Source organism: Methanobrevibacter sp. (assembly GCF_017427765.1).
GTDB lineage: Archaea > Methanobacteriota > Methanobacteria > Methanobacteriales > Methanobacteriaceae > Methanocatella.
The window spans coordinates 1-57,671 of the sequence record NZ_JAFRSC010000010.1 but is presented as its reverse complement, the minus strand read 5'-3'; the positions used below and the strand labels follow the sequence as shown (position 1 = coordinate 57,671).

Below are 57,671 nucleotides of genomic sequence, written 5' to 3'. Positions count from 1 at the left end.
TGCTTTTGTCTGAAGCGTCATCAATCAGTTTTTGAAGCTCGCCAAATTCCCCTGAGCTTGAGAGCTCATCCTCATCGGTTGATTTCAGCTCAGCTCCATTATCATCTGTTTGTTCAAGCGTTTCGCTTGCCTGTAGTGTATCCTCAACTGTTGAGGACACCTCGATTTGACTTGCATCTTCACTTGCCAGTGTGTCATCCATTTCACTCGCATATGCATTTGCGAGGCTCAATAGAAAAATGACAAGCGTCAGCAAGATTATTCTTTTTTTAATCTTCATATTTAATCTCCATTTTATGAAAAAATATGCTTTTCATGCTTGATAATTATAATGTTCAATTCTAAAGAAAAAATAGTAACATATTTTTCAATAAAATTAAATTAATTATACAATATGATTTTTATCGTCGAAACAATATATATGTATAGTTCACGACACTGAAAATTATAAATACTATGAAACACAATAAATAACATTATGGCAGAACAAAAACTTATTAAAAAATACAATGGAATCATTTCAGAAGTTCAAACTGAAATAAAAAAATTAGAAAACGATACGAGAGTCTTAAATAAATTATATGTGATTTTAGATGTTTTGCATGACGAACCCATATCAGAAATCATAAAAAAACATGACATTAGTCAAGGCACAGCATATAATTGGATAAAACAATGGAATAATGGTGGAATAGAAGGATTAAAAAGAAAAAAAGGTTCTAAAGGTCAATCTAAACTAACGAATGAACAGCTTATTTTATTAGATGAGATAATACAAAAAGAAGAATTGAAAACTGCAAGAGAAGTTAAAGAAAAAATTGAAAAAGAATTTAGCGTTGAATATAGTATTAGAAGTGTAGAAAGGTTAATGAAGAAATTAGACTATTCTTACACAAAACCATATAAAATCTATACTAAAATGCCTGCTGATGCTGAAGAACAGTTAAAAAAAACACCTGACATTTAGATTTAGAAAATTTCACTGTCGTGTTTTTGGATCAAACCTATTGTCAAAATCAGGACAATAGTCAAAGAACATATCATAAAAGAGGTACAAAAAACATTAAAGAACAACCAACAGAGAGAATTTCAATCAATGCCCTTGGAGTTCAATCAATTAATGGAAATTCGTTTGTATCATTCTTAGATAACACTAAAACCTTTGAAATGATGAAATTTATGATCACCATCGTCATCAAAAATATAGAAAACCCAGAATTAGAATCTAAATTAAAAAAATAATCAATAATGAAGAATTATTTCTAGAAAACATATTAGATACCATTAATGAGGAAGATAACTATAATAAATTAGTATTAACATTAAAAGTTTATCTGAAAGAAGCCGAACAATTAAAGAACTATGTCAAAGACTTGAAAGAAATCCACTTAATTTTAATACAAAAAGTCATTCAGTGCTTGAAAATCTTCAAAAAGGAATGTTGTTGGCATTTTTTTCAGATAAGGAATTACAACATGAATTAATCATGGAAAAACCAATAGCAGTTATTTTAGACAATTATAGTGTACATCATGCAATATTTTTCACAGAATTATGCAATGTTCTAAATATGGATTTAATACATTTACCGCCATTTTCTCCAAAATATAATCCAATAGAACAAGTATGGAGAACAATAAAAGCAATAATTTCTAGAAAATACATTTCAAGCATGCCGCAGCTAAAATATTTATTTTTAACAGAGTTTAAAAAAGTAGTTGATAAGTCAAGTTATTGGAAAAATTGGGAGGAGAAATTTTTATAATTTTCAGTGTCGGTGACTATAATGATGGATTGGAATCTGTTCCAAACACTATAAATTAATAAGGTTACGAATTATATCATGCGTTTTATACGAATGAAAATCTTTAATTATTATAAATCTTAAAAAAAGTATTGTAGAGATGAAAGTACCACAACTATCGCATGAGTTTTCATAAAATAACCTCAATCAATTTTAATTAATACTATTTTACATTTTTAAATTATATATAAATAGCTATATCTCCCAATATTTAAAAACTTTAAAGTGTTAATTATATATGCTTTGTAAAAATCCTATTTGATTTTTTGCAAAAATTTTTTAAAAATCAATTCTTATTCCGATTTTTACTTAGAATCTTTTAAAGTAATCTGATTATTATTTATTCAGATTTACACTTGAAATTTCACTTCAATTATAAAAAATAAGCAACCAAATTCAATAAAACCTTTAATTCTGAATAAATCATATAATATTTCTTTCAGGATATGATAAAAAGGTTCTCATTGTTATGTGGCCTCCTTAAGACACAGACAATATTAAATTGATAGATATATTGAAAAATAATCTATATTAATTTTAAAATCTAAACTATTTTCATGAGGAAATTTTTGAAGTTTGCATTGAAATCAATGGAAGACACTACTGATTATTTTAGTTTTAGTAATTCTTCAAACTATTTTCCAAATAGAAATCATTAATCTATTCAGTATCGCTTTAAAAGACCTTAAAAGCCAAAAGATAAATCTGCTTTTTGATGATGGATTATTCATGATAATATATACAATACTTTCCATAATCACAATTTATGCAGTTTCTTTTCTCTCAACCAGAGTTTCATCAAAGGCAGCTTACCTCACCCGTGAGAAGATATTTCATATCCTAATGAACTTGCCTGATGAAGAGATAAACAAATTTAAAATCACAGGTTTGATTTCAAGATCAACCAGAGGAATGTACTCCGAACAGGGATTTATAATGATGATGCTTCAACATTTACTAATAATTCCATTCGTGTTTATAGGAATCACTATTGAAATAGCATTCATCGATAAGATTTTCGCAGCCCTGTTTGCAACATTTACCATTATAGTATCAATAATTTTAATTTTAAGATTAAAGCAAATTACAGAAATATTCTTTAAGGCTAAAAAGACATATGGAAAACTCAACGTGTTATTCGTGTCCAAAATCACAAATTTTACCAATAATATTCCATTTAAAAAACACGAAGCTAGGAATGAGTTTAAAAAAGCATGTGATGACTCCTATGATAAAAACATCAAATATCAATTAAGCCAATATTACCTCGGTCATGTATTATTATTGGTTTTAGATGTTGTCATTGTGATTCTATTGGCAATGATGAGTTCCGGGTTCCATATAGGTTTTGAAGCCAAAAGTGCAATTGATTCAGTGACCATAATACAATATCTATTATACTTTTTAACCACATTAACTGTTGTTCCAACCCTAATTGAGAGATAGCCACGTTCCTATGCTACTTCCGTACGTTTAGAAGAAGTTCTGACTTTAGAAGATAAAATTATAACTCAAAATGCAGATAATTTAAATAAAATAGAAATTATTAAAGAAGACATTGGAAACGATGAGAAAAATATATTTGTTGACAGAAAGGAAATTATCCGAAAATTCAATAAAGTATTAAACCATCACATGAATAAAGTAATAGTCTCAATGATTCTGCTTACCACCTCCACATTGTGCCTTGTCTATGCCCCTAAAGTTGCAGGAAATATAATTAACTTAATTGTAAGCAACACAAACTATTCTCATGATTTGACTATTTTCTTAAATATTGCCTTATTATTCGGATTGTATTTTGTAGGAAATCTGTTAAAATTACCATCTAATCGTTTTATGATTTTTATTGGTGAAAAAATAGCCCATAATTTAAGGATGGAACTGTTTGACAAAATAGATGTTATCGATTCAAAATTCCTTCAGCAAAACTCTAAAGGACACATTTTTTCCAGATTAAACAATGATTTGATGAATATCAGGGAGTTTGTCACAATCCACATTTCAGAAATCTTTGCGCAGTTTCTATCAATAATTTTCGTAATCATACTGATTTTGACAACTGACTGGAGATTAAGCCTGATATATCTGGTAACTTTACCAATTTATATTGCCTGTTTTTATTTGTGTGATGTCAAATCCAAAAAGCCCTATGAGAATCATCAAAAACAATTAGGGCGTATGATGAGCTATTTTGAAAGAAGTCTAAACAATAGAAATCAATATCACGAAAAGGGATTTGAAAAAATCAATGAAATTGTATCTAATCATTTCATCAAATCAAGAAATATTTCTAATGTATTACTGCCAATAACAACATTTTTGACAAATATAAGCAATATTACTGTTTATATTATAGGTTTTTATTTCCTAGTGTCTAATGAAATACAATTGGGTACTTTATTGGCAGTTATTCTTTATGGACAAATGTTAACAAATCCTCTAAAAAAAGTAAGTGCTTCAATAACTTCTCTTGAAACCTCATTTTCAAGCATTAAAAGAATATTTGAAATAATCGAATATCAAGACAATGAATAACAAGAATAAGTTATATAATATATTTCTATTGTCAATAGAATTAGATTCATTGTCGGTATAAAAAAAATATGTGAAAATAACCCTATTATTAAATAAATAGGGCTATTAATCACGTCGAATATTTTGTCATACATTTTTCTTTTATTTGAAAAATCTTTTTTGTGAAAAAAAGAATTATTACAAATAAAAAAGGCATATGTCCCACCCACCTGCCCAAAAATAATGGAATATAATCCATTAAAACTTATTTAAAGCTGATATAATTATTTGAAAATACACATTGTTTCGTCCTTATTCATGTCATGATAAAATTCCGCCTCATTATCGTCGAAATCAATAACCTGCATCATAGAGTATATATTCTCACTTAAATTAGGATTTATATCTTTCAGGATATTAGGATACTCAAATAGCATATCCCGATTGAATTCTATTTTTTTCTCGTTTTCAAATAATGCTCCATAATATATTTCTGCTTCTACCAAATCCTGGAACATATGGCTTCCAAAAGATAATTCAGGCATATAACCGACTTCACTGTATGCCTCCTCTAGAATTGCAGAGAAATGGCTAATATCTGCAAACACAACAGGAATACCCAATTCCGGAGAAGAAGTACCAATTCTTCCAGGAACTATTAACATTGCTGTCTTATCATTATTTCTGCAATAAGCATTTACCTCACTGATTACACGAGATATTGAACTTTTTTGAGCATATGGATATTCATAATACTTATGCGGATCAACATAGCAGATTGTGTCTATCTTATTCTTTCGTGACATTCCCATAGAAGATTCCTTAATATGGAAGAATACATTTTTATCTTCAGGCATTTCAATATCCTCATTATTTGTTGAAACCTGAAGAGGGCGACATTGCAATAAGTTTATATTAAAAGAATTATCTTCTCCAAAATTAACTGTATATTCAATGTCAACCGGATAGTCATAGGCAGTCTCCAAAGTATTCAGAATTTCTTTCATCTCATCAATAAACTCCTGATTTTTTACAATCCCTTCACAATTTACAAATACGATTTCACGACGTTGCCCACGTTCACGAAATAGTCTCTCTGCATCACGGTCGTGTTCTATTAAAACTTTTTTTGCATGTTTTGGAATAATGTCCAAACCTTCATCAATGGAAATATCATGCAGACTAATATTTTTCAAATCGATTACATCCAGATAATGTTGAGAATATCTATGTTTTTCCTTTATATCCTTCATCATAGTCAGTTCAGGCTTATCAAGATTGATGATTCTTGGATAATCCTTTTTTGTTCTGTCAACAGCTTTTGTTCCAAGACCCATTACAAGTCTTAGCATACCTTTGCTATTGTCCATATCCGGAAGCGGTGAATATGGGCTGTATGAAAATCCTACGCCCGCAGCGGTCGGGAAGAAATAATCATCATAATAAGAGCCGGAAACCCTTTGAACTAAAAGAGCCATCTGTTCATCAGCATCATCCAAACCGTTTAATTTCCTATATTCTAAAGCTGAAACATTCATTGTACTTGAATATACTACTTTCACCGCTTCTTCAAAAGCGGCCAAACGTTCTTCAAGAGTTCCCCTATTTACGCAGAACACTGATTCATATTTTCCGGCAAATGCATTACCGTACCCGTCTTCAAGAAAACTACTAGACCTTACAATAATTGGATTTTGTCCGAAATAATCCAAAATGCGTATGAATTCCTTTTTAATCTGATCTGAAAAAGTACCTTTTTTAAGAGCTTCCTCCAGCTGTTTACCATATTTATAATAACCTTCTTCTGTTCTTTGATTTACGCGAAGATCCCATAAGTCATTTGAAACAATGTAGGTGTAAAATAAATCAGAACCTATATAAAATGAATCGTCAGGTTCAAAATTGCTGTATATGTCCGGACGGTCTTTTTCAATAATTTTTCTTGCAAGCAGCATTCCGCAGGTTTTACCTCCTACCAAACCGCTGCCTACACGACGGTCATAGATTGTGATGTAATCTTCAAATGTGAAGTATTGCCTGATTTTGGAAAGCATCTTCTCATCTTTCGTCATCATCAGCTCAGAAATCTTATCGCACTCGTCCTCGATATTTCTGCCTTCTCCATACTCCCTTCTAAGTTGAAGCATATATCTTTCCCAACTGTCCAGAGTCTGTTCATTTTGATATTTGTCCGAATTGATGGTCTTGTAATATTTACTGACTTCCTGACCATCCTGCAGAACTTTAACAAAACCTGTTATCGGATTGAATTTATGTCCTAAAAACATGGTTTGTGAATATCTGTTCCATACTTTTAATGGAGTGACATAAACTTCCTCTGGAGAATTTGAGTATACATTCAAAAACAACTGTGTTGTTTCACGAATTTTAGCAATAGCATCATATGAATGCCTTCCACGAAGAATTGGGAAAAATGCTACTGTATCCAATTGGAATAAAAATGGACAGGTAACTTTAAAGAAATTACCCATCATCAAATCTGTTGACCAAACGGCCTGAAGGTCGCTTAAACAGTCAAAAACATAGAATGCATCGAAACCCTCTTTTTCAATAATTCTGTGAACTTCCAAAGTAAATGTCTCAAATTGCTTATATGGGTCTACATAATATATCTTAATCCCATCCCGCTCTATCATAGAAAATTCCGTGTCGGGATTGTTCTGTTCTATGTCCAGCAATCTGAAATCTTCTTCGCTCATCTCTATTAATGGAGGATGATTGGCAAACCTAATGTATATCAAGTTTCTATTATCCTCTTTTGCCTGCTTTACATAAGGATTGACAAAGTAAGAAAATTCATTTAAATTTGTAACATTCCATACTACATTATCCCCTAAACGAATATTGTCTAATGCTTTATCAAGCCCAGGAATTCCGGATTTAATTCTATCGAATGCAGCCATAATAATATCTCCTAAATTGATTTTTAATTTCTCACCATCGGCACTCCAGTTAATTGTGAAGCTTCCATTGTTAATGCAACAAGATCTTGACGTTCAAGATTTTCTATATCCGTGTTTCCAGCCTGCTGAGTTAAAGAGGTAACTTCCTGAGTCATTGCCTCAATATAATTTGCAACTTGCTGACCTTTTCTTATAGGGTCCAATCTTCTTCTAAGTACCCTATCCTGTGTTGCAATTCCTTTCGGACAAATTCCTTCAGAACAGGATTGGCAAACTTTACATCCTATTGAAATCAAAGCAGATGTTGCAATATATACTGCATCTGCACCTAAAGCTATTGCTTTTGCCACATCGGCTCCAGATCGTATTCCTCCTGCAGCCACAAGACTTACCTCACTTCTTAAATTGATGTCTTTAAGAGCATCATCAGCTTTTACTATTGCTTCTATTGTAGGAATACCAGCATGTTCTGTAACTACTTCAGGTCCGGCACCTGTTCCTCCCTGCATACCGTCAACCACAATTATGTCTGCACCAGCCTTTGCTGCAATTTTTACATCCTGTTCCACCCGACCTGCTGCAAATTTTACAATAATAGGTATTTTCCAGTCAGTAATTTCCCTCAATTGATCGATTTTCATTCCCAAATCCTCTGGTCCGACAATATCCATATGTCTGGCAGGACTTAATGCTGAAGTTCCTTCGGGAATGTTACGAACTCTAGCAACTTCTGCGGTTACCTTATGGGCAAGCAGGTGCCCTCCCATACCTGATTTTGCACCTTGACCTATTTTTATTTCAACAGCCTCAGCATTGTTTAAATATTTGGCTGAGACTCCAAAACGACCTGATGCGTACTGGGCAATCAGCTTATCGGCGTAATGCCTTTCTTCAGGAAGCATTCCTCCTTCACCAGTGTTGGTTATTGAACCTACTTTACTGCTTCCAATAGCCAATGCCATTTTTGCCTCCTTACTTAGCGCACCAAATGACATTGCTCCAATCATAATAGGAGTATCAATTTCGATTGGATTTTCTGCAAACCTATCTCCAAGCACTACTGAAGTTTTACAGGTTTCCCTGTATGAATCAATTGGAGGTCTTGATACCTGTGCTGGCAATATGCTTAAATCATCAAATGTTGGGATTTTTCTGGTTAATCCGCAACCACGTACCTTATATGATCCTGTTTGACTTTTACGTTTGATTTCAACCATTGTTGAATTTGACCATACTCCCCTTCCTTCATCAACAAGTGGCCTAACATATATCGCGTGTGTCGGACACATCTCTTCACAGATTTTGCATCCTACACAATTTTCCTGATGTATTGGCAGAGGTTCATCATTAATTACTTCATAAACACCATGCGGACAATTTGAATAACAGCTGTAACAGTTTTTACATGAGGATTTTTTAGGATTGTCACACAAATACCAGCAACAGCCTGGCCTGTCATTATTCTGCCTACATATCTCTATTTTCCTTTCAACAGTAAATGACATCTAATTCACCTCCTCATTAACATTTCTTAATGGTTTGAATACAGGACAGACAGAATATTTTGTTCCGCCTGATTTAATAACTTCATCAATATCACTTGTTAGCTTAGCATACGGTTTCCAAGCCAAATAATCCTCTTTATCAACAATCAGCGCATCAGTTACAATATCATTAGTCAATAAATAGTCCAGTAATGTTGTGACAATGGAACCGTCCTGACCCTGACTGTGTTTAAGGGATTTGACAGACAATACTTTTATAAACTCACCGATTGCTTTTGAATTGTCATTTCTCAAATCTTCAGGTATGAAAGTTCTTGGGCAAACTGCAAAGCAGGCATGGCAATCCTGAGGGCATTCCCCTTTCATTATCGGTTTTGTATCATCAATTGTTATTAGATTGTCAGGACATACGTATTCGCATGCTCCACAGAGTACACAAGCCCCAATATCAATGACATTTGATTTTAAATCTAAGAATTGAGACTCTGAGACCTCTTTTGCGATTGAATCATTGGATTTATCCCTCTGATACAATACTGGTCTAGCCAAAAATTCTCTTTTTTCTATCTCTTCCAGATTTTTATTTATTTTATTTACTGCAAGTTTAATTAACAAATTGAATTGTGAATCTGTAAGCTCTTTAGCCTCAATGAATTTTTGCTCCAATGCTCCATTGACAATTTCCTCACCTTTTTCTGTTCGGACTATCAATGTTGACCATCCTTCATCAGATCCTATAGAACCTATTGAAATATCAGATGTTTCTGATGTCAATTCAACACATATATTACAGTTTTTTCTGATTATCCTTTTAGCTATTGATATCGGAATTTTTACAGTCTCTCTGGTTTTCAATAATAAAAATACAAATCCTTTAGTTATTTGGAATTTTTCAATATCCTCCATTTTCAAATCGTACTCTTTCAAGAGATTTTCAAAGTATTTATATGAAAAATTTTCCATACAAAACAAGCCCAGTTTAACATCAATAGGACTATCAGTATAATGTTGAAGTTTGGAGGCTGCCATAATTTCACATGGAGTTCCAACCATTGCTATTCTTTTTTCACTCATCTTATCAGCCCCTATTGCATATTAACAATTTTTTTGAAATTCGCATAATCGCTGTCAGTAAGCTCAAAACCGTATTCAGTTAAAATTTCTTTAAGATCATTTATATCATCAGTTGTGGCTTTTTCCATAACAGCATTTTTTCCTAAGCTTTTCACATCACCAAGAACAAATATGGTTCCCCTCATAATTGATTCTCCAACATCGTCAGTAACATCACCAAGTATTATGAGTTTGCCTCCCATCATAAGCAACCCGGTCATGAACCCGCTGTTTCCACCAATTATTACAGTTCCACCTTTCATGATTTCTCCGGTTCTTGAGCCAGTATTACCTTTTACAATTACGGTTCCACCATAGATTCCTTGTCCAGCACCGTCACCTGCTGTACCTTCAATAATCAATTCCCCTTCTGTCATATTGTCTCCAGCAAACCATCCGGCATTTCCATTGATGTGTATCTTTGATCCGTTAACCATTGTTCCAACAAAATAACCTGCAGAACCATTGATTTCTATATCCACATCCTCAGTTAAACCCGCACAGATATTGTGTTTGGATTCGGGATTGTCAATAATGAGTTTATCATGATATTCGGCTTGTTCTTTTATGGTGCGATTTAATTCTTTTTCAGCCATGTCTTTTGCATCAATAACATATTCTTTCATAGATAAACCCCCTTAGATGGTGTAAGCCCTTGTTTCACCAGGGTAAATTTGTTCTATCTGATTTGAATCTGTAACATCATGCAATGCCATCTCTTCTGATGCAACTGCAAAAATTTCATCAGTTTCCACCATTACTCCTGGCCTGAGACCAAGTTTATCCTTTGCAATGCCTATTCCATTAGGTGTTCCCACCAATATTGAAAATGGACCATCCAAATCAATAACTGCCTGTTCTAAAGCTTCTTCCAGTTTATATCCCTGGTTAAGTTTATCCGCCATATAGTGAACAATACACTCAGTATCGTTAAATGATTCAAAAGTATGACCTTTTCTTTCTAAAGGATCCCTTATTTTCCAGTAATTGGTGATTTGTCCGTTATGGACTACTGTTATATCCGGTATGATATAACTCTGATATGGGTGTGCATGATAACGGTCTACGCCACTTTCAGTTGCAAAACGAGTATGTCCTATTCCATGTGTTCCCATCCTGCTTGAAACATCAAATCTTTCTGCAATGTCCTTTACTTTACCCACATCTTTTATCATTTCAAATGAATGTGAACCATTGATAACCCTTACATTTTCCAATTCATCTATTTCTCTTATGTATGGTTTTAAAAGAGAAAATTCGTCCAATGCTATTTTACATTTATATACATCAGAGTCTCCTACAGACTCAATTAGCTGCTCTTCAAATATTGGACTTATTTGAGTTAATAATGATTTTAAATTATCTAAAGCTCCCCTTTTTCTTTTTACTTCAATGTTTAACTGATAATAATTTTCAGGAAAATCCAAACTACCGTATATTGCATAACCTGCTGAGTCCGGACCTCTGTGCTGCAGAGATTCCAACATTGATGTTAAGGATTCACCTACAGAGTGAGCTTTTTTATCCTTGTATATTACACCTGCTATTCCACACATTTTTTCTACCCTCTATTTACATATGCCTTATATAAAAAAATATTCGAAAATTACATTATGCCTTTTAAAAATAATAATCACAAAATCTTGATTCTAAAATTACAATATGCCTTAAAATTAATAATTCTAAAATTTCACCGTTTACAAAATATCCCTGACTTTTAATGATTTAATCTTATTTTCAACCTCCAGAAAAAATTTTTTGATTGGTGGATAAATCATCAATCTTTTCCACCAATTCAGATAATTGAATAATTATACGTTCAAGTACTCATCCCTTTCATAATCAAATACCTGTATTCTGTATGAATCCCATTCAGCTCTTTTGATATTGTAGAATTGATTGAACACTTTTTGCCCAAGTGCATTAATGACAACTTCATCCTCTTCTAATGAGTGGTATGCCTCCCATAAACTTGTTGGCAAATTATCAATTCCTTTTTGGGCAATTTCATCTTCAGAATATGCAAACAGGTTTTCTTCAGTTGGTTCACCAGGGTCAATTTTATTATCCATACCATCCAGACCTGCTTCAAGTAATACTGCAAATGCAAGGTAAGGATTACATGATGGGTCTGCGGATCTGCATTCAATCCTTGTACCTAATCCACGGGATGCTGGAATTCTTAATAAGGTTGACCTATTTTTAAAACCATATGCTATGTAACATGGTGCTTCATAACCTGGCACCAAACGTTTATAAGAGTTAACAGTTGGAGATAAAATTGCAGATAGAGCAGGAGCATGTTTTAACAATCCGCCAATGAAGTATAATGCTTCCTGTGATATTTGATTTTCAGTATTTGGATCATAGAAAATATTTTCCCCATCTTTAAACAGACTTTGATTACAGTGCATTCCACTACCATTAATTCCAAGGAATGGTTTTGGCATGAATGTTGCTTTGAAACCTAAGTTATTGACAACTGCTTTAACGGCCTCTTTAAATGTTATGACCGCATCAGCTGTTTTTAAAGCATCAGCATATTTGAAATCGACTTCATGTTGACCTGCTGCCACTTCGTGGTGACTTACTTCAACATCGAAATCCAATTTTTCTAAGCCCAGTACAATTTCCCTTCTGATGTCAGTACCCTGATCCAATGGTTCAACATCAAAGTATTCCGCTTCATCTGCAGGAACGTATTTCCCATTTTCATCTTTCCTTATAATGAAGAATTCAGGTTCAGGACCCATATTAAATTGATATCCTCTTTTTTCCGCTAATTGTAATGATTTTTTAAGAACACCTCTTGGATCACCGTCATATGGTTTTCCATCAGTAGTGAAAATATCACATATGAATCTTGCGGTACCCTGTACCTCCGGCCTCCATGGAATTGTTGAGAAAGTGTCGATATCTGGTTTTGCAAGCAAATCACTGTCATTAATTGAAGCTAAACCTGCTATTGATGAACCATCAAACAGTAATCCATCATTTACAATATCTTCAACATCACTTGCTTTTTTAAGAGGCACAGCCATACTTTTAGGTAATCCATGAATGTCGGAGAGCTGTAACTTCAAAAATTTTATATCATTTGCATCGATTGTCTTAATTACTTGATCTAATTTGTTATCTTTTGCTGACATTTTTTCACTTCATTTTTTGAGTATATTAACCACTAGTTTAATAATATGAAAAGTGGAAAAACACTTTTGACTAAATGAATTTAATTAAATATATAGTCGGAAGGAAACTTCCTTCCGACTAATAGTTTTATCTGCATTAATATATAAATGTTTTGAAAATAGCAAAATACAAACTAGAAATTCATCTTCTTTTTTTCTTTATTTTCCAAATATATATTATTAATATTGTCAAAATAGCCAATCTGTTTAAATATATACGCCATATGCATTTAGTTTACCTGTTGAATTAGCGAATTGCCAGAATATCCAATAACCGATTACCTAAATTTTTGAATATTAATCTCATTTTTTTTGAAATACAAACCTTTAAATATTATAAACAATAATAGTTATATGTCGGAAGAATACTTCCGGTAAATATATTCCGATATATCGGATTAACAATTATTTAAATTAAATTATTTATAGAGAAGATAAAATGGATATAATATTTAGTTCAGGCGATACCGCATGGGTGCTCATTTGCAGTTTACTCGTACTTTTAATGAGCATTCCTGCAGTTGCATTTTTTTATGGAGGATTAAGTAAACGTAAGAATGTTTTAAATACAATTTTTTTAACTTTCATCGCATTTTCAATTGTAAGTGTAATTTGGGTGACATTCGGATATCAATTTGCATTTGGTAGCGATATTTCAGGTATTATAGGATCACCTACAAATTTCTTCTTGCAAGGAATTGCATTAGATGATTTAACCGGAACAATTCCAACATTATTATTTGTGATGTTCCAATGCGCTTTTGCAGGTTTAACTGTTGCCCTTATTTCTGGAGCATTAGTTGGAAGGATGAAAACAAAAGCATGGATAATATTTACAATTTTATGGGCTTGTATAGTCTATGTCCCTGTAGCCCATTGGGTATGGGGAGGAGGATGGCTAATGCAATTAGGTGCCCTAGATTTTGCAGGTGGTGCAGTAGTTCACATGAATTCCGGAGTAGCTGCGCTAGCTGTTGCATTAGTATTAGGAAAAAGAAAAGACACCTCCCTTATTCCGCATAACTTAGGATATGCTGTTCTCGGTGCAGCATTACTCTGGTTTGGATGGATGGGATTCAATGGAGGATCAGGTCTTGCAGCTGATGGGCTTGCGGCAAATGCTATCATAGTATCAAATGTTGCAGCAGCATTAGGTCTAATAGTATGGACTTCATTAGATACTTACATTGTTGGAAAACCTACAGTTTTAGGTGCAATTTCCGGAGCTGTTGCAGGTCTTGTAGCAATTACTCCTGCAGCAGGATTTGTCAATGTTCCCGGAGCAATAATAATTGGTGGAGTGGCTCCATTCGTATCATACTTTGCAATTTACTACTTAAAAGCAAAACTCGGATACGACGATGCTTTAGATGTATGGGGAATTCACGGAATGTCCGGTGTTTGGGGAGCACTCGCAACAGGAATCTTTGCAGTGCCTTCCGTAGGTGGAGTTGCAGGATTAATTGCAGGAAATCCTAACCAAGTGGTTATTCAAATAATCAGTATTGTTGCTACACTTGGATACTCATTTATTATAAGCTTTATACTTGCTAAAGTTCTAGATAAAGCATTAGGCGGAATAAGAGTAGAAGACCATGAAGAAATTGGAGGTCTTGATGCTAATCTTCATAAAGAATCAGCATATAATCTTAACTAGGTGTAAAAATGAAAAGTATAGTTGCTATTATTAGACAAGAAAAATACCAGGACGTTAAAAAGGCCCTTTTAGATGTAGGCTGTGAAGGTATGAACGTCACTGAAGTAAAAGGGCGAGGAAGCCAAAGAGGAATTAGAGAAACTTACAGAGGATCCAGTTATTGTATTGATTTAATTCCAAAAACACGTATTGAAATTGTTGTCAAAGATGAAGGTGTTGACACCATTATAGAAGCAATTAAAAAAGGTGCATACACTGGAAATATTGGAGATGGAAAGATATTCATTTATCCAATCGATAACGTGATTAGAATAAGAACCGGTGAAGAAGGAGATAAAGCAGTGTAGCTATAGCCTTACAAATTTAAAAGTTAAAATATGAAGTGTATTCACTTCATTATTTTTTTTATATTGAATCAGCACGCCATTACCTTAATCTTTGTTGAATACCCATTAAAACATGTTAAAGAATGTTAAACTCTTTTTTTTAAAAATTTCCCAATATATGTAATTGCTGCCGATACTATTATTGCCAGAAGTGTTGGGCCTAGAAATACAGAATCCTGATATATTGCCAATTGGTATGTGATAAAACCCGCAAGCCATGCAAACATATTCCATTTTGAAATACATTCATCATCCATATTCAAATAGAATGAAACCGCTAAAACTGCAGCCATTGGAGCAAATACTGAAGCGACAAGATAAAGAAAACTAATATAATGACCCATAATGCCTAAAATTGCAATAACTGCACTTATAAAACTTACAATTACCCCTACGATTTTTGGGTTGAGTTTATGGAAAATAGCTTTGGCGGATTCCCCTGCAGAATTGGCTGCAAGAAAGTTAGTTGTAATAGTCGAAAGAACCATAATTATAACTCCCGGAATTCCAAGATTTGCAAGAAGAATTGCCTGTGCAACATTATTCAGGCCCATACCTGCAATTTCAATTCCAATAAAATACATCCAAAGACTAGCTATGGTGTATGCCGCAGCAGAAACCGCAGTAGCATTAATCGGTTTTTCAACATCCTTTGTGTAGTCTGAAATAACTGGCAGCCATGAGATTGGCATAGCAATTGAAATTTCAAAAATATTCCAGAAGTCAAGAACCTTAGAATTAGCATTTCCAGCTGATATAATTCCTGACGCATCAAATCCATATAATCTGACAGTCAATATTGCAAGAAGAATTGTAAGAACCATCATCACAATTGCAGTAACTTTCGATGAACGTTGAAGGCCCACATAAACCCAAATAGCGATAAATATTGCAAATAGCATACAAATTAATGGAAATGAAATTTGAGGATCTAATCCTGCTAAAGCCGATGCACCCTGAGCATTCAATACTGCTACCCATGCAACCAGCTGCAAAACATTCAATGAGGCAAAAAACTTAGATCCATATCTGCCAAAAGTTGATTCAGTTGTTTCCATTGCGTTCTTTCTAACGCTGGCACCTATATAACCCACTAAAAAGAGCATTATTCCGCCCAGCAAATGTCCCAGTATTAATGGAAACCACAATGAGTTCAAAGATGAGAGGGTTCCAATCTGTATTCCCGCTTCAATTTCGGAAACGGAAATGGCAACTCCAAACCAAATAATTCCATTTGTAAAAATTCCAGTACGATTTTCCATATTATTTGTCCTTAAAATTATGGTTAATGATTCATCCACCTGCCAAAATGGTTTTTGTTCCTTCTTTTGAAATCTCTTCCTTTTTAAACTCAACATCAAATTTAACGCTTTCAATCACTTCTTTTAGTGCTTCAAGAGTTTCATTCCTATGAGCGCCTAAAACGGCAACTAAAAATAAAGTGTCTCCTGTGTAAAACTCACCAATATAATGAACAACAGAAATTTCATGAACATTGTATTTGATTTTGGCATTTGCAACAATCTTTTCAATTTCTTTTAATGTTTCATCAGTATCCTGAGTTGATAAAATTAACTTTTCCAAGTGCATGTTTTCATCTTTTCCACGCACCATTCCCTCAAAAGTAAAAATGGCCCCAGAATAGTCAATTTTGCTGCTTTTTTTCAAATCAGCAATTAAATCAGCTGTTGTAACTTTATCTTCTTTTGCCTTTATAACTTTTACTACCATTCAAAATCACCTTTTCATAAATAAAAATAAATAATTTAGCATAATCCATGCTTCATCATATATTCAATTTTCAATTCGGATATCCAAAATATCACAATAGTTATATTTTAAAACTACCAATATATAAATATAACAATAGTTAATTTTTAAGTGAAGAAATGAGAAACTAAAGTCAACTTAAAATCCAAAGGATAGATGTGAGATTATGACAAAAGACTATCATATAATTGAAGCTTTAGGTAAAACTGAAGTAGTAATAGAAAATGGAGAAGTAACCTCCGTTGGAGAACCCATTGTTGATTTCTGCCCTATTTTTTATAAAATTGATGGTGCTGAACATCTAACTAAAGATTTCATAAAATGGAATATGGAAAAAAGAATTCGTGAATTTGGGATGTGCACACCCCAAAGAGTAGTAAAAATGAAAGATTTCATGAGTTTTGGAATATCTGAAATTCTAAGAACAAACGTTGAATTGGGGTTGATTGATTGTGTTGTAGGCGTATGTGAAGGCGTCGGAACATTACTGATGACAGATCCTGAAATCATTCAGGGAGTGGGCGGGCGAGTATCAGCACTCATAAGCACCACCCCAATACCTGAAGTCATTGAGCAAGTTGGTATTGAAAATGTGGTTAATCCAGAAACTGCTGAATTAAATCCGATTAAAGGATTGGAAATGGCAATTGAAAGAGGCTATAAGAATATTGCCGTTACAATTTTACCATGCAAATCAATTGAAGAAATTGGCCAATATCCTTTACCTGATGATGTGAAAACATACATGTTTGTAGCGCACACCACAAATGCAAGTCTAAAAGAAGTGGAAACTGCATTTAAATACTGTGAAGTCATTACTGCATGTTCATCTAAAAATGTTAGAGATTACGCTGAAAAAGAAAAATCCTACTACTCAGGATCCAAAGTTCCAATTATTGCAATTAGTGAAAAAGGGAGAGAATTCTTAGATAATAGACTTGAAAAAATAGGCAAACCCCTGACAACAAATGAATATCCTATGAATAAGGATGAACATTCAAAACCGTTAGTTTAAAAAAAAATAGTGAAAGAGGAATTTATTGAATATCCCATTCATTATTATTTCCAAAAATATATATTAGAGATTCAATCGAATCTCCTAATATTTTCATATGCCTTTTGAATATATTCCTCCTGGTTCATGTCATCGCATGCTTTTTTCAAAAAAGGTTTGCGTTTTATTAGATGTTTAATGATTTTTTGTGTGTAACTGCGATTTACTTTAAATTGGTTGCCAATATTGAATTCTTTGACTAGGTTTTCATGGTAAATACTGTATTCCAATGTTTTATTGAATACATAACCTGTGGCACGCAAATTGAAATTCAATGCCCTTTCTAAATCCTTATCAGGAACAAATTCAATTTTATCAGTCAAAATAAAACTCTTTCAACCATAAAACTCAAAAATCCACACAAATTAATTTTTAGACAAAAAAGAACAATCATCATATTCTCCCTAAAAAAATACATTTAGGATCCCATAAAAGAAACCTGCATTTTTACCCAAAGGAACTAAAATAACTGTTCTTTTCCATAACTATAAGTATATACACTTACAATAAAAAGAGATAATCCAAGAGAGCATTTGAAAAGTAATACATTTTTTTAATGAAAAAAATTATAATACCTCCTCAAAGTGCAATTCATCTCCGGCTTAAAGAAGCCGGAGAATTCTTGCACAAAAAGGTTAAATTATAATCCATTCAAACACCATATTAATTTTATTTGTACTGAAAAAATAGAAACTATAAAACAGTTTTTGAATATGAAAACTATTTTCGTTTATCCTCCGTATATTATTTGAACTAATTGGATTTCATCCCCGTCCTCAATTACGCTTTCTTCGATTGCTAACTCCCCGTTTTGCTTTGCAACAATTGTTTGAGCAGATAATTCCATATCATCCAATAAGTTTTGAATAGTATAATTGTCTTTTAAATCTCGTTTTTCATCAATATCCTTAAATTTTAAATTAAAACTCATTATATCACCTTAAATATTATTATTAACGATTTTTGCCACTTTTTTTGCTATTGCAACTATAGTCAGTATCGGAGGCCTTCCAGGAGCTTCAGGAATAACGCTTGCATCACAAACATACAACCCTTTTATTTCAGTTTCAAAGTTTTTATCGACAACTTCACCTACGGCAGCAGTTCCTCCAGGATGTGCTCCTTTAAGTGAAGTCGCAACAATTGAATCCCTCGGTACCCCTAATTTCAATAAAATATTAATTGCTTTATCGTAGCCTTCCTTTATTAAATCAACATCAACTTTCGTTAATGTCTTTTCAATGTTTCCCTCCTTGTCAATGGTTCCAATGCATGTATCTGCAAACTTAAGCATCAATCCAATGACATCCTTATCAGTTGCATCAATGCCTTTCTTCTCCATCAGCGGAAGCAACTGCATTGAATAGTGGGGAGATAAAAAGTAAGGTCCAAATTCAGCCTTAACGCCCATCATCAATTCATTTTTTAGATTTGCATCTTTCAGATATCCTCCAATTGTTGTAAAAATGTCAAAAAATATCTGGTCACCAACATTTTTGATTCCTGAATTTTTTAATATTATTGGAGTATTCAAGGCACCTGCACTTATGATAACTTTTTTTGCTTTGAAAATATGTGTTTCATTGTTTTTATCAATTCCAACAACTCCAATTACCTCATTATTCTCATGCAATATCTCAAATACGTTAAAATCACAGATTAATTCGGCACCATAATCCAAAGCTTCATTGACAAAGTAAGTTCCATCCCATTTAGCATCAAACACACATCCGTTAACACATCTGCCGCATAGCTTACATTTTTCAAAATTTATGAATTTGGGCATCGGCTCAACAATATAACCTAATTCCTGACCTGCTTCGGCAATTAGTTGTGTTGAATGCCCCCATAGCTTTTTAGGAAAATATCTGACATTTAACTCACCACTAGCTTCTAAAAGCTCCTCAAATATATCCAGATTCTTATCTTCAAATTGCTGCATTATTGAGTTTGAATAGCATCCGCTGCATGAAAAGCACGCATTGCCGATTGATGATGTTGTTGTTCCACCAATTTCTTCAATGTTTGTCAGCTCCAAGGGCAGGGTTAAAAATTCATAATTTATTTTATCTTCACAAGACAATTTATTGTCTAAATGAATCTTCTTGGTTTTCATGTGTTTTACATAACTGCCCTCTTTTTGTTTTCTTCCCTTTTCTAGAATTAAAACATTCCTTCCATTTAAACTTAAATCCTTTGCTACCGTTGAACCGGCAGCACCAGTTCCAATAACAATTACATCATGAATACTTATTCCTCCAAAATATTAACAATTGTTATATTATTTTCTTATGATTTAAATTTTTCTGTATATGATTAAATTAATTTAAAAAAGAGATTGGAATCGTTTAAAAAAATTATTAGAAAAATAAGTACCAAAACAACTCCCTCTGAGAAAAATTAAAAACATTTATATACTTTAATTACACTATTTGTATTAAGGAAAAAAATAACTATTGTTATATTTTGTTATATTTTTCCCAGTTCGGGTAGGAAAAAAAGACTTGATTGATAAAACCTAAATTAAAAAAACCGTTTTATTGTCTCCAAAGAATAAAATACGAAATGAGTTTTAAACACAACTTCTAAAATCACAAATCCTAAAAAAAAACTCATTTAAACAAAGAGCATCTAGAAAAAGGTGCTCTTTGTAATTCAAACTATAAATAATTACTCAAAACACATGTGATAGAATGGATTTGGAAGATAAAATAAATATTGTGAAAAATATCTTAAAAAATAAAAAAGTAGCTATTGGATTTTCAGGCGGTGCCGACTCAACTTTAATAGCCTACCTATCTTCAAAAGTTGCAAAGGATACCCTGGCCATTACAATAGATAATCATCTGCTGCCAACAGGTTTTGTAGAGAATACAAAACAGGTTGCAGAAAGATTTGGAATCAAACATGAAATATATGACATAAACTTTTATGAAAATGAATACTTCATGTCAAATGCCCCCCGCAGATGTTATACCTGTAGAAATTTAATGTATTCTACAATCGAGAAAATAGCTCATGAAAATGGTTTTGATTTCATTTGCGATGGAAATAATATCAGCGATTTGGTAATTGACAGGCCAGGAATACTAGTAACCTATAAAAAAAAGTTTAAAACACCGTTTATTGATGCCAAATTAACTTCAAAAGAAATTCATGAGTACCTGAATAGGAATAATATTCCATATTCAAGATCTACCACTTGTCTTGCAACAAGAATACCTACAAACACTCCAACAACAAGAGAAAAAATCTCAAGAATCAGCAAATGTGAAGATTTTATTCTTGCAAACACCGATTGTGAAATTGTTAAAGTTAGGGATTTGGGAAAATTTGGTATATGTGAAGTGGATAACTTGAATGAAATATTGAAAGAAGATAAATTTAAAGAGATTAACAATGAATTAAAAAGGCAAGGATATGAAAAAGTTGCATTAAATTTATCGCAAATCGATGATGATGAATACATCAGTATTGAGTTCAGCGAAGGTTCATTTTCATATCAGTTGCCATTCACAATAAATTTGGAAAATACTGGAAAACTACTCAAAAGCGAAATCATTTCTAAAAGCGATGATGTAATCAAAACAGAAAAAATTACAATACACGAAAACGGATTGATTAGAGGAAATGACTTTGAAAATTATGAAAATGCATTATATGCATTCATGGAAATATTATCAAAATTAAGAAGAAATATTTAGGTGATAAAAATGCCAACAAGATATATAGGTGACGGATATTGGGAAATTGCATCCCGTCAGATGAGTATAGTAACAAGAAGCGAACAAGAAAGATTTAAAGATGCGAAAATCACAGTTATCGGCTGTGGGGGAATCGGTGGTGAAACCATCGAAATGCTTGCAAGAATGGGTATTGGAGAACTTGTTCTGGTCGATAAAGATGCCTTTGACCTTTCAAACTTAAACAGACAAACTTTAGCATCAATAGGTGATTTGGGGCTTGATAAAAGTGCAGTTGCTAAAGAAAAAGTTAGATTAATAAACCCCTATGTTAAGGTCACTACATTCAATGAGCATGTTGATCAGACAAACATAGATAAGGTAATCGGCGATTCCAATATCATTATCGATGCACTCGACAATGTTTTAACAAGAGTAATCGTTTCAAGAGCTGCAAAAGAAAAGGGAATTCCTTATATCCATGGAGCAATTCATGGAACCCTAGGACAGATTACAGTATTCCTGCCGAATAGTGAAAAAACATATGAAGAGATGTTCAATCTTCCGTCATTGGGTAAAGACTTGACAAAAGAAACAATTGAAGCTTTAAAAGGAGTGACCTCAGGAGTCCCACCTGTTATCGGACCTACTCCAAACTTGATCGGATGTCTTGAAGCATTTGAAGCTTATAAAATAATAACTGGAGTCGGCAAAGTAACCGTTGCTCCAAAAATATTAACATTTGATTTATTGGATTTAAGTTCATTTTCATTAGATAAACTTTAAATCATCTATTTTTCTAAATTAACCCTTCCAGGTGACGTATAAATAGTAAATCTGTTATCTCGAACAAATCCAACAACAGTAATGTTTCCTGAATTCGCCACATCAATACCTGAAGATGCAGGTGCAGCATTCGAAATAATTATCGGAATACCTACCCTTATTACTTTAATCAGCATGTCTGCAGGCATCCTTCCACTATACGAAATGTAACACTTGCTAAAATCATAACCTTCTTTCGCAGCGACCCCAATAACTTTGTCAACAGCAACATGGCGGCTGACGTCTTCACGAATGATAATCTTATTTTCAAGTAATAAAGTGAATCCATCATGTTTGAATGAATATAAGTCATGTCCCCGTCAAATATCATCAGATTAACCTTATTGTTTTTAGATAAATCAACGATAATATCATTTAATAAATTAAATCGCTCCTTTATAGTGGATAAACAGCCTTTATTTTTTTTCATACTCGTTAACCTTATCTATGATGTATAAAAGTATTCTTTCTGAATCCGTATCCCATTTTCCTTATCTTTGTATTCGTCGAGTTTAGGATAATCGAATATGGTACCATTATGAATCAGCAACCAAGATTTGTTATTATCATCAAATTCTGTGAATGGATGGCAGTTGGGAGAAATTATTTCACCCACAGTGGCCAATCTAATATGAGCAAAGACATTTTTTCCAATAACTGGATTGGAAAATATATTTTTTAAATGTTGACTGCATGTTGCTTTAATGGGCTCTTTATCTATAACAAATTCATCAGATTGCATATTAGCCAATCCCCATACGTGTGGATGTTCTTCAGAGTGATTATAAAAGCATTCCAAACATTTATTTATTTGTTTTGGCTTATCTGAATTAAAACAAAAAATTTCACACATATATTACCCTCCCCTTATTGGATTATCACAATTGTTATATATTTTATATTATTTAAATATTTTCAAAAGTAAGGAGAAAATAAATTTCCAATTAAATTAATCTTTATGTGAACTGACAATAGGATTAATGCCAATAGAAAAAAAAACAGGAAAAAAAAACATTTAATTAATATAAATCTTGAAAAAAAGTAGTGTAGAGAGAAGTAAGTAATACAACTATCGCATAAGTTTTCATATAACTCTCTCCAAATTATTATTAATTCATAATTTCATTTTAAGATTATATACAATAGTTATTTTTACTAGCGTGAATCATATAACTAGATAAATCAAAACAAATAACTATCCCATTACATCATCTCTTTTAAGAAGCGAATCGCTGACTAAGTCAATAAAAACAATAATTGAACCACACCGGATTAAAGAAGCCGAAGAATTCTTGCACAAAAATGTTAAAGTAACTGATAATGATAGAAAAATGTGTTTAAAATAATGAGATAATTAAGTAGTCCCGAGCGGAGTCGAACCGCTATCTTTGGGTCCAGGGCCCAAAAGGATTGCCACTACCCCACGGGACTATGCAATAATTTTTACAAATAATCATATATAAATGCTTTTGATTTAACTACATTAATATTAACTATATCCAAACTTGATTTAAATTAACTATCCAATTTAAACCTCTTCCCATTCAACACATATGAAGAACATATATTAAATCAACATTAACAATCCCATGTTAATGTGAAGACACTACGAAAGTTATTAATTATTTTCATTAACTCTCCACATATGTAATGTATTTAATGTTTTTAAAACAAATTAATTGTAGAGGTTATTGTTATGAAAGCTATATTTATCAATGGCAGTCCGCGTAAGAAGTGGAGTACATATCAGATGCTTGAAAAAGCAATGGAAGGTGCAAAAGAAGCTGGTGCAGAAGTTGAATTTATTAATCTTTATGAATATGACTTTAAAGGATGTAAGAGCTGCTTTGCATGCAAACTTAAAAATGCAAAAACAAACGGACTGTGTGCCATCAAAGATGATTTGAGACCAGTCCTTGAAAAGACATTGAATGCTGATGTTATTGTGATTGGAAGTCCAGTCTATTTCTATTTCAATACAGGAGTTTCAAGATCATTTATGGAACGGTTAATGTTTCCGGTTCTCACATACAATCCAAAAATCAATGAAGAAACTGGCGAACTTGAAAGCAGCTTACTTGATAGGACCATTCCAACCGCTATGATTTACACCACAGGTGCTCCCGAGGAAATGGCTGCTCAGGAATTTAAGCATGCTCTTGAAGTGAACAAGCACTTCCTTGAAACAATCTACGGATACACAGAAACGCTATATACCTACCAAACATACCAGTTCACTGATTATTCAAAATATGATATGATGGAAGGAGTAGAGGAAGTAAGAAGAAAACAGAGAGACGAACAGTTTCCTAAAGATTTGAAAAAAGCTTTTGAGTTAGGTAAAAGATTAGTTGAAAAAGCAAACGAATTTCAACAATGATTATATTAATGGCCGTGATACGATAGAAATTAGAAATGCAAGAATAGACGATTTTAATGATCTTTACAATATAGAAAAGGAATGTTTTTCGCCATTAGAGGCTGTTGGTAAAGATGCCTTGAAAGACAGACTGAACACATTTCCAAATCATTTCTGGATTATTAGTGAAGATGAAAAGATTGTATCATTCATCAATGGTCTTGCTACAGACCTTCCCGATTTGGTTGATGAGATGTATGAAGATGCATCAATGCATGATGAAAATGGAGACTGGCAAATGATATTCGGCCTTAATACCCTTCCAAAATACAGGAAAAACGGTTATGCAGGAATGCTTGTCAATCATATGATTGATGTTGCAAAAAAGGAAAACCGTTTGGGTGTGGTTTTAACATGCAAAGAATATCTGGTTTCATATTATTCACGATTCGGCTTTATTGATGAAGGCAAAAGCGACAAGTCACACCATGCAGGAGAAGTCTGGAATCAAATGCGAATCAAATTTTAGAATTGAACCTCGCCAGCTTAAAGAAGCAGGACAATTCATGCACAAAAATGTTAAAATCAATTGTAAAAAAATATATCAAAACAGATACCGCAAAGGTGATCTAAACCAGCAATGAACTTAAACAGGACAATATACTGTTAAAGTAGGATTCGAAATACAGATTACGATGGAACCAAAATAAGTGATTAAATGAAGAAATTATCCGGTTTCTTCATTAAAATCGTCACTATATTATCTCTTCATTAAATTCCACTACTGTTTCTGGATCATTATAATCAATGAAAGGACTTTTACCCCTGTCCAATTCCCTGATTTTTTCAATATCCTTTTTATTTAACTTGAAATCAAAAATATAAATATTTTCTTCCATTCTTTTTGTTTTTACAGACTTGCATGAAAAAGGAATTTCCCTATCGATTAACCATCTTAAAATTACCTGCGCAGTGCTTTTTTCATATTTTTCTGCAATTTCCAAAAGAATTGGATTTTTAAATAACTTATCCAATCCCTCACTAAAAGGACCCCAACTTTGATGGACTACACCCAGTTTATTCATGAATTCACTAGATTCATATTGCTGGAAATAAGGTGTTGTTTCAATTTGGTTAACTTGCGGAACAATATCGAAATTCATCGTCAAGTCAACCAAGCGAGCCGAATCAAAATTTGAAACACCTATTGACAGCAATGTTCCTTCTTTTTGTAAATCCTGTAATGCTCTGTATGATCCGTAATAATCACCATATGGTTGATGGATAAGTAATAAATCAAGATAATCTGTTTGTAAATCCTGCAATGTTTTATTGACGGCTTTAATTGTTTTTTCATAGCCTGAATTGCTAACCCAATTTTTACTTGTCAAATATATTTCTTCTCTTGGAATTCCGGATTCCTTTATAGCTTCACCAACTTCTTTTTCATTATAGTAAACCTGTGCATTATCAATTGAAGTATAACCTGCATTTAAAGCATTAAGGACTGCTTTTTCGGTTTTTCTAGGTTTGATTTCATAAACTCCATAACTTATGTATGGAATTTTTTCATTATTGTTTAATTTTTTAAATTCCATTTAATCCCTCTTAAACTTGATTTCATTTAAAATTATTATTTATCCATTACATATTCGATTGTATTGAATCCTAAAACTTCTGCATATTTAAAAATATTGTCCTGGAAGTGATTCTTAAGTTGTTCAAGATTTTCCTTTTCACCGCTATATTTGATGTCAAGGTGAATATTGTCTTCATAATCTATAATCAGCACTTCAACATATGTGCCGGAATCGTTTGTGTCAAAAATCTCATCAAAAATCTTATTGGCATTTTCACAGAATTCATCACTTGCATTCAAATTTTTCAAATGGTTTAAACATTCTTTTCTTGAATAGTTCATCTGGCCTGTTCATTGCAAAGACTTTACCTGAAGCTACACAAGAATAAAGAGAAAATGATAGTGAAATAATTTTCACTATTATTAATCATTTTTTAAATGAATTTGTTACTGATTGCAAAAGTTAAAATAGCAATATGTAAAAGAATGAAACGTTTAGTTGATGGAAATATATGAAAATTAAGTGATTTAAGTAAAAATAAAACAAAATTATGGTTATATTATAATATAACACGATTATAACAGAGGTGAAAAATATGGAAATACCTAAGGCTCCAGTAAAAAAAATTATCAAAAACGTAGGTGCGGAAAGAGTAAGTGCTGATGCAGTAGACGCATTGGATGAATACTTAGAAGATTACGTAGAAGAAGTCTCTAAAAAAGCAATTGAATATGCGAAATATGCAAAAAGAAAAACTGTAAAAGCAGAAGATATTGCTTTAGCTATCGATAATACAAAAACTTCTGAATCTCCGGATGAAAATAAACCTAATATTGTAGATGTAATCAAAAATGTATTTGAATCTGTATCAGAAGGAAAAGGCATTGATGAAATCATTAAATCATTTAAAAAAATGGAAAAATGAGAATGAAGCAGTGAAAAAGAAATCATAATTTGCAAGTTTTTCTTGCAATTTTTTTATTTTTTATTGAGAAAATTTTAATGTTGAAATCGGCAAAAATGAAATTATGCCTCCATTAATTGAAATATTTGCTTTCCTCCTTAAATAAATCCATAAGATAACCTAATGAATGAAGAATAATTTTTTCTTTATTTTCAAGATCATCATTTACATCAGCACCATTGTCAATTATATCAACCATATTATTCTTAAAATCATCTGATAAATCATATTTGCAGATATAGGTTAATATAAAGTTAGAAATATCTGTAATTTTTACCTGCAATTCAAATAACGATTTATTTTCATCAGTTATTTCAATGTTTTCTCCGCAAATATCACTCATGACAAGTAAAGAAGTTTTTTTAGAAGAAATTTTCTCATTACACTCTTCTTTAATCATGTTTATTGATTCACCATTAAACTTATATCTGGCTTTTAAATTATTTTCGCTCTCTTTTTCAACCGAATACGGCAGGAAGATATAATTTAAGGCTATTGCAACTGCTGCTCCAATCAAAACCCACAGGACTTTTAATTCAATTGCAATGTCAGGAGCAACATAAGACAATACAGCCATAACAGACATTACTGTTGTAACAGTAGTTACAATTAAAGTATTCTTTAAATTATAGACTATTACAGCCATACATACAATCATTACCACCAACATCAGGATGTCTGAAGAAAGTGGAAGATATGGTGCTGCGATAATAATTAAAATGAAAATCAAAGCCCCACCAACTGTACCCTTAAGGCGTTTTTTTGCAGAATCTGCCAAGTCATTAATATACGGCGCCATCATAGGAATAGTTGCAAAATATAACCATTTTGTTAAAGGAAGATTAAATAGTAACGTTAGAATTTCCCATAATGTAAGAATAATAGCCATTTTAAATGCGAATGCAAATTTAACTGATCTGAATGAAAAACTTCTTTTAATTACTGGTTTAATTAGTGAGCGAATATATTTCTTATCCGGAAGAATAAATTCTCTAGTTGAATCAACATTATTCAATTCATCGACGATGTATTCAAAGTTTAAAAGCACAATATTCATTTCTTTTGTATCAACATCGATACTTTCAAAAAACTCAAGGGATTTTATATCTTTTAGATTATACAATATCTTTTTAATTCCGTCCAGTTCATTCACCGACAAATCATAATCTGCAACAATAGCCCCAATATGCTGGAATGATTTGACTATATTTAAAACAGACCTTTGGACTGGAGACGGGAAAAATTTATATTCAAAATGATAAAACATGTTTAAATAAAAACCATTAGCTGTTTTAAAATTTTCTTTTGAAACCTCATCTCCAGCCAATTTCAAATCAACAGCATTATTTAATTCCAAAACTAATGAATCTATAGTTTGCTTTGATAATTTAAATTTCTTATTGCGATTAACAATAAGATTAATCCCAACGATGAAAATTGCACCAACAACAAGGGATAAAAGTCTCATAGGTAATTCTTCAAAAGAAACAGGAAGACAGCTCATCATCATGAAATATAACATCAAATATGGCAAATAAACGCTTGTGGCAAACAAATGATAAGATGTTATTGTTACTCCAAATACAACAAAAAACGTTAAAATACAGCCAAAAATACTTATTGGATTATTTAAAAATGCAACAATTCCCAAAATCAAAAGCAACAACAGTACTTTAAAAAATGATAATTTAGGTTTATATGTAAAATCATTTCCCAAATTCATGAGTGCGGCCATTGCAATAAACATTCCAATGACCATATTATTAGCTCCAAAAACTCCAATGTAAAAAAATATGCAAAATAAGAACAATCCAACTATGAAAAGTTTACCTTTTAAAGCATTATTCATTTTCTCACCAAAATGATTTTCACTCATTATCTATTTTTGGCCAACATACTTATTAAAATCTCCCTACGTTTCAAAAAGACATATCTCTCATTAAAAATATACACAAGATATAAATAAGTTTTTTGACTGAAATTTGTTTAAGGAGAATAATTTGAGAAGTGTATATTATGGCCAATTTTTGCACCAACTGCTGGCATGAAATAAGAAAAGAAGATAAATTTTGCACCAACTGCGGATATAAAGTAAGAACAGACAATAATTTTTGCACCAACTGCGGAACCAAATTAAGAAAAGAGGATAACTTCTGCACCAACTGCGGAACTAAAATAGACAGATCTGATATAAACCAGAATAATACTATATTAAAATCCGTGCACAACAGTATAGAAAAAAAGAAAGCTGAAGAAAAGAAAACACTAAAAACAATTGATGAAATATTTGAATCAGAAGAAATCAAATCAAAAATAAGAGAAAACAAGATTGACCAAATACATATAATTTACATTAAAGACCTCCTAAAAAATAAGCTTATCAGTAAAAAAGAAAAAATGAGTGATGAAGAAATCAAATACTTCATAACAACAGAATTAGAAAAAGCAAGAAAAGAACAGGAAAAAGCTAGAATCACCAAAGAAAAAGAAATAACTAATAAAAAAATAGAAAACAATAAAAGGATTCGCGGAGGCTACTGCGGTTTGGGCTGCAGACACTGCTATGAAGAATTTTTAGATGGTGGGGGAGCGATAGTTGGCGATTTTGACAGTGATGGATACGTTGAGTATTATTGTCATTTAGGACATTCCATATCCTTTGGATGTTATTGTGAAGATTATGAATAGAAATATTTAACACTTTTGTGCTAGAATTCTCCGGCTTCTTAAAGCCGGAGAGGTTCAATTATTTAGAAACTACTGTAACATTGCCCTCATATGTGCATCCTTTATATTTGCCGTGACCTGCAAATGTAAAATTACCATAATAATTTTCACCGCCCGCATCAGGCAAATACTCGGCATTTTCAATAGTAAATTTACCGGTATCGTCCGTTACAACATCTACAAGAGTTCCCAATTCATAGCCAGGTTTGTGGAATGTTATTGTTTGGTTTGCAACTCCATAACCGTAAGCATCAGATAACATGCCTGAAAATGACGCATTTTCAGCTACTTCAGTTTCGTTTATCATTATGAAGGTAGGAACATCATTATTGAATTGATAAAGAAATGCGCCAATGCATATTACAAAAGCAATCAATAAAATTATTAAATAATAACTTTTTTTCTCCATTTTTTCACCTTAATATTATATTGGAGAAAATTTAAAATAAAGTTAACTTATTAATCTGAAAATATTATCAAAATCCTGGAAAAATCTATTTTTCATTAACAGCTAAAATAGCTTCACGGACTTTGCTAACTGCAATATCTTTTTTTGCAGGATAAGCCGCAATCTTTACCTTAAGATGGATTGAATCACCTGAATCGAGGATAGTCCATTTTTCATCCAGCGCATCATTTTTGTCAAATCTTAAAAACCAGTTACCTTTTTCATCTGTTTTGCGCTCTAAATCATCATTTAATTTTTCCAAATCTGTCCACTCAAGGAGTGTGTTAAAAAAAGTCTTTGTGTATCTTTTCTTGGATACTGTACCGGATAAAATTATAATCTTATCTTCCAGAATTCCTTCAGCCTCTTCTGCTTCGATTTCAGCTTCAGGAAGAATGTTTAAAATAGCTTGAGAAATTTCATCAACACTTTCATTTTCATAAACAAAAGCTCTAAATTTAATATTATGAATCATTTTAATCAAAAAAAGAAGAAAAAATTAGATTTTTCTTCTTCTAGCTTGTTCAGACCCTTTTCCTTTAGATTTGATTCCACGACCTTTGTTACCAGCACTGGTTAAGCCTCTGAGAGCTCTGTTAGTGTGTTTTTTGGAACAAATCCAATTGATTTTCTTATCGTTAATGATAGAAGGACTGTTAGGATCTACTAAAATTACTTCGTAATATTTATGTTTTCCTGTAGACCATACCCAGTAAGAGTTCAAAACTTCCATGTTAGGGTATTTTTTAGCTACACGTTCTTCAGCAATTCTTTGAATAGATTTTGCTTGGGTAATTTTGTTTACACCCATTCTTTTAGGTTTACGACCATTGAAACGACGAGTTTTTCTTCTTCCACCACGTCTTACTCTGGTTCTTACTACAACGAAACCTTTTTTAGCTCTGTAACCTAAACTTCTAGCTCTGTCGAGTCTAGTTGGTCTTTCAATTCTTTGAACTGCTTTCTGATTTTTCCATTTAGGAGCTCTTTGCCACATGAGTTCACGTACGTAAGACTCATCTGGATTTTTCCATGCGTCTCTTATATATTTATACATAAATAACACCTTTTTGTTCAGCCACAAGGGCCACATCCATATGGGAACTTATCCCAAAAAAAGTATATTTTCACTGCTAAAAAATAACAGTAATAAAATATTTTATTTTGTTTATTTATAAATGTATCGTAAAAATAAGATTTTTTAATACTATATATGCAAAGTAACAATTTTAAATTTCATCAACAGTTAAATCAAAACCATGCCTATTTAAAAAATTTACAACACGTTTTTCTCTATTTTTAACATATTCTTCAGATTGATTTATAATTCTTTTTTTAAAAATTGAATGTTCTATAGGATACATCGGAACCCCTCCACATTTATATACATGACAGAGATCCTCACTTTTCATTTCATTAGCCATTTACTCATACTCCTTTTTATTTAGAACTAATGGTATGTTTTCAATACTTTTCTCAATATCATTTAGTAAATACTCACTAAATAACATTTCGCTCATATGCCTCACCATTAACACATCAACATAACGTGACTTAATTTCAAATTCCATTTTTTCAAATTCTATTGAAAGATTCAATTGGAAATTTTCTCTTAATTTTTTAGAAATAGACCCTTTGAATTCAACTGTCCAAAATGCATCAATTGAAGTAATAATCTCATAATCCTCAAAATCATTTTCTAATATATCAAAATTATCCGGAGATGGAAATGAATAATATTTCCCCGTGTGATTATGAATCGTAGCAATATTTTTCCCTACAAAATTTTTTCTATCAATATCACTACTACATTTTCCTTCTTCCCCTCGCCAGCAGTAAACTATTTCACCAGTCTTATAATCAAAGTACATCAACCACTCAACTTTTTCACTCACCGTTTTGCGTCTAAATTCATCAATTAGATTACATGCATCATCACAAAAATCATCAGGCAAATCATTACGATTAATTGATTTAAGTGATTTATCAACCTTCAATAGTTTATATTTAATCCAATCTCCATCTTCTACATGACCCCCACAACTCGGTAGAACCAAACCTCCTTTTTTGTCATCAAGACATGCCTTAATATCATCAACTGAAAATAATGATAATAATAATTCAAAAATTAAAATTAATTTATTTTTGATATTTACAATATTCATAGATTTATTTTAGTTTTAAAACTATATAAATCCCCAGTTTTAAAATAAAACAATTTTATGGACCCAAATCAATTTACAGACCACAAATTAATATTTCAAAGAAAGAGCAACTTTACATGGTGACTGCAATTTTAAATATAAAATCAAACATAATACAATTATGAAAATGCCTGATGAAATTGATTCAAAATTGCTTGCACCCTGTGGAATAAATTGTATCAGCTGTGAAAAATACCAAAATCCATGTGCAGGATGTTTAATAAGTAATGACGGTAAAAGCAAAGCCAGTTTGAAATGTAAGATAAAAACATGCTTTGATTCTAAAAATTTCAGTTATTGTGGGCGCTGCAGTGAATTTCCATGCCCATTAATGAAAAAACACTCCAAAAAATATGTTAAAAGGCATGATTTAAACACACTTGAAAGTGCAAAAAGAATAAAAACCACCGGCATTGGACGTATGATGGCACAGGATCGTGAAAAGTGGTTATGTCCGAAGTGTGGTGGGGTTGTGAAATTCCAAACTAAAACATGCAGCGAGTGCGAATTCACTATTGATTAAATTGAATATTTGATTAATTATTTTGATGTTTATATTAATAACACACCATTTAAATTATGGAAACATCAATTTAAATATACTTATTTTGAAAAATAGCTTTAAAAAATAATGTCATCTACATGAAAAAATAAAAAAAGAATAAATATGTAAAAAACATATTTATTTTGCTGGAATTTCGCTTTCCGGAACATCATAGGAATAGATTATTTTAGGAACTCTGGATGTGGAATCAATTAAAGTCGCAACTGTAATTGAAATAGTGTTATTGGTTGCAATATAATCCTCAGAGTCAAAAACAAATGAACCTACACCATTAACAACATCGAAATTAACTTCAACAGCTTTGTCACTGCCCCAGTTAAGTGTAGCAAACAAGTCAAATTCAGGAAGATTGTCTGCTTTAACGCCATTCTTATAGAATTCGATTTCATAAGCGCCGTCGTTGTAGGTAATTTCATTGAATTTAATCTCGGAAGTGCTGATTCTAGGACACATTGTTCCATAGCCCACATAACCAGTATCATTATCCCAAGTTATGATTTGGTTTGTACCGTACCAGTTAGGCTCTATTTTTAACCTTAATGATTCGTTCCATTGTCCGGGACCATAAATTCCAAATGGATTTGCACTCATCTCACCCAAAATCATCATACTTGGACCTCTTGCATTTCTGTAAATTGCATTATCAGTTACATGAGGCTCAACTGCATTTTCTGCCAAGTCGTAACCTGCATTGAATCTTATACCTTCAAGAATTTGGTCGGTAATAGTGTTTTGAGTAATTACAATGCCAGTTGAGTAGTTTGCATCAAGAGAAATACCAATAAAGTTATTATAGATATGGTTTTTATTTATTGTAACATTAACAGCTGAATTGTTCAAGTATATTCCATACCCTGTTGGTCCTTCAGGAACAGTCATGATGATTAATCCGACAGATGATCTGATTTCATTATTGGTTATATTAGTGTTAGCAACACCAAATCCGTATTTTACACCATAATTATTTTCCACAACAGTATTATTGTCAATGACAATATCAGATGAATATTCGGCGAAAATTCCACTTTCAAATGCCTCAATGTTATTTTGATTGACTTTAACATTGGTGGAATTTGAAATTGTAACTCCATAACCTGGAATCATAAGAGATCCATCAACATATTTTTCTATTTTTGATTCATCCAAGTGATTTGTAATAGAGTTATCAAATAATACCACATTATTCGCATTTTTTATGACAACTGCATCACCTGAGTTTCCACAGATAACAAAATCAGTTATGTTTACCTCATTTGCAGAGATTATCAAAGTCGGATTATTTGCCTTAGCATTCAATATTGTCTTATCATTGGAATAAATATTTAAAGGTTTTTTAATATTCAATGCAATATTAAAGTAAGAATCACCTAAAAACTCCACATTTGAACCATCAGCCGCAGTATCTAAAATAGTTTGAATTTCTGAGTTTGGCAAACCGTCATCTACAAATACAACACCGGTTTCATCCAAAATTGTGATTACATTTGTTTTGGATGTTGCTTTGTATTTGTTATTTCCACCATAGTTTGCAGATATTTTAAATGAATCTCCAGTCTGATTTGTAAAATCAGGTTTTATTTGGCCGTTTGTGTCAGTCAGTTGGCTGAAACTATTACCATTAATTGAATAAGTGATTTTTTGACCTTTCAAAGCATTTCCTGATTTGTCCTTTAATGTTATTTTGTAATCAATCGGAGAGCCTTTGGAGTATGTTCTGTCATAAGAAATAAGCTGTGTGTTAATTTTTGCCACAACAATTTTTCCAGTAGCTTTAGAAGCCTTATAGATTGTTGTTTCTTTAAAGTTTATAGTGACCGGATAAGTCTTTTCAGATGCCAAATTAACGCTTATGCTGGCCTGACCCTTATTGTTAGTTGTCTTGGTATAAGTCTTACCATTGACTTTAAGGGTGACTTTCTGCTTGGAGAGAGCAGAACCAGAACTTGTTTTTAAAGTTATAGTGTATGTTTTTGACTCCTTCGGAACCGCTGAGACTGTAGGAGCGATTATTTTAGTGGCTGTTTTTGCAACTTTAATTTGACCTGTTGCGGAAGCTTTCTTATAGATTTTGTTTCCAGCATAACTTGCGGAGACCTTATATGTTTTTAAACTAGTAAATTTAACGCTGACAGATGCCTGACCTTTAGAATTGGTAGTTTTGGTATAAGTTTTTCCATTGACTTTAATAGTTACCTTTTGTTTGGACAATGCTTTGCCGTTTCCATCTTTTAGTGTAACAGTATATGATTTGGAAGTTTTTGGAGTAATAGTAACACTAGGAGCTGTCAGTTTTGCTGTTTTTGAGGAATATTTAACATTAATAGTGTTTGTTTTTGAAGTTGCTTTGTATTTGTTGGTTCCTGCAAATTTAATAGTAATTTTATAAGTTTTCTTATTCTGATTAAATTGGAGTTTTACCTTTGCAACACCCTTGGAATCAGTAGTTCTACTGTAAGTTTTACCATTTACTGTAAATTTAATAGTTTGTTTACTGATTACCTTATTTGAACCATCTTTTAATGTTATTGAATAATATTCCGCCATTTTAGGAATCATATTAAGATTTGAAGATATGATTTTAGTTGTTTGTGTTTTAACAATCACTTTAGCCTGGGCGGAAGATCCAAGATAATCAGTTTCATCACCAGCGTAAGATATTTTGGCATTGTAAGTGCCTTCCTTGGTTTCATATACTTTCTGTTTAGCCTGACCGTTGCTGTCAGTTTTTACAGTATTTGTCTTTGAATTAATGTTGAATACAACAGGCGCACCGACAATTGGTTTTCCCATATTGTCCAACAATGTAGCAATTAAATATTCGTTGGATTTAGGATAAGTGTTTAAATTAGAAACCTTAAATGTTGTATTTGTTGGAGTTCCTGGAATATCACTATCACTGATATCTAGTGACCTCGATACCTTGCTGTCAAAATTGACTCCGTCAGTTGGGAAAACCGCAGTTAAGACATTACCTGTTTGATTAAATTCTTCCTCGTAAAATCTTACTGTTGCAGTTCCGTTTTTCATCATTACTGTTTTATAGATATTTCCGCTTTGAGGTTCTGCTTTTTTATCCTGTTTATTGAGATAGAAAGTAACCGGAACAGAGCTTAAATCAGATGCAACAGTTCCATTTTCATCCACGATAGAAATGGAGTATATTCCTTTTTTAACTTGAGTGAGGTTACTTAACTGCAACTCATAATTTCCGCTTAATGACCATTGGGTAGGACCATAAGTGAAATAAATAACAGGACAGTTTACATTTTCATTAATTTCAAATACATATCCTAAAAATACTCCACCACTAAAAGAACGGTAGACTGCACGCTCATCAAGTCCAATCATGTAGTTGTTATTTATCTCTTCCAGCTTTTCTCCGCCGGATTTCCATAAATTCTTAGCTGCATCACTATTGAAAACTTCTCCCAATGTATTTAATCTGAAGAAATTACCATTAATTACTATTCTTTTAACATAACAGTTTACATAAACACCATATTTAGTGTTATAGGCAATGTAATTGCTTAAAATTTTAATATTATCAGATGATGTTAATTCAATACCAAAAGTGTTATTTGTAATGTTATTGTAAATTACTGTCGGATTTGCGCTTGTGCCTGCTATTTCAATACCTGCAGCAGTATTTTCATAAATATTATTATATTCTATTCTTGTTTGGTTAGAGTCATCAACATAAATACCATAATTTGAATTTTTGATAATGGATTCACTTACCTTTACATCGTTTGAATTTTTAATTTTAATTCCATTTACAGTATCAGAAATGGTTACATTCTGAACTATAACATTTTTTGTATTCTCCACTCTTATAGCATTACCGTATACATCACCTAAATTTTCATTAGAAAAGGTACAGTTTCGGATAATGACATCTGAAGCACCATCGATAAAAATAGAATAGCCTCCGGCAGAGAATATATTTCCGTCAAGATTGTTGAAATTAAATCCTTCAATAATTGTGCCGCTGGCTGCGGAAGTAAGATAAAATATTCCTTCAGAGCCGGAAACAGCAGTACTTGTACAGGCGCTTAGATTTGTTCCAACATCACTTTTAATGGTTAATTTCTTATCAATTACCACATGACAGTGGTCGTAATAACCTCCCTTGATAATTATTGTATCACCACTATTGGCAGATTGAATTGCATTTCTAATAGTGTGATCACTCATTTCTCTGTGATATTCGCCGTATTCCCCAATCTCAATAATTTGAGGCTCGGACAATACCGAATCATCATTAATTACACTCAATTCAGATTCATCATTCATTTTAAGTTCCATACTTGATGAATCTGAAGTTAAATTATCATCAACATTGTCAATAGCTGCAACTGAACCTATGCATAACATCGCAACAAACAAACATGACAATATTATTAACATATTTTTTAATTTCATATTTTCCCCTATTTAATTAAAATTTTCAATGTATAATTATATAACAATCGCCATATTTAATATATTCCATTTTATTTATTAAAATAAAGAATATATGGCAAAATTTTTTAACCGAATTAACTAAAAATACATATAGAAATTAATTGAAAAAACAATATTTATGAAAGGAGGGAACACTATCAAAAATAAATTGATTTTTATTATTCTGATTTTGTTTATTGTCATAAATTTATCCTGTGTTACAGCATCAGGAACAAATGATAGTTTTAATAATGATTTAAGTTCAGTTAATGATAGTAGGCTCCAAAATAATGAAATTAATGATTTTTCAACTCTTTTTAGTGAAATTAAAAATGTTAATGAAACAAAAATATTGGAACTGCATAAAGACTATGCATTCAATAGCGAACATGACGGGCAGTTCATAAACGGAATTCCTGTTGATATTGATGGTTTAATCATCGACGGGAAAGGACATGCTATTAATGCCAATAAACAGGCCAGAATATTTAATATTATGTCAGATAATGTTGTCTTAAAAAATATCACACTTATTAATGCATATGCAAGCTCAAATGGAGGTGCTGTTTATTGGAACGGATTAAACGGAACACTTCTTGATTCCAGCATTAAAAATAGTGAAACACCAGGTAGCGGCGGTGGAGTTAGTTTTAACCATGACGGGACAATTATAAACTCAAATTTTGAGAATAACACTGCAGTATTTGGCGGAGCAGTTTCTTTTGAAGAAAACAGCAAAATTATAAATTCGAAATTCAACCATAATTATGCAACATTTCTTGGAGGTGCAATATACTTCAGTGCGTATGGAACCATCACAAACTCAACATTAACGGAAAATACCGGCGGAGATGGTGGTGCAATTTACTTTTATACCAAAGGAACCGTAAACAACATAACATTTCTTAAAAATAACGCCATAGGATACGGTGGAGGAATAACAAGTGAAGAATATATTGATATTAAAAACTCACAATTCATAAACAACACCGGAATGTTTGCCGGATCAGTATTTTTCAAATCAGAAGGCGACGTTGAAAACTCAATATTTATTAACAACAGCGCCATAAGGGAATGCGGATCATTGTACTTTAAGGAAACCGGAAAAATAAAAAATTCAACATTCACTAACAACAGAGGAAAATTAGGCGGAGCAGTTTATTTCCAAAAATATGGGGCGGTTCAGGACTCTTCGTTTACAAAAAACACAGCAACAACACAAGGCGGCGCAGTATATCTGAGTAAAAATGGATTAATAAATAATTCAACATTTATCACAAATCAGGCAACTTCAGGTAGTGCAATTTACACCATTGGGGAAAAAATCAGTTTAATCAATTCCAATTTTTACAATGAAGGAAAAAAATCAATATATATTAAAACAGAAAGAAGTCTTTTAAGCAATCTGACATTCATCATCAATAATTCATTTACAATCACAGGAATTTATTTTAGTAACAAAGATAACGCAATCCTAAACGATTTGCATTTCAAAAATCCTTCAACAATTACTAACGTGACTGTTTTAGGAAAAAACTATACCCAAAATTATACCGTCACTAAAATCAGCATAGCTCAAAAGATATTTTCATCATCAACAGTTACTGTTAAGTCAACTTCAATTACTGCCAAATCAAAAACATTTAAACAGACAGCAAAGACCAAATCATATACAATTACTTTAAAATCAAAGTCCAAAGCGCTTAAAGGAAAGCCCGTTAGATTAACTGTTAACGGTAAAACATATACCTCAAAAACCAATAACAATGGTAAAGCAACATTTAACATTAAATTAAATAAAAAAGGATCATTTAAAGCGAATATTAAATTTTCAGGCGATGATTATTACATGCCTTCTACAAAAACAGCACTTATAAAAATTAAATAAGAGGATTGATTAATCCTCATCTATTTTTTAACTTTAAGAGTTGTTTTGACCTGGGAGTCCAAGTATTTTACAACAACAGAATATTTGCCTACTTTTAAATTCTTAAAATTAACAGTAGCAATACCTTTTTTGTTTGTTTTGACACTGTAAGTTTTTCCATTAATTTTAAAGGTTATTTTCTTGCCGGAAATAGCTTTGCCCTTACTTGTTTTTAGACTTGCAGTATATTTGATTTTTTTAGATTTCTTAACTGTTTTGCCACTGGCTTTTAAGACCTTATTGACTGTTATTGTATTTTTAACTGTTAACCATTTATATGAAGTTGTTATTGTATACTTACCCGGAGTTAAACTGAATGTTTTAGAAGCATAACCATTCTTATCAGTTTTAACAGTGTAAGACTTTCCAGATACTTTCATAACAACCGCTTCATTTTTACCTACATACTTGCCATTACTGCCGATGATGCGGACTTTAAAGGTGACCTTACCACTATAATCAACGACTACATTTTTATTGCTGGTGATTTTTGTAGGGTTTGACAAAACAGATAAACTAAAGCTTTGATTGTGGAGTTTTGCAGTAAATGTTGATTTTTTAGGTAGGGTTATTGTTTTAGAAATGTAACCTTTAGACACATTTACATTTCCGGTAGATAAACTTACTTCAAATGTTGGCAACAATTCCGGAGCATCCAATTTTGAAACGGACCCATTATTATTTTTAACTTCATTAAAAGAAATTACGAAATTAGCGTTTTCATATTGCATTAGCTTGGAAGAAGATTTAAAGTTCATTACAATCCAATTTAGATTATCTGAAATATGTTCATTGAATAGCTGATTAAAAATTGGACTGTTGGTTCCCCACCAGTTATTTGTCAGGTTACTGTTTTTATTATTGAAATATATTGCATCCCCTGAAGAAGCTTTATTATTAAATATTGAGCTGTAAGATATGTTGATATCTTTTCTTGCAATGATTGCTCCGCCCTGAGCGCCAGCAATATTGTTTTCAAAAACAGATCCTATTATATTCAATAATCTGTTATTGTCAATGGCCCCACCATTTTTGGTTGCCTGGTTATTCGTGAATTTTGAATTAACTATGTTTAAATTTCCGCCATTATCAATAGCTCCAGCGCCATAAGCTCGATTTTTATCGAATAATGAATTTATTATAGTCAAATTACCTGCATTATCAATAGCTCCACCATAACTTAAAGCATTGTTGGAAATAAACTGGGAGTTATTGATTAACACTTCAGCGTCACTGATAAACATCACACCACCCTCATCGGAACCTGTGTTTGATTTGAATAATGAATTTGAGATAGTGACGTTTCCTGAATTAACACCAATTATTCCATATGTGTGGGTAACTTTATTATTTAAGAAATCCGCATTATCAATGATTAAATCAGCGTAATTATAAATAACTGCACCTCTACTTGCCTTATTGTCTTCAAAAGAAGAATTGTAGATTTGTGTTGAAAACTTTCTATTAAATATTCCTCCACCAAGAGTTGCTTCGTTTGAATAAAAATTATTATTGGCCAATGTTAGATTTCTGTTATTATATGCGACACCACCATTGGATTTTGCCACATTTTTTCCAATATCTGAATTTAGAACATTTAAAACATTATTATTATAAAAAGCAGCACCGTCAAATGCAGTATTAGACATTACTTCAGAATCCAATAGATTTAAATAACCGTTATTGTAAACAGAACCACCATAACTGGCAGAATTATTTACCATGCTGAAATTAGTTAAATCTGATTTTCCAACATTATAAATGGCACCACCATTACTCGCATGATTATTTTGAATGTTAAAATTGGTTAAATCTGATTTTCCAATACTGTAAATAGCGCCACCATAACTTGCGGAATTGTTATTCAATATACAGTCTGAAAAATTAACTGAAATATCTCCAATATAGATTCCGCCGCCGTATTTGGCGTAGTTATTGTTTATGGTGGCATTTGAAACCTGTGCTGTAAATGAAACACATGCGATTCCACCGCCACGGTCACTTGCATAGTTATTGTTTATCACACAATCAGATAAATTGAGATATCCCCAGTTAGCGTCTATTCCACCACCTAATTCTGCAAAATTATTGCATACTGATGAATTTCTGATATTCAAACTGCCGGATGCCTCGGCAATTATTCCACCACCATCATTTGCCCTATTATTTTCAATGACAGTGTTTACAACGTTCATGAGATATTCAGAGATGTAAACTCCACCACCACGTTCGGCAGAGTTATTCTTGATGATGCAATTAGAAATATCACACATTCCCCAGCTTTTTACACCACCACCCAAATCAGTGACGGAATTTGAATAAAACTGTGAATCGAAAATTTTCAGATATCCTCTATTGTTATAGATTCCACCACCACGTGCTGCAGTATTGTTGATAAAAATAGAATCAATAAGCAAAAATTCGCTGAATCGATTGTAGATTGCCCCGCCTTCATGGCTTTTAGAGTTTATAAATGTACAGTTAATAATTTTTGAATTTGCAAAATAAGCATCAATTGAAGCACCATATGTTGCTGCATTATCAAGAAATGAACAGTTTGTAGCTGTAATAAGTGAATTTTTCTGACCCCTTATTGCACCTCCATTATATGAATAGGAATTAAGAAATTCACTATTTGATATTACTAAAGTGCCATCATTATTTATGGCACCACCATCACCATTGACTCTTCCTTTATCATAGTTATAAGCAGTATTACCAGTGAAACAACAGCCAGAAATGACTAAATTCCCAGCGTTATCTATAGCACCGCCATTTTTAGTGGTTTTACCGTTAATGAATGTTAATCCAAAAAGATTCACATTAACGTTTTTAGAAATAACAAGAATATTAGAATTATAATTGGCATTTAAGATGGTTTTAGATGTATTTGATCCATAAATGGAAATATCCTTATTAATTTTTATTGCAGATCCGTTTCCAACATATGTTTTTCCATCCAAATAAACTGAATCCCCCGCACTTGACTCATCAATCAAATTCTGAATAGAATCAAAACTATCATTAACTGATATATCATTAGCATCAGTAGCACTGACCGTACCAATCACTACTATCGAAAAAATTAAGATAAATAGTAGTATTAAACTAAATTTAACTGTTTTTATTTATCTCACCCCTAAATAATATTTAAATAATAATTAAAGAATAATAATATTCAATTAAATTAAAATAGTTCAAAATAATGATTTTAATCAAATCAATTAGAACTTAATTATATAACGATGATACTAATTCTATTCGAAATAATATTTATAATGTTATACAAATTATTTTGTAACTGTAACAGTTTTTGTTTTAGAAACTGCTTTAAACTTCAAATCTCCTAGGAAAACCATTGAAATTTTATATTTTTTTGCTTTGCTCAACTTAAAAGAGATTTTTGCAATGCCTTTACTGTTGGTTTTGATGGAAAATGATTTGCCATTCAATTTTACAGTCACTTTTTGATTTTTCAGACCTTTTCCGGATGAATCAGTTAATCTGAATTGATAAGTTTTCTTTTTATTCTTTTTAACTTTAATATTAGACGCCTTAATTACAGACTTTTTACTTCCTGTCTTAACAATGATGCTTGAAGTTGCTTTTGTACTCTTATAATCATTGTTTCCGGCATAAGATATTGTCACGGAATATGTTTTTTTACCTGATAAAGAAACCTTTACTTTAGCGATTCCCTTGCTGTCTGTTTTTGAACTATAAGTTTTACCATTGAATTTGAAAGTTATTTTTTGATTTCCAATAGCTTTTCCTTTACTATTGACTAATTTAACTGAATAATAACAATCTGATAAAGGATATGTGGTTAATTTAGACGCAATTATTTTTGTAGATGGATTGATTGGAATATCTGAATCTTTAACACTGAATTTAACATTAAAATTATTTGCAACATATTGTGATGATCCTGGGAAAACTGCAGTTATTACATTACCTGTGCTTTTAAAAGATGCGTAAACATCTCTAAAATCAGCTACAGCAACACCATTTTTAATTGAAACTTTTTTGTAAACATCATTTTGCTGCGGTTTTGAAGTTGTGCAATTGTTTAGGAAAAATATCATGTCAAAAGAGTTAAAATCACTTGCAATTTTTCCATCACAGTCAACAATAGAAACCTTATAAACCCCATTTTTTACCTGTTCTATTTTTAATCTCAAAGAAAAGTCATATTTTCCGTTATTTGCAGGTGCTTCCAGAGTCCAAGGAATGCTAGGAGAGTAATATGTAAAGCCGCACGGCACATCATTAAATATCAGCGCATGTCTCATGTAAACATATGATTTGCCTTCAGCGTAAGTTCCCTCACCCACATCACCGAAAACATCATTTTCAGCATCATATTTTAGATACCCATAATCACGTTCCAGATATGTTCTGTGATGAAGTACCATTGAGCTATGGCCTTCAAAATAGTTATTGTCAACTATTGTTAAGTTTTCAGCACCTTCCTCATTATTCAGGTTTCTTGCACGATAATCATACATTATGGCATGAAGACCATTGTTAATGAATATGTTGCCTTTAACAACCAAACTGGTAATATTTGTGTTTACATAGATTCCAGAACCGATATCATCATTATCCAAACCATTATTCTTAATAATATTATTTAAAAAACTGATGTAATTTGCACTTGCCAGATTTACGCCCCAATTTTTGTTTTGGATAATTGAATTATTGATTACATTAATATTTTCTGAATTCCCAATTATTGATATTGCTTGATTTTCACTATTTCGTATTATATCTCCTTTGATATCGATATTGGAAGAGTTAATGATTTTGATTCCATCAATAGTATTGTTAATAATTAGATTTGACAAATGAATATTATTTGAATTTTCAATTACAATCCCCTTGAATTTATAATCACTCAAATCCTGATAGTCAATGGTGCAATCGTTTATTGAAATATTGTTTGCTCCTCGAATTAAAAAACCAAATGGAGTTTTAGCTCGGGCATTGTTAATAAGATTAACTCCATTTATTACAGATCCGCTTCCACCTCCAGTTATATAAAATACACCCAAACTGCCGGCACCTTCACTTTCATAAAGAGGGCAAGGTCCCAATGTGGAATTATAAGCCAAAATATTAATTGTTTTGTTTATTGTTAAATGGCAGTGGGCAAAATTGCCTTTAAGTATAATCGTATCTCCAGAATTTGCAGCATCAATTGCAGGTTGTATGGTTGGCTTAACCATCTGGTTTGGATTTTCGCTATCCGGAGTGACAACAACGGTATTGCCTGCAGTAATTTCTTTAGTATTTTTTGTTTGTAAACTATTATCAAAATCACTCAATTCACTAGAAATAGATGAATCACTTGCAAAATTACTTTGAGTCAAATCATTGTCATCCAAATCCAGTGCAAAAGTGATATTGCAAGATATGGAAAAAATTAAAATTACTAAAATGAATAAAATCCCATTTTTTGATTTCAAATTACCACCACAAAACGATATGAATATTTTTAATATTCATCATATTTAACAACTGTTGTGGAAACTGAATGAAAAATAGAACATGAATATTAATCTGAATTAAAAATTATTCTAAAAAAAGAAAAAGGTTAGAGAGATATAATCTCTCTAGTTAATAGTTATTTTTGCACTAGCTTTTGATGCTTGGTATGTTTTGTCACCTGCAAAGTTAATGTTAGCTGTGTAAGTACCTTTCTTAGTAATATCTAATTTGAAGGTAGCTTGACCTTTAGCATTGGTTTTTGCTGTGTAGGTTTTACCGTTTACAGTAAGTTTAATAGTTTTACCTTCTTTGAGGTAAGTTTTACCATCAGTGGATGAACCTTTGATGGTTTTTAAAGTTACTGTGTAGGATTTGGTTTTTGCAGATGCTTTGTATGATTTAGCAGCAGCTGAGATACTGGTTGTTTTCTTATTAACAATGATTTTTTGTACAATGAATGAAGCATTGTATTGGTCATCACCTAAGAATGCAACAGCGAAAGTGTATGTACCTTCATTAGCTAAGTTGATTTGCAATTTAGCAACACCATTTTCATCAGTAGTAGTGTTGTATACTTTACCATTGAATCCTATTTTTACAGCCTTATTTGCAAGAGCATTACCTGAACCGTCAACTAATGTTGCTGTGAAGTAACCTCCACGTTCACCAGCGTTATAATCAATAGCATAAGTGGTATAATCTTGGGATTTAATGTCAGTTGCTTGTCTTACAACAGTGACTGTGTTGTCCAAGTATGTATCACCGGTAGTTTGTAATAAAACGTTTTTCATACCGTCTTCTAATTTGTTACCGGTTACATTAATAGGAGCAGATAAGTTTAATCCACCGTTTCTGCATAAAATACTGAATAAAACAACAGATTTAGCATCAGTTTTGTTATCGTATGATTTTACAGTGTTACCAGTTACATTAATATTACCTAATGCACTTGGGAAACCGTGAGCTTCATTACCTTGTTCAGCAGCAACTAAAACACTGTCGCTGACAGCTTCGAATGTGTTGTCTTTAATAGCAATGTCATTGGAAGCTTTTTGAATACTGATTACAGGTAATTCTTTCCATACAACATCTCCTTCAGTGAATTGTCCACAGTTGATGAAAGTGTTGTTTCTGATTACAGAGTTTTTGGTAGATGAACCACCGAAGTAGATGGAATAAGTGTTGTTAATGAATCTGTTATTTTCAACGACGTTGTTTCCACTACCTTGTGCAATAGAAATAGCATCTAAAACTTGACCGGTGAAAGTGTTGTTTCTGATTGTGAAATTGGAAGATGCTCTGTAAATATTTAAAACTTTAGAACCGGTTTCCTCATTTACAGTAGGATCATTTACAATCCATGTTGAGTATCCGCCGGTAAACTCGTTGTTTTCAATAACAACATTAGTTGCACCGATACCACGAACAGCATTATTGAAATCTTCAAATGAACAGTCAGTTAATAAACCAGAGGTAACACCATTAAATGCTACACCTACACCTTTAACGGTTCCATTGTAAACGAAAACGTTATTAGGGTTAACATCAACAAATTTGAATCCTTGAATAGTGACATTTGAACCTTTTACTAAAACTAAACCGCTACCGTCACCAGTACCGACAATTCTGGTATTGTTTCCTTTTAATGTGATGTTATCTTTAGAGATAGTTACACCACTAGTACCGAAATCGAAATCGGATACATAACTTACATCAATTACAGCACCAGGATTTGCAGCATCGATTACTTTTTGAAGGTCGCTAGCAGTATTGTTTAATACAGTTACTTCTTCACCCCATGCAGTATACCATACCACATATTCTCTAACTCCATCAGCTAATTTGTTGTTGCTGACTTTGAGAGGAGCGAATAAGTTTAATGTAGTACCGTTTCTGCATAATACATGGAATAATACAACAGATTTTGCATTTACACTGTCATTATATAATTCAACTGTGTTTCCGGTTACATTAATATTACCTAATGAACTTGGGAAACCGTGAGCTTCATTACTTTCTTCAGCAGCGATTAAAACACTGTTTTCAACAGCTTTGAATGTGTTGTCTTCAATAGCAATATCGTTGGAAGCTTTTTGAATACTAATTACAGGCAATTTGTCCCAGCTGACATTACCTTCAGTGAACTGACCACAGTTGATGAAAGTGTTGTTTCTGATTACAGAGTTTTTAGTGGATGAACCACCGAAGTAGATGGAATAAGTGTTATTAATGAATCTGTTATTTTCAACAACGTTGTATCCACTACCTTGTGCAATAGAAATAGCATCTAAAACTTGACCGATGAACTCATTGTTTCTGATTGTGAAATTGGAAGACTGTCTGTAAATATTTAAAACTTTAGAACCGGTTTCCTCATTTACAGTAGGATCATTTACAATCCAAGTACTGTATCCGCCGGTAAACTCGTTGTTTTCAATTACAACATTAGTTGCACCGATACCACGAACAGCATTATTGAAATCTACAAAAGAACAGTTAGTTAATAAACCGGAAGTAACACCATTAAATGCTACACCCACACCTTTAACGGTTCCATTATAAACAAATTTATTAGCTGGATTATTATCAATGAATTTGAGTCCTTGAATAGTAACATTTGAAGCTTTTACTAAAACTAATCCATTACCGTTACCAAAACCTGCAATAGTAGTGTTACCATTACCTTTTAAAGTAATTCCAGTTTCAATAGTTACACCGGAACCGGCAAAATCATAATTTTCGAAATTACTTAAATCAACAGTATCTCCTGCATTAGCTGAACTAATTGCACTTTGGACATCTGCAACAGTATTGTTGACAGGTTGAATATTTTGTACTGTTGGAGCAGGTTCAGCGGCGATGACATCATCGACATCAGCATCTGCTGCAGCAACTGAACCTACAGTCAATGCAATTAAAACAACTAAAAGGAAAGATAGTAATATCTTTTTATTCATGAATATTTTTTCTCCTTTTAAATTGATTAAATAAAATTTTTTACTAATATTTATTATAGTTAAAATTAAACTAATAAAAACTTAAACACGCTTAATAAACTAACCATGAGCATATTAGTGATTAATATTTATTATCGACATGTAATATAAACATTATTGTATATCGATTAAATAGAAAATAAATCTAACATATTTATTAATATTTAATAAACATTAAAATAATTTAAAATAAAAAAAAATAATATATAAGAAATATTTTTTATAAAATAACTATTTTTAACTAAAAAAATCAAAAAATAAATGTTTAAATTAAAAATAAATTTAAAGAAATAAAATACATATCGATAAAATACTTTAAATAAGTGGATACACCATATACTCTTAAAAATATAAAATAAATAGAAAATAAAATAATTTAATTCACTATTCACCCATATTGCAAATTTTTATGCTTCCATTTTAATGATAAACAATATTATCTAAATATAATTAAATATTTGAAAAAAAACGAAGATAAGATAAATATATATTGAAAAAAATTAATAAATTAAATTAATATTTAGTATATTCACTCACAAGGAGGTGAAACATGAAAATCCAAAATGCATTACTGTTCATGACACTATTTGTAATAATAATCTCCATTTCATCAGTTTCAGCACATGACAATACAAATTCTAGTTTAAATGAGCCAGAATTAGATGTATTACACGTAGATAAAGTTAATTCCAAATTAGAAAGTGTTGCAGACAGCACTATCTTAAAAGAAGATTCAAATGATTTAGAAGAAAAAATTCTCAATTCAAACAATGGTGATGTGATTTTAATAGAACCCGGAACATATAAAATCCACAACATTAAAATTACAAAAAATATTACTCTTCAAGGAAATGGCAATCCTAGAGACATAATTATAGATGGTGAGAAAAAATCAAGTATATTCCTCATTAGAAGTCCGGACGTTCATTTTACAGTGAAAAATATTACATTCATCAATGGTTTAACACATAATTTCGGAGGAGTCATTTCAATAGAAACCGGAAATGCTTATGTGGATAATTGCATATTTATCAACAACACTGCATTAAGCAACACAAATGCCGGAGCGATTTCAAATTATGGAACTAAAAAGAATAGAGCATATCTATTGGTAAATAACTCATTATTTGTCAACAATCATGCAGACCACGATGGTGGAGCAATCACAACATGCTATGCTGATTCAGAGATTTATAACTGCGTTTTTATAAATAATTCTGCCGTCAGGGACGGTGGAGCAATACGGGTCAGTATATACGGATATGGAAATGTTCAAGATTGTATTTTTATGTTTAACCATGCTGATGAATGGGGTGGAGCATATTATAGCTGGTCTGGAGAATCAAATATTGAAAGATGTATATTTCTGAACAATACTGCTGGAACAAACGGTGGAGCAGTCATGGTTTCCGGAAAAATAAATGTGGAAAAGTCCATTATTGCAAATAATGACGGTGGAGAGACTGGAGGATCTTTTTATATCCAACAGCCTATGTATGATACCAAAACTGTGATTAGCGTTCACGATAATTTGATTACAAACAATACATCACCATACGGAAAAGAAATATTCATCAAATGGTGGGATTCATACAACCTATACACCCAATTTGACAATAACGATTGGGGAGATGAAAATCCTAATGATCCTTCTGTAATTGACCCGAATAATGTCACCGCAAGAAGTAAAGTATCATCAACTATCAAATCCAATCTGTTTGCAGATTTAAATGTTGATTCATTAATTAAATATAGTGATTTAATTGGAAATTATTTCCCAGATGATTCACTGTATAATCTCAAACAACAATTTGATGATGCTAAAAAGGCAAGCCAAAATAACAATCAAAATTCAAATGACAAAAAAACTTCCGATGAAAAAAATAACCAGAATAAAATAACTTCAAATAACACCAACAATGATTTGAATGTTGCATCAGATACCAACAGTTCCCAAATATTAAATGTTAATTCCTTAGAACAAATCTTAATCGGAAATTCAACATCTGTTGGTGAGAATAATAAAAATGCTTATGAGATAAATAAAACCAATTCAGCAGCGAAAGAAATTAACATTGATATTAAATATATCATTGCTGGAGCCGCAATAATATTTATTTTATTGGCTATAGGTTATAGAAGACATCAAAAAGAAGAGTAAATAGCTATGCTATTTACTTAAATTTATTTTTTAACTTATTTTAAACATATTAACTGTTCAGCTTGTTGTTTAAATTACGGGCAACCAGATAATAGTATATGTAAAAACTAAACCAGAAAACAGCACCAAATATGCAGGCTATTACAACCCAGGTAATTATTGGCCCCCATCCCAATTCAATCGGCATCCATTTTAAGTAGATTGCCACAATAAACAGTGCAGCCATTCCAAGACCCATCTGAAAAATTATCTGTAGAGGAAATGCAATATCCTCCCTTTCATAAATAAGCCCGGTTAAAGAAAATACCCATCCAACAACAATAGAACCGAAGAATGCATTGATTATCTCAGTTCCGGAAAATTGAACATTTGAAGGGCCAAGACTAAAGGAACCTAAAACCATTACAAGCATTACTATAAAGCACCCAATAAAAGCGCCCATTGCCAATCTTTTAATTAAATCCACTCTCATACTACCACCTATAAATCCAAAGCATTCTTAAAATCCGGCAAATATTTTCTTGAAATATTATCTTTTAAACCATTTTTAAGTTCTATAAACATCATCCCCTTTAGTGAAGGAGCTACACGACTAATCTTTTTTAAATTAACAATAGTTGTTTTTGATATTCTTACAAAATCATTATTTAAAGTTTCTTCAACCTGATATAATGGCTTTTTTATTAGATATTCCTTATCATCAGTGTATACTTTAACTTGCTTATCCTCAACTCTCAACATATAAACATCACTGAATTGTAAAAGAGCAATGTCTGATCCTTTTTTTACCGCCAGCATATCTTTTGAATCATCACTTTCCAAAATGGATACTGCTTTTGAAATATTGTCAGTCAACTCATTAGTATGAATATCTGCATAAGGTTCTTCAACATCTCTTGATACAAACAAATTCACTTTCATAATTTATTTCCCTAACTTTTCCATTTCCTCTTGTATTTTACGTTCTCTATATTCTTCACTGTCAAATGTGGCAATGAATAAAAATGCTTTTAAAAAGTCCTTTAATACACCAATTCCCCAGAAAAACAATGGAAATGCAACCCACCAGAATTCTGGAGTGTATAACCAATTGACAATAACCAATATTGAATTAACAACTACATATGCTGCTAAATTCCTATAGAATTTGATTTTATTATCAACACGTTCTTCTGCTCTGGATCTTATATCACTCATTTAATCACCCATTTTTGATATTTCTTCCTGAATTTTTCTTTCTCTATAATTATAGCCGACGACATCACTAAATGAGTATGCATTAAAAAAGTCATCTATAAGTCCAATACCCCAGAAAAACATTACACATAACAATAACCAGTAACTTTTTAAAAATACAACAGAAATTATTGCTATTATTGTATTTACAATCAAATATTTATATAGATTTTCTTGAAACTTAATTTTCGCATCTACTCTTTTTTCGGCTTTTTCTCGTAAATTCATTTTGTATCACCAAACAACTAATCGTTAATATAAGATAGTAAAAGTCTATATAAATGGCTATTTGGCGATGCCTCCAAGATGCAAAAATTGTAAATTGAAATGCAAAAAACAGTAATTAAAAATGAAAAAAATAAAGTAGCTACATTACAGCTACTAAATAATATAAAATAGAAGTTAATGCAGGAACTGTCAAATTATCGATTCCACCATAACTGAATGCTTCACATAATGTTGCAACAGCAGAAATCAATAGAATATTAACAATATTGAATTCAGGCATTGCATAACCTATTGATGTGTAAACCATCCATACAAATACGCTCATGACAGCTGTAACGACAAACATGGACAGTGACCCTTCAACAGATTTGGTACTTCCGAAAATGGAAAATTTGACTTTACCGAATTTTATACCTATTAATGCTGCAAATCCGTCACCATAAACTAAAGGAACAATAGCTAATGCGACAATCCATAAATGGTTACCGAATACTATTAATAATATTGTCCAGATTGCAGAATAGAAAAATAATCCTAAAGCATGTCCTGATTCAGTCATACTGTTTTCTATTTTAATCGGAGAGTATTCAGTTAATAAAAATGTTCCGATTGAAGCCGGCAATGTTAAACCAATAATCATTACCCACGGGTTTGAGAAAAACGGCATTGCAAAAATCATGTTTCCTACCATGATATGGAGGAATTTACGTGAAAATTCAGGCCTGGATTTTAAAACCTTTTCAGCTATGATAAAAATTGCAATTACATAAACGTATACAACAATTAATGCAATGATATCTGTAAAAATCATTCTTTATCATACTCCCCATATTCACAACCTGCATTTTCCATTTTTACATGGTCGATTAAGGTTCCGTCCTTTTTATATAATTTGATTTCACCCCAACCGTTTCCACCGTTCCATAAGCGGTTGTGTAATTTTTTACCATTTGGAGCTTCATAATTAAATAACATCATTTCATCACGTTTACAATAAAGTACCACTTCAATACGTGAATTTTTATTGCTTGCATTTATTGTCCAAGTATGAACTTCATCACCTTCTTTAAAATCAAAGTCGATTTTCACAAGATTCCAGAACCTTGCGAAGTTGTATTCATACATGGTTCCTTCATAATAAAATCCGATTAAGAGTTTACGAGGTATGGATATTCCAAATGCTTTAGGTTTTCCTCCCCCTGCTTCAAATGCAGAGTTGTTTAATTTTTTACCAGTTTTAAGGCTGGTTAAGTTACATGATGAAATCCAAAGCCAAGGTGAAGTGAAATCTCCTCCCCAGTTTTTATCAGCATATCCATAAGATTTTTCAGGAATAACTTCATATTCTTCTCCGTCAAGCCATACAGTACCGCTATATTGGGTTTTGATACCTTCAGCATGCCAAAACATTTCAAAAGAATTGAGCTTTCTGAATATTTTACTTGCACCGTAACCAACATTAAAAGTGATTTGCTTATCAATATCCAAATCCCACATCATGTCTCCAGCATCAGACATATATTCAGGATGATCACGAGCCTCTTCTTCACTTACTCTTGAAAATCCACTCATATGAGTCTCAGTTAAGCTACAGTCCCCAACTTTAATATTTAACTCATCATCAGGACAATCGAAATATTTCATTGAGTAAAAATTATGAATCTGTTTTGGATCTTTTCCCCAAGACCCCGCCTTAATCATACAGTAGGATGGTTTTTTGCCTAAACGTTGATTTTCAGGATCCTGACCTAAAACAGGTTCTTCTTCAGCTAAAGCTGGATTACATGTGAAATATTCAATGAAAAAAGGTCTTGGTTCCCCAGTTTTTTTATTATATCCTGTAAAAGAATGCCACCACCAATCATAACCCTTTTTAGCCAGTGGTCCTTTAAGCATATAATAGTTTCTTTCTAAGTCACTTTTATTCATACATTAATCCTCCAAAGGTAAGATAATATAATCTTTGTAAAGGATATATTAAATAATTTATTGTAAAAAGGCTAAAAAATAGAAAAAAATAGAAAAAATTAGAAGAAAAAAATTATCTTTTGGAATTCATTTCCTTAATGTCTTCACGATAATATAAACCGATAGTTAATATTATTAACAACACTATCAATGAAATTCCAGTGACTCTGTAGATATCTTCTTCTTCGATTACAATTCTTTTTACAACAGAATTTGACTGAGAACCAGCACGACCTGTATTGCCGCTGCTACTGTCAGAAGCACTTTCCGCAGATGTGACAGTATCTGTTTCATAACTTTGTGAAACATCATTTACCGGGTTATTAGCATTATTTCCCGGATTGGTCTTTTGACTGTGGGTGCTGTTACCTGTATTTTCACTGCTTCCCCTGTTAGATGAACCGCTACCTTTATTTGCATCTCCACCATCACCATCACCAGTTCCATCACCGTTACCGTTTCCACCTTCATCATATGGAATTGAAGGATAATCAAAACTTGGTGTTACGCCGTTAATCGGTTGTGATTTTTGAGAATCGGACTTGTATTCATTATCCCTTCTGGAATAGTCAACAGTAGCTTTAATGATATCCCCATTATTAGCATCTACTGTAAAAACTCCTGCACCACCACTTATAGTGACACTAACAGTTTTTCCATTTGAATTGTATGTCAATGTTCTGTCCGGAAGCAAACTGGCAACATTTCCATTGGAATCTAAAAATAGAGCCTGGAACTGATTTTTACCAATTTGAGTTACAGTGAACTTTAAATTACTGGATCTGATTTTAGGACAAATTCCCGCATGGTCAGTATACCAATTATCACCCAATTGCAGTCTGGTTCCTGTTTCTTGATAATATGTGTCTTTTGCTTCGACATCCATGCCGACATTAAAATAAAGCGCATTATAGCTTATATCCTGGTTATCAGGTTTAACATAATTATCAAAGAACTTAATTCCATTAAGCCAGTTTTCAGTAACTACATTGGACTGGATAGTATTGCTTCCAATGTGTGCCAATGAAATACCATTTCCTTTATTTCCAACAATATTATTTAACTTGATATTGACGTTATCTCCAGCATAGTTAATCAGAATGCCGTCTTCAGTATTTTTAGATATTGTATTTTGGTTAATGTGTAAGTTTTTAGGACCTTCACCATAATTTATTCCATTAACACTTCTTGTTGAAACAATACCGTGTTTATTATAGGCAATTGTATTTCCATGAATATAGACTTTATCAGTTTTCGCCATTTCAATACCATTTGCTTTATTATTAGAAATATTATTATTGAATATGTATGTTGAAACAGCATCTCCTATGACAATGCCTGATTTGGAATTCTTAACAATAGTGTTTTTAGTAATATTGAGATAATTGGTACCTGTTGCTACAATACCAATTCCATAAGTTGATATATCATTTTTATATATTCGTACAAGATCCGAATCACTCACAACTATACCATTTCCATTGCCCCTAATATTAAAACCACTAATGATAGTTGATGAAGCATTTTTACCTTTAACGGTGATAATTGGGCTTGAAGAAGTTGATGTCAAAACAGTATTTGAATTACTGATTAATGTCAACCGTTTATTGACAATCAGATTGATATTTGAATAGCTTTTTCCCTTAAATAAAATGACATTTCTATCTTTTGCATTATCAATAATTTTTTGAATTTCTGAATTTGATAAACCATCCTCCACAATTCGAGTATTTTTTACTGTAATCAGGGTTGTATTTGAGGAGGATTTATAATTAGAATTTCCTGCAAAGTTAGTTGTAATATTATAAGTACCATCATTTAAATTAATTTGAAGAGAAGCAAACCCATTATCATCTGTAGTTCCGTGATATGTAACGCCAACTACGGTAAATGTTACCTTTGCATTGGATATGGCAGTTTCATTGCCGTCAGACAGTTTTATTTTAAAGTAATCCCCAACAACATCAAATGTAGTGTTACTTACAACATTAATTTCTGTTTCCTTTTGGGAATTGACATTTAAAACTTGAGAACCGCCTAAAGAACCCAAATCTTCACTTGTAGTATTATCCATTTCATGAGCCACACTGAAATTCAAGCTAAATAGAACAAATACAAGTAATACAACAACAAACGCTTTTTTATTCATATTTCACCTCCTTTACACCGATTAGTAAGGAATTAATTATTGATAATTTCCCTTATAATATACTATATTTTTTATTAATATATATTATTGACCATTTTAATATGTAGAAATAGGATTTTTAAAAACAAAAGGAAAAATTAAATTATTTAATAAAATAAGCAAATTAGAATAATTAAAAAAAAATAAGATGTGAAACAATTTTCTAAAAGTCATCATATTCATCAATGCAATGAACATCATAACCGCAATTAGGACAGTATTCTTCTCCTTCATCAACCCAAGAGCCACAAACCGGACAAACCATTTTAAAACCTCATATATTTATTAAAATCAAACCAGCCATACAAACAATTATCCCAATTATCTGATTTAAGGAAACATTTTCCCGATAAAGCAGATATCCAACACCAATTAACACACAGGCAAGACCAATGTTTGCAACAACAGATGCTGTGCTTACAGCCCATCCTGCACGATATACAAACACATATCCGACTTCAAGGCCCACAACAGCTATTGCCAGAATTATTGATGTCCAGTTAATCTTGGATAATTCAAAGACAACATTTGATGGTCCAACAGCATATACAAAAATAATTGCTGAAATTATTGCTGCCACTAAATAAGTAACCATTAATGCCCCAAATGGATTTACATCTGAAGGCATTGACTTCATGCAAATATTATAGAAAGTGTTCGAAAGAATAACAATTAAGATAGGCCAAATTAAATTCCAATTCAAATAACTCACCGATACCTTTCAATTAAGCCATCCCATCATAAAAAAAAGAATATAAGTGAAGTAAAACTTCACTATTTTGTACCATATACCCTGTCTCCAGCATCCCCAAGACCCGGAAGAATATATGCATTTTCATTTAGTTCTCTATCGACTGTTGCGCAGAATATTTCAACATCCGGATGGTCATCCTCAATTGTTTTGATACCCTGAGGTGCAGCAACTATACATAACAACTTGATTTTTGTAACCCCATCCTGTTTAAGTCTTGAAATAGTTGCGGAGGCACTTCCACCAGTTGCAAGCATAGGATCAATTACAATAACTTCCCTTTTATCAATTCCATCTGGCATTTTATAGTAATATTCAACTGGTTCAAATGTTTCTTCATTCCTATAAAGTCCGATGTGACCTATTTTTGCATTAGGAATAACATTTAAAATTCCATCAACCATACCCATTCCAGCCCTTAAGATTGGAACAATAGCATAATAATCTTCATTTAACATTCCAGTGTCCATTTTTTCAAGGGGAGTTTCGATTGTTGTTTTTTCAAGTTTTGCGTCCCTCATAGCCTCATAAAATAAAATTGTTGAAATTTCAGTAACCAATTCACGGACCTCCTTGGTTCCAGTATTGATATCCCTTAAAATTGCAAGCTTATGAGTTATAATTGGATGATTTAAAACAAATTCATTCATGTTTTTCCTCCGGTACCCAATAGCATATTACTATTTTCCTCTACCATATTATCACATATTTTCTAAAATTCTTCCCAATTTTTAAGAAATTGATTAATTATTTTAAAAAATTCTATTGAATATTCTAATAATTAATTTAAAAACATCTAAAATTTGTAATGTTAATTCTAAAATTAATTTAACAAATTTTCGATTAATAATATATGTCTGAATAAAGTTTTGAACCTCTCCGACCTGTAGAGGTCGGAGATTCTCGGGCTGTAAGTCTCTCAGTGAGTCTTAGGATTACCGAGCTATCCCTCTGGGTCTCAGAGTTCATATATTATTATATTATTTTCCATAGTTTAAAATGTTTATGGC

The 57,671-nt window shown here is 32.0% G+C and carries 52 protein-coding genes, 1 tRNA gene and 1 pseudogene (1 of these 54 running past the window's edge); 17 read left to right on the top strand and 37 right to left on the bottom strand.

Features of this window, described 5'->3' with window-relative positions; all coding sequences use genetic code 11:
- Positions 1–280 carry the 5' portion of a peptidoglycan-binding protein gene (locus IJL02_RS02400; RefSeq protein WP_292808637.1) on the bottom strand. It extends 5,603 nt beyond the left edge of the window, so 280 of the gene's 5,883 nt are visible here — the first part of the coding sequence; the start codon lies at positions 278–280; the stop codon falls past the left edge of the window.
- Between the two features lie 198 nt (positions 281–478).
- On the opposite strand from IJL02_RS02400, the gene IJL02_RS02395 reads away from it, so the two are divergent.
- From IJL02_RS02395 to IJL02_RS02380, 4 genes are all read left to right on the top strand, one after another.
- Positions 479–967 carry a helix-turn-helix domain-containing protein gene (locus tag IJL02_RS02395; RefSeq protein ID WP_292808635.1) on the top strand — a complete coding sequence of 163 codons (489 nt, stop codon included), beginning with the start codon at positions 479–481 and terminating at the stop codon, positions 965–967.
- A gap of 447 nt (positions 968–1,414) precedes the next feature.
- Positions 1,415–1,765 carry a transposase gene (locus IJL02_RS02390; RefSeq protein WP_292808633.1) on the top strand — a complete coding sequence of 117 codons (351 nt, stop codon included), beginning with the start codon at positions 1,415–1,417 and terminating at the stop codon, positions 1,763–1,765.
- A 768-nt stretch (positions 1,766–2,533) separates the two neighbouring features.
- Positions 2,534–3,250, top strand: a complete 717-nt coding sequence (locus IJL02_RS02385; RefSeq protein ID WP_292808631.1) for a hypothetical protein — start codon at positions 2,534–2,536, stop codon at positions 3,248–3,250.
- Between the two features lie 189 nt (positions 3,251–3,439).
- Entirely contained in the window at positions 3,440–4,342 is a 903-nt protein-coding gene (locus IJL02_RS02380; RefSeq protein WP_292808629.1) for an ABC transporter transmembrane domain-containing protein, read from the top strand.
- A 263-nt stretch (positions 4,343–4,605) separates the two neighbouring features.
- On the opposite strand, the gene IJL02_RS02375 is transcribed toward IJL02_RS02380, so the two are convergent.
- The 6 genes from IJL02_RS02375 to glnA form a co-directional block, all read right to left on the bottom strand.
- A complete protein-coding gene (locus IJL02_RS02375) occupies positions 4,606–7,266 on the bottom strand; it encodes a PEP/pyruvate-binding domain-containing protein (protein WP_394357489.1) in 2,661 nt (886 codons plus the stop codon).
- Between the two features lie 2 nt (positions 7,267–7,268).
- Positions 7,269–8,750, bottom strand: coding sequence for a glutamate synthase-related protein (locus tag IJL02_RS02370; protein WP_292808625.1), 1,482 nt, complete (start codon positions 8,748–8,750; stop codon positions 7,269–7,271).
- Positions 8,751–9,824 (bottom strand): Coenzyme F420 hydrogenase/dehydrogenase, beta subunit C-terminal domain, encoded by a 1,074-nt coding sequence (locus tag IJL02_RS02365; protein WP_292808623.1) that lies wholly within the window; start codon positions 9,822–9,824, stop codon positions 8,751–8,753.
- Positions 9,825–9,835: 11 nt separating this feature from the next.
- Positions 9,836–10,489: a tributyrin esterase gene (locus IJL02_RS02360; protein ID WP_292808621.1), complete on the bottom strand. Its 654-nt coding sequence runs from the start codon at positions 10,487–10,489 to the stop codon at positions 9,836–9,838.
- 12 nt (positions 10,490–10,501) lie between these two features.
- Positions 10,502–11,419 (bottom strand): glutamine amidotransferase, encoded by a 918-nt coding sequence (locus IJL02_RS02355; RefSeq protein WP_292808619.1) that lies wholly within the window; start codon positions 11,417–11,419, stop codon positions 10,502–10,504.
- 255 nt (positions 11,420–11,674) lie between these two features.
- On the bottom strand, positions 11,675–13,012 hold the full coding sequence (gene glnA, locus IJL02_RS02350) for a type I glutamate--ammonia ligase (protein ID WP_292808617.1): 1,338 nt from the start codon (positions 13,010–13,012) through the stop codon (positions 11,675–11,677).
- Positions 13,013–13,490: 478 nt separating this feature from the next.
- On the opposite strand from glnA, the gene IJL02_RS02345 reads away from it, so the two are divergent.
- Positions 13,491–14,708 carry an ammonium transporter gene (locus IJL02_RS02345; RefSeq protein ID WP_292808615.1) on the top strand — a complete coding sequence of 406 codons (1,218 nt, stop codon included), beginning with the start codon at positions 13,491–13,493 and terminating at the stop codon, positions 14,706–14,708.
- 8 nt (positions 14,709–14,716) lie between these two features.
- Entirely contained in the window at positions 14,717–15,055 is a 339-nt protein-coding gene (locus IJL02_RS02340) for a P-II family nitrogen regulator (RefSeq protein ID WP_292808613.1), read from the top strand.
- 125 nt (positions 15,056–15,180) lie between these two features.
- Here the strand turns inward: IJL02_RS02340 and IJL02_RS02335 are convergent, their stop codons facing one another.
- Both IJL02_RS02335 and IJL02_RS02330 read right to left on the bottom strand, forming a co-directional pair.
- Positions 15,181–16,356 (bottom strand): cytosine permease, encoded by a 1,176-nt coding sequence (locus tag IJL02_RS02335; RefSeq protein ID WP_292808611.1) that lies wholly within the window; start codon positions 16,354–16,356, stop codon positions 15,181–15,183.
- A 31-nt stretch (positions 16,357–16,387) separates the two neighbouring features.
- The gene (locus IJL02_RS02330) at positions 16,388–16,825 is read right to left on the bottom strand and encodes a molybdenum cofactor biosynthesis protein MoaE (protein ID WP_292808609.1); all 438 of its coding nucleotides are present in this window, start codon (positions 16,823–16,825) and stop codon (positions 16,388–16,390) included.
- A gap of 205 nt (positions 16,826–17,030) precedes the next feature.
- Here IJL02_RS02330 and IJL02_RS02325 point away from each other — a divergent pair, with 205 nt between their 5' ends.
- Positions 17,031–17,879, top strand: a complete 849-nt coding sequence (locus IJL02_RS02325) for a methanogenesis marker 8 protein (RefSeq protein WP_292808607.1) — start codon at positions 17,031–17,033, stop codon at positions 17,877–17,879.
- A gap of 71 nt (positions 17,880–17,950) precedes the next feature.
- On the opposite strand, the gene IJL02_RS02320 is transcribed toward IJL02_RS02325, so the two are convergent.
- The 3 genes from IJL02_RS02320 to IJL02_RS02310 form a co-directional block, all read right to left on the bottom strand.
- Positions 17,951–18,241, bottom strand: coding sequence for a hypothetical protein (locus IJL02_RS02320; RefSeq protein ID WP_292808605.1), 291 nt, complete (start codon positions 18,239–18,241; stop codon positions 17,951–17,953).
- A gap of 407 nt (positions 18,242–18,648) precedes the next feature.
- Positions 18,649–18,849 carry a MoaD/ThiS family protein gene (locus IJL02_RS02315; RefSeq protein WP_292808603.1) on the bottom strand — a complete coding sequence of 67 codons (201 nt, stop codon included), beginning with the start codon at positions 18,847–18,849 and terminating at the stop codon, positions 18,649–18,651.
- 9 nt (positions 18,850–18,858) lie between these two features.
- Positions 18,859–20,034, bottom strand: coding sequence for a GMC family oxidoreductase N-terminal domain-containing protein (locus tag IJL02_RS02310; RefSeq protein ID WP_342765170.1), 1,176 nt, complete (start codon positions 20,032–20,034; stop codon positions 18,859–18,861).
- A 577-nt stretch (positions 20,035–20,611) separates the two neighbouring features.
- Here IJL02_RS02310 and IJL02_RS02305 point away from each other — a divergent pair.
- Complete coding sequence (locus tag IJL02_RS02305) at positions 20,612–21,622, top strand: ATP-binding protein (protein ID WP_292808601.1); 1,011 nt, start codon at positions 20,612–20,614, stop codon at positions 21,620–21,622.
- 9 nt (positions 21,623–21,631) lie between these two features.
- Positions 21,632–22,387, top strand: a complete 756-nt coding sequence (locus tag IJL02_RS02300; RefSeq protein WP_292808599.1) for a HesA/MoeB/ThiF family protein — start codon at positions 21,632–21,634, stop codon at positions 22,385–22,387.
- 5 nt (positions 22,388–22,392) lie between these two features.
- Here the strand turns inward: IJL02_RS02300 and IJL02_RS12505 are convergent.
- The 3 genes and pseudogenes from IJL02_RS12505 to IJL02_RS02285 form a co-directional block, all read right to left on the bottom strand.
- Positions 22,393–22,689: pseudogene (locus tag IJL02_RS12505) on the bottom strand (formate dehydrogenase accessory sulfurtransferase FdhD); the annotation flags it as partial.
- A 182-nt stretch (positions 22,690–22,871) separates the two neighbouring features.
- Positions 22,872–23,279, bottom strand: a complete 408-nt coding sequence (locus IJL02_RS02290; protein ID WP_292808597.1) for a class II glutamine amidotransferase — start codon at positions 23,277–23,279, stop codon at positions 22,872–22,874.
- A 506-nt stretch (positions 23,280–23,785) separates the two neighbouring features.
- A tRNA-Gln gene (locus IJL02_RS02285) sits at positions 23,786–23,857 on the bottom strand.
- Between the two features lie 265 nt (positions 23,858–24,122).
- Here IJL02_RS02285 and IJL02_RS02280 point away from each other — a divergent pair.
- The 3 genes from IJL02_RS02280 to IJL02_RS02270 are packed head-to-tail and all read left to right on the top strand — an operon-like array spanning position 24,123 to position 25,429.
- Complete coding sequence (locus tag IJL02_RS02280) at positions 24,123–24,806, top strand: flavodoxin family protein (protein WP_292808595.1); 684 nt, start codon at positions 24,123–24,125, stop codon at positions 24,804–24,806.
- The gene (locus IJL02_RS02275; protein WP_292808593.1) at positions 24,778–25,314 is read left to right on the top strand and encodes a GNAT family N-acetyltransferase; all 537 of its coding nucleotides are present in this window, start codon (positions 24,778–24,780) and stop codon (positions 25,312–25,314) included. The genes IJL02_RS02280 and IJL02_RS02275 overlap by 29 nt, the downstream gene beginning before the upstream one ends.
- The gene (locus IJL02_RS02270) at positions 25,274–25,429 is read left to right on the top strand and encodes a hypothetical protein (RefSeq protein ID WP_292808650.1); all 156 of its coding nucleotides are present in this window, start codon (positions 25,274–25,276) and stop codon (positions 25,427–25,429) included. The genes IJL02_RS02275 and IJL02_RS02270 overlap by 41 nt, the downstream gene beginning before the upstream one ends.
- A gap of 111 nt (positions 25,430–25,540) precedes the next feature.
- Here IJL02_RS02270 and IJL02_RS02265 read toward each other — a convergent pair whose 3' ends face one another.
- Both IJL02_RS02265 and IJL02_RS02260 read right to left on the bottom strand, forming a co-directional pair.
- The gene (locus IJL02_RS02265) at positions 25,541–26,383 is read right to left on the bottom strand and encodes an aldo/keto reductase (RefSeq protein WP_292808591.1); all 843 of its coding nucleotides are present in this window, start codon (positions 26,381–26,383) and stop codon (positions 25,541–25,543) included.
- 35 nt (positions 26,384–26,418) lie between these two features.
- Complete coding sequence (locus IJL02_RS02260) at positions 26,419–26,706, bottom strand: hypothetical protein (protein WP_292808589.1); 288 nt, start codon at positions 26,704–26,706, stop codon at positions 26,419–26,421.
- Between the two features lie 254 nt (positions 26,707–26,960).
- On the opposite strand from IJL02_RS02260, the gene IJL02_RS12565 reads away from it, so the two are divergent.
- Complete coding sequence (locus IJL02_RS12565) at positions 26,961–27,290, top strand: histone family protein (RefSeq protein WP_394357488.1); 330 nt, start codon at positions 26,961–26,963, stop codon at positions 27,288–27,290.
- A gap of 112 nt (positions 27,291–27,402) precedes the next feature.
- On the opposite strand, the gene IJL02_RS02250 is transcribed toward IJL02_RS12565, so the two are convergent.
- Complete coding sequence (locus tag IJL02_RS02250; protein WP_292808587.1) at positions 27,403–29,178, bottom strand: FUSC family protein; 1,776 nt, start codon at positions 29,176–29,178, stop codon at positions 27,403–27,405.
- A 167-nt stretch (positions 29,179–29,345) separates the two neighbouring features.
- Between IJL02_RS02250 and IJL02_RS02245 the strand changes: the two genes are divergently transcribed.
- Entirely contained in the window at positions 29,346–30,017 is a 672-nt protein-coding gene (locus tag IJL02_RS02245) for a zinc ribbon domain-containing protein (RefSeq protein WP_292808585.1), read from the top strand.
- A gap of 58 nt (positions 30,018–30,075) precedes the next feature.
- On the opposite strand, the gene IJL02_RS02240 is transcribed toward IJL02_RS02245, so the two are convergent.
- From IJL02_RS02240 to IJL02_RS02220, 5 genes are all read right to left on the bottom strand, one after another.
- Entirely contained in the window at positions 30,076–30,465 is a 390-nt protein-coding gene (locus tag IJL02_RS02240; protein WP_292808583.1) for a hypothetical protein, read from the bottom strand.
- Positions 30,466–30,550: 85 nt separating this feature from the next.
- A complete protein-coding gene (locus IJL02_RS02235) occupies positions 30,551–30,979 on the bottom strand; it encodes an RNA-binding protein (RefSeq protein WP_292808581.1) in 429 nt (142 codons plus the stop codon).
- A 24-nt stretch (positions 30,980–31,003) separates the two neighbouring features.
- Complete coding sequence (locus IJL02_RS02230) at positions 31,004–31,561, bottom strand: 50S ribosomal protein L15e (RefSeq protein WP_292808579.1); 558 nt, start codon at positions 31,559–31,561, stop codon at positions 31,004–31,006.
- Between the two features lie 172 nt (positions 31,562–31,733).
- A complete protein-coding gene (locus tag IJL02_RS02225; RefSeq protein WP_292808577.1) occupies positions 31,734–31,928 on the bottom strand; it encodes a hypothetical protein in 195 nt (64 codons plus the stop codon).
- Entirely contained in the window at positions 31,929–32,669 is a 741-nt protein-coding gene (locus IJL02_RS02220) for a hypothetical protein (RefSeq protein ID WP_292808575.1), read from the bottom strand.
- A 160-nt stretch (positions 32,670–32,829) separates the two neighbouring features.
- Between IJL02_RS02220 and IJL02_RS02215 the strand changes: the two genes are divergently transcribed.
- Entirely contained in the window at positions 32,830–33,231 is a 402-nt protein-coding gene (locus IJL02_RS02215; protein WP_342765169.1) for a DUF3795 domain-containing protein, read from the top strand.
- Between the two features lie 159 nt (positions 33,232–33,390).
- On the opposite strand, the gene IJL02_RS02210 is transcribed toward IJL02_RS02215, so the two are convergent.
- A complete protein-coding gene (locus tag IJL02_RS02210) occupies positions 33,391–37,695 on the bottom strand; it encodes a right-handed parallel beta-helix repeat-containing protein (protein WP_292808571.1) in 4,305 nt (1,434 codons plus the stop codon).
- Positions 37,696–37,855: 160 nt separating this feature from the next.
- Here IJL02_RS02210 and IJL02_RS02205 point away from each other — a divergent pair, with 160 nt between their 5' ends.
- Positions 37,856–39,604, top strand: a complete 1,749-nt coding sequence (locus tag IJL02_RS02205) for an Ig-like domain repeat protein (RefSeq protein WP_292808569.1) — start codon at positions 37,856–37,858, stop codon at positions 39,602–39,604.
- A gap of 20 nt (positions 39,605–39,624) precedes the next feature.
- On the opposite strand, the gene IJL02_RS02200 is transcribed toward IJL02_RS02205, so the two are convergent.
- The 3 genes from IJL02_RS02200 to IJL02_RS02190 all read right to left on the bottom strand — a co-directional run bounded on the left by IJL02_RS02200 (position 39,625) and on the right by IJL02_RS02190 (position 48,090).
- Entirely contained in the window at positions 39,625–42,714 is a 3,090-nt protein-coding gene (locus IJL02_RS02200) for a right-handed parallel beta-helix repeat-containing protein (RefSeq protein ID WP_292808567.1), read from the bottom strand.
- A 219-nt stretch (positions 42,715–42,933) separates the two neighbouring features.
- Positions 42,934–45,111, bottom strand: a complete 2,178-nt coding sequence (locus IJL02_RS02195) for a right-handed parallel beta-helix repeat-containing protein (RefSeq protein ID WP_292808565.1) — start codon at positions 45,109–45,111, stop codon at positions 42,934–42,936.
- A gap of 147 nt (positions 45,112–45,258) precedes the next feature.
- Positions 45,259–48,090 (bottom strand): right-handed parallel beta-helix repeat-containing protein, encoded by a 2,832-nt coding sequence (locus tag IJL02_RS02190; protein ID WP_292808563.1) that lies wholly within the window; start codon positions 48,088–48,090, stop codon positions 45,259–45,261.
- 589 nt (positions 48,091–48,679) lie between these two features.
- On the opposite strand from IJL02_RS02190, the gene IJL02_RS02185 reads away from it, so the two are divergent.
- Positions 48,680–50,290: a hypothetical protein gene (locus tag IJL02_RS02185; RefSeq protein ID WP_292808561.1), complete on the top strand. Its 1,611-nt coding sequence runs from the start codon at positions 48,680–48,682 to the stop codon at positions 50,288–50,290.
- Between the two features lie 49 nt (positions 50,291–50,339).
- Here the strand turns inward: IJL02_RS02185 and IJL02_RS02180 are convergent, their stop codons facing one another.
- From IJL02_RS02180 to upp, 10 genes are all read right to left on the bottom strand, one after another.
- Entirely contained in the window at positions 50,340–50,762 is a 423-nt protein-coding gene (locus tag IJL02_RS02180; protein WP_292808559.1) for a DUF3021 domain-containing protein, read from the bottom strand.
- 8 nt (positions 50,763–50,770) lie between these two features.
- Positions 50,771–51,211 (bottom strand): LytTR family DNA-binding domain-containing protein, encoded by a 441-nt coding sequence (locus IJL02_RS02175; RefSeq protein WP_292808557.1) that lies wholly within the window; start codon positions 51,209–51,211, stop codon positions 50,771–50,773.
- Positions 51,212–51,214: 3 nt separating this feature from the next.
- The gene (locus IJL02_RS02170; RefSeq protein WP_292808555.1) at positions 51,215–51,487 is read right to left on the bottom strand and encodes a 2TM domain-containing protein; all 273 of its coding nucleotides are present in this window, start codon (positions 51,485–51,487) and stop codon (positions 51,215–51,217) included.
- Complete coding sequence (locus IJL02_RS02165; protein ID WP_292808553.1) at positions 51,488–51,754, bottom strand: 2TM domain-containing protein; 267 nt, start codon at positions 51,752–51,754, stop codon at positions 51,488–51,490.
- Between the two features lie 139 nt (positions 51,755–51,893).
- On the bottom strand, positions 51,894–52,565 hold the full coding sequence (locus tag IJL02_RS02160; protein WP_292808551.1) for a diacylglycerol/polyprenol kinase family protein: 672 nt from the start codon (positions 52,563–52,565) through the stop codon (positions 51,894–51,896).
- A complete protein-coding gene (locus IJL02_RS02155; protein ID WP_292808549.1) occupies positions 52,562–53,683 on the bottom strand; it encodes a tocopherol cyclase family protein in 1,122 nt (373 codons plus the stop codon). Before IJL02_RS02155 ends, IJL02_RS02160 begins: the two co-directional genes overlap by 4 nt.
- A 112-nt stretch (positions 53,684–53,795) precedes the next feature.
- Complete coding sequence (locus tag IJL02_RS02150) at positions 53,796–55,871, bottom strand: right-handed parallel beta-helix repeat-containing protein (protein ID WP_292808547.1); 2,076 nt, start codon at positions 55,869–55,871, stop codon at positions 53,796–53,798.
- Between the two features lie 202 nt (positions 55,872–56,073).
- Positions 56,074–56,175, bottom strand: coding sequence for a zinc-ribbon domain-containing protein (locus tag IJL02_RS02145; protein WP_292808545.1), 102 nt, complete (start codon positions 56,173–56,175; stop codon positions 56,074–56,076).
- 9 nt (positions 56,176–56,184) lie between these two features.
- On the bottom strand, positions 56,185–56,622 hold the full coding sequence (locus IJL02_RS02140; RefSeq protein WP_292808543.1) for an EamA family transporter: 438 nt from the start codon (positions 56,620–56,622) through the stop codon (positions 56,185–56,187).
- 62 nt (positions 56,623–56,684) lie between these two features.
- Positions 56,685–57,311 (bottom strand): uracil phosphoribosyltransferase, encoded by a 627-nt coding sequence (upp, locus tag IJL02_RS02135; RefSeq protein WP_292808541.1) that lies wholly within the window; start codon positions 57,309–57,311, stop codon positions 56,685–56,687.
- Positions 57,312–57,671: the final 360 nt, after the last annotated feature.

What these genes read in the sequence shown, in the direction of transcription:
- IJL02_RS02225 (WP_292808577.1), bottom strand. Translation starts at nt 31,928, where the DNA reads ATGGCTAATGAAATGAAAAGTGAGGATCTCTGTCATGTATATAAATGT.
- IJL02_RS02205 (WP_292808569.1), top strand. Translation starts at nt 37,856, where the DNA reads ATGAAAGGAGGGAACACTATCAAAAATAAATTGATTTTTATTATTCTG.
- upp (WP_292808541.1), bottom strand. Translation starts at nt 57,311, where the DNA reads ATGAATGAATTTGTTTTAAATCATCCAATTATAACTCATAAGCTTGCA.
- IJL02_RS02190 (WP_292808563.1), bottom strand. Translation starts at nt 48,090, where the DNA reads ATGAATAAAAAGATATTACTATCTTTCCTTTTAGTTGTTTTAATTGCA.
- IJL02_RS02185 (WP_292808561.1), top strand. Translation starts at nt 48,680, where the DNA reads ATGAAAATCCAAAATGCATTACTGTTCATGACACTATTTGTAATAATA.
- IJL02_RS02345 (WP_292808615.1), top strand. Translation starts at nt 13,491, where the DNA reads ATGGATATAATATTTAGTTCAGGCGATACCGCATGGGTGCTCATTTGC.
- IJL02_RS02210 (WP_292808571.1), bottom strand. Translation starts at nt 37,695, where the DNA reads ATGAAATTAAAAAATATGTTAATAATATTGTCATGTTTGTTTGTTGCG.
- IJL02_RS02165 (WP_292808553.1), bottom strand. Translation starts at nt 51,754, where the DNA reads ATGAATTTACGAGAAAAAGCCGAAAAAAGAGTAGATGCGAAAATTAAG.
- IJL02_RS02180 (WP_292808559.1), bottom strand. Translation starts at nt 50,762, where the DNA reads ATGAGAGTGGATTTAATTAAAAGATTGGCAATGGGCGCTTTTATTGGG.
- IJL02_RS02340 (WP_292808613.1), top strand. Translation starts at nt 14,717, where the DNA reads ATGAAAAGTATAGTTGCTATTATTAGACAAGAAAAATACCAGGACGTT.
- IJL02_RS02300 (WP_292808599.1), top strand. Translation starts at nt 21,632, where the DNA reads ATGCCAACAAGATATATAGGTGACGGATATTGGGAAATTGCATCCCGT.
- IJL02_RS02215 (WP_342765169.1), top strand. Translation starts at nt 32,830, where the DNA reads ATGAAAATGCCTGATGAAATTGATTCAAAATTGCTTGCACCCTGTGGA.
- IJL02_RS02235 (WP_292808581.1), bottom strand. Translation starts at nt 30,979, where the DNA reads ATGATTCATAATATTAAATTTAGAGCTTTTGTTTATGAAAATGAAAGT.
- IJL02_RS02230 (WP_292808579.1), bottom strand. Translation starts at nt 31,561, where the DNA reads ATGTATAAATATATAAGAGACGCATGGAAAAATCCAGATGAGTCTTAC.
- IJL02_RS02370 (WP_292808625.1), bottom strand. Translation starts at nt 8,750, where the DNA reads ATGTCATTTACTGTTGAAAGGAAAATAGAGATATGTAGGCAGAATAAT.
- IJL02_RS02365 (WP_292808623.1), bottom strand. Translation starts at nt 9,824, where the DNA reads ATGAGTGAAAAAAGAATAGCAATGGTTGGAACTCCATGTGAAATTATG.
- IJL02_RS02330 (WP_292808609.1), bottom strand. Translation starts at nt 16,825, where the DNA reads ATGGTAGTAAAAGTTATAAAGGCAAAAGAAGATAAAGTTACAACAGCT.
- IJL02_RS02360 (WP_292808621.1), bottom strand. Translation starts at nt 10,489, where the DNA reads ATGAAAGAATATGTTATTGATGCAAAAGACATGGCTGAAAAAGAATTA.
- IJL02_RS02385 (WP_292808631.1), top strand. Translation starts at nt 2,534, where the DNA reads ATGATAATATATACAATACTTTCCATAATCACAATTTATGCAGTTTCT.
- IJL02_RS02315 (WP_292808603.1), bottom strand. Translation starts at nt 18,849, where the DNA reads ATGAGTTTTAATTTAAAATTTAAGGATATTGATGAAAAACGAGATTTA.
- IJL02_RS02380 (WP_292808629.1), top strand. Translation starts at nt 3,440, where the DNA reads ATGAATAAAGTAATAGTCTCAATGATTCTGCTTACCACCTCCACATTG.
- IJL02_RS02325 (WP_292808607.1), top strand. Translation starts at nt 17,031, where the DNA reads ATGACAAAAGACTATCATATAATTGAAGCTTTAGGTAAAACTGAAGTA.
- IJL02_RS02260 (WP_292808589.1), bottom strand. Translation starts at nt 26,706, where the DNA reads ATGAACTATTCAAGAAAAGAATGTTTAAACCATTTGAAAAATTTGAAT.
- IJL02_RS02305 (WP_292808601.1), top strand. Translation starts at nt 20,612, where the DNA reads ATGGATTTGGAAGATAAAATAAATATTGTGAAAAATATCTTAAAAAAT.
- IJL02_RS02280 (WP_292808595.1), top strand. Translation starts at nt 24,123, where the DNA reads ATGAAAGCTATATTTATCAATGGCAGTCCGCGTAAGAAGTGGAGTACA.
- glnA (WP_292808617.1), bottom strand. Translation starts at nt 13,012, where the DNA reads ATGTCAGCAAAAGATAACAAATTAGATCAAGTAATTAAGACAATCGAT.
- IJL02_RS02290 (WP_292808597.1), bottom strand. Translation starts at nt 23,279, where the DNA reads ATGTGTGAAATTTTTTGTTTTAATTCAGATAAGCCAAAACAAATAAAT.
- IJL02_RS02175 (WP_292808557.1), bottom strand. Translation starts at nt 51,211, where the DNA reads ATGAAAGTGAATTTGTTTGTATCAAGAGATGTTGAAGAACCTTATGCA.
- IJL02_RS02170 (WP_292808555.1), bottom strand. Translation starts at nt 51,487, where the DNA reads ATGAGTGATATAAGATCCAGAGCAGAAGAACGTGTTGATAATAAAATC.
- IJL02_RS02245 (WP_292808585.1), top strand. Translation starts at nt 29,346, where the DNA reads ATGGCCAATTTTTGCACCAACTGCTGGCATGAAATAAGAAAAGAAGAT.
- IJL02_RS02240 (WP_292808583.1), bottom strand. Translation starts at nt 30,465, where the DNA reads ATGGAGAAAAAAAGTTATTATTTAATAATTTTATTGATTGCTTTTGTA.
- IJL02_RS02270 (WP_292808650.1), top strand. Translation starts at nt 25,274, where the DNA reads ATGCAGGAGAAGTCTGGAATCAAATGCGAATCAAATTTTAGAATTGAA.
- IJL02_RS02160 (WP_292808551.1), bottom strand. Translation starts at nt 52,565, where the DNA reads ATGATTTTTACAGATATCATTGCATTAATTGTTGTATACGTTTATGTA.
- IJL02_RS02265 (WP_292808591.1), bottom strand. Translation starts at nt 26,383, where the DNA reads ATGGAATTTAAAAAATTAAACAATAATGAAAAAATTCCATACATAAGT.
- IJL02_RS02220 (WP_292808575.1), bottom strand. Translation starts at nt 32,669, where the DNA reads ATGAATATTGTAAATATCAAAAATAAATTAATTTTAATTTTTGAATTA.
- IJL02_RS02145 (WP_292808545.1), bottom strand. Translation starts at nt 56,175, where the DNA reads ATGGTTTGTCCGGTTTGTGGCTCTTGGGTTGATGAAGGAGAAGAATAC.
- IJL02_RS02355 (WP_292808619.1), bottom strand. Translation starts at nt 11,419, where the DNA reads ATGTGTGGAATAGCAGGTGTAATATACAAGGATAAAAAAGCTCACTCT.
- IJL02_RS12565 (WP_394357488.1), top strand. Translation starts at nt 26,961, where the DNA reads ATGGAAATACCTAAGGCTCCAGTAAAAAAAATTATCAAAAACGTAGGT.
- IJL02_RS02250 (WP_292808587.1), bottom strand. Translation starts at nt 29,178, where the DNA reads ATGAATAATGCTTTAAAAGGTAAACTTTTCATAGTTGGATTGTTCTTA.
- IJL02_RS02155 (WP_292808549.1), bottom strand. Translation starts at nt 53,683, where the DNA reads ATGAATAAAAGTGACTTAGAAAGAAACTATTATATGCTTAAAGGACCA.
- IJL02_RS02395 (WP_292808635.1), top strand. Translation starts at nt 479, where the DNA reads ATGGCAGAACAAAAACTTATTAAAAAATACAATGGAATCATTTCAGAA.
- IJL02_RS02150 (WP_292808547.1), bottom strand. Translation starts at nt 55,871, where the DNA reads ATGAATAAAAAAGCGTTTGTTGTTGTATTACTTGTATTTGTTCTATTT.
- IJL02_RS02310 (WP_342765170.1), bottom strand. Translation starts at nt 20,034, where the DNA reads ATGAAAACCAAGAAGATTCATTTAGACAATAAATTGTCTTGTGAAGAT.
- IJL02_RS02335 (WP_292808611.1), bottom strand. Translation starts at nt 16,356, where the DNA reads ATGGAAAATCGTACTGGAATTTTTACAAATGGAATTATTTGGTTTGGA.